Source organism: Rhizobium chutanense (assembly GCF_002531935.1).
Lineage (GTDB): Bacteria > Pseudomonadota > Alphaproteobacteria > Rhizobiales > Rhizobiaceae > Rhizobium > Rhizobium chutanense.
On the sequence record NZ_NWSV01000002.1, the window covers coordinates 390,929 to 447,718 of the forward strand.

Here is a 56,790-nt window from a genome sequence, read left to right on the forward strand (position 1 = left end):
TCCGCTGCTGGTGCTGAACCGCGCCGGCCAGGGCCGCGTCGCCATGCTGCTTTCCGACCAGGGCTGGCTGTGGGCGCGCGGCTTCGAAGGCGGCGGTCCGAATGTGTCGCTCTATCGCCGTATCGCCCATTGGCTGATGAAGGAGCCGGCGCTCGAGGAAGAAGCGCTGACGGCGCGCGCCTCCGGCCGGACACTTGAAGTCACGCGCCAGACGATCGGCGACAATCCCGGCAACGCCACTGTACGTTATCCCTCCGGCAAGACCGAAACCCTGGCGCTCACCCAATCCGAACCCGGGCTCTACAAGGCCGAGAAGCGGATGGACGAAATCGGCCTCTTCGAAATCCGCAACGGCAAGCTGTCGACGCTTGTGCATATCGGCGCCGTCGACGCACCGGAATTCAAGGCGATGATCTCGACGACCGATGTGCTGAAGCCAGTGGCCGACAGAAGCAAGGGTCTCGTCACCCGCGTTGCCAATGAAAATGGCAGGATCAACGTACCGCCGATCCTGCCGGTGCGCGGTCAGGTGCGCGTCGCCGACAATGATCGCATGATGATCCGCATGACCAGCGAGACGGTGTTGAAGGGCATCAACACGCTGCCGCTCTTTGCCGGTTTTGCCGGCGTCGGCATTCTGCTGCTCGCCTTCGGAACCATGTGGTGGCGCGAAGGGCGTTAGAGCCTTTCCTGGTCAGATTGAAGCATTCTGTTGGCTCAAACGGAGTCGGATGGTCGACCGGCCGGCGCGTGTCGTAGCCCAGCTCTACGGCCAAGCCGGCCGGTCGATCAGCCGGCCCGTTTCAGCCAACCCGAAGGGCCGGGCATCTTTCCGTCAGGGCAAAGGCGATCGGCTCGGACGTACCAAGGGGTATGCCCTTCGCCAATCGCCTTTGCCCTGACGAAAACCTGCTCCGGCAGAATGCTTCAATCTGACCAGGAAAGGCTCTCACTCATGCCGGCATTCGAGCTAACCGCCTCACCCTCGCCGGAGGAACTCGCTGCTATCACCGATGCGCTCTCGGCCTTCAATACCGGTGATGTCGGCCCTTCCGATCGCCGGCCGCTTGCCGTCCTCATCCGCGACACCGATGGCAAGGTGACCGGCGGTCTTTCTGGCTTTACCGCCTGGGGCTGGCTCTTCACCCAGATGCTCTATATTCCCGAGACGCTGCGCGGCACTGGCCTTGCCGGCAAGATCCTCGCCAAAGCAGAAGAAGAGGCGAAAGCCCGGGGCTGCCGCGGCGCCTGGATCGATACGTTCAGCCCGCAGGCCCTGCGAGCCTATCTGCGTCAGGGTTATGAGGTCTTCGGGGAGCTTGAGGATTTCCCGGACGGCCGCACACGCAGCTTCCTCCGGAAAAATCTCTAAATCATCCGTGCCAGGCGATGATGCCCTTCAGCCGCTCGTGCACGCCCTCGGCGATCGGAACGACGAGCACGCGGCCGGGATCGACGGGTCCTGGAAAGGACAGCGCGCTGTAGGCGACCTTCTCGAAGCCGAGCGGGCCGTAATAGGGCGGGTCGCCGACCAGGATGACGGCTTCCGAACCCTTGCGTCTTGCCGCCTCGACCGCGATCCGCACCAGCTCGCGGCCGATGCCCTGGTTCTTGTGCGAGGGGCGGACGGCGAGCGGGCCGAGCAGATGGCCTTTCACGCTGCCGGCCAGCACCGGCGTCATCCGCACGGAAGCGATCGTCTCGCCGTTATCGGTGCAGATGAAGGAGAGCGACAGGTCATGCGGCCCCTGCTCGCGGATCCGCGCGGCGGCGCGCGTGAAGCGGCCGGGACCGAAGGCTTCTTCGTTGATGTGTTCGATGGCAGCGTCATGAGACGCGTCTTCGGTGAGGTAGACGAGATCGTGCTTGTACATGATGACAGAAACCGGATGGACAGATGGATGGGTCTCGAACACGCCTTGGGCGTTCGGGAGCATCAGCGTCGTCGCGGGTTTCTGGAAATGAACATCAGGCAGGGGTCTCTCAAATCGTGACAAGGCCGATAGCAGGAAAAATTTCCGCCGTCCAACGCAAAATGCACACGGCAGCATCCGGATTATGTGAACGGCGTGACGCACTGTTCAATCTTTACCGCCTGCAAAGCCCCGCTATCTCAGCTAACTTCGGTCCCGACACGCCAATGAAGGAAATGAAGATTATGGGAATGCTGGTGGACGGCGTCTGGCATGACGTCTGGTACGACACGAAGGAGAGCAAGGGTCAGTTCAAACGGCAGCCCTCGCAGTTCCGCAACTGGGTGACATCGGACGGCGCCGCCGGCCCTTCCGGCAGCGGCGGTTTCAAGGCCGAGGCCGGGCGCTACCATCTCTATGTCTCGCTCGCCTGCCCCTGGGCGCACCGCACCCTGATCTTCCGCAAGCTGAAGAAGCTGGAGGACCTGATTTCGGTTTCCGTCGTCGACCCGCTGATGGTCGAAAACGGCTGGGAGTTCAAGACCGGCGATGGCGCCACCGGCGATCATCTCTTCGGCGCTGGAACGCTCTGGCAGATCTACGCCAAGGCCGATCCGCACTATTCCGGCCGTGTGACCGTTCCCGTTCTTTGGGACAAGAAGACCGGGACGATCGTCAACAATGAATCGGCCGAAATCATCCGCATGTTCAACAGCGCCTTCGACGGGCTGACGGGCTCGAAGGCCGATTTCTATCCTGAGGATCTTCGCGCCGAAATCGACGCGCTGAACGCCATCGTCTACGACACCGTCAACAACGGCGTCTACAAGGCGGGCTTTGCCACCACCCAGGACGCCTATGAGGAAAATGTCGGCAAGCTGTTCGAGACGCTCGATATGCTCGACGAACGCCTGGGCAAGAGCCGCTACCTCGTCGGCGACAGGCTGACCGAGGCCGACTGGCGCCTGTTCACCACGCTGGTGCGCTTTGATCCCGTCTATGTCGGCCATTTCAAGTGCAACATCCGCCGCATCGCCGACTACCGCAATCTGCCCGGTTATCTCAGGGATCTCTATCAAACGGCAGGCGTTGCCGAGACGGTGAACCTCAAGCACATCAAGCAGCATTATTACCGCAGCCACAAGACGATCAACCCGACCGGAATCGTCCCCGTCGGCCCGGCGCTCGATCTCGACAGTCCGCATGGTCGCGCCAGGCTGAATGCCGCCTGAAACCTCTCACCAGCGGTGGTCGGGCTCCTGCTCGCCCCGCAACTCGGCCAGGCGGCGATGCGTCGCCTCCGTCGTGCCCGCCGGCAGGTCGTCGAGGGAAAAGAAGCCGCTGTCGGAGATTTCCCAATCCGGCGGGCGCGGCGCCGTCTGCTCGACGCTCGCCCGGTAGAATACGACATGGTCGCGCCTTGTGGTCGTGGTGTTGAAATAGACCTGGACCAGCTGCGGTTTGCCGATGATCCTAAGATTGCCCTCTTCGCGCAGTTCCTTGGCGAGCGCTTCTTCGACCGTCTCGTTGCGTTCCAGCCCGCCGCCCGGCATATGCCAGCCGCCGACATAGCTGTGGCGCACCAGGAAAATCCGCCCTTCCGCATCGAAGCAGGCGGCCCTGACACCCATCGTCATGCCGCGGGCGAAGGAGAAATAGACATGCAGGAGGCGCAAGGCCAGCCTGATGTGAGGGGGCCGCTTCTCTTTATCCACCATCGTATCGTTTCAGCCCTTCATCGCGCCGGATGTGTTTGATTTGTCAATAAGCTGGTCTATGTCTCGTAGCATGTTCAAGCTCGCGCATATTTCCGACGTCCACCTCGGGCCGCTGCCCCGTCTTTCCATCCAGGAGCTGTTTTCAAAACGCATAACGGGCTTTGTGAACTGGCATCGAAATCGACGCAAGCACCTTTTCGGCAGCACGCTGGATCTGCTGCTCGACGACATCCGCGCCCATCAGGCCGATCATCTGGCCGTCACCGGCGACCTTGTCAATCTGGCGAGCGGCATCGAGATCCGCGCCGCCGCCGCCTGGCTGCGCGAACTCGGCGACCCCGCCGACACCTCGGTCGTTCCCGGCAATCACGACGCCTATGTGCCCGGTGCCTACGAGAAGTCGATGCGCGCCTGGTATGATTATGTCCGCGGCGACCTCGCTCCGCCGCAATGGCAGGAGGATCGCCATATCTTCCCCTATCTGCGCATCCGCGGCAAAGTCGCGATCGTCGGCTGCTCGACGGCGGTCGCGACACCTCCCTTTGCCGCCTCCGGCTTTTTCGGCGCCCGCCAGGCCCGCGATACCGTCAACATGCTGCGCGCGGCCGGCGAGGCCGGTCTCTTCCGCGTCGTCATGATCCATCATCCGCCGATCCGCGGCGCCACCACCTTCTACAAGCGCATGATCGGCATTCGCCGCTTCGCAGCGGTGATTTCGACCGGCGGCGCCGAGCTGGTGCTGCACGGGCATACGCACCTCAACACGCTGCACTGGCTGCGCGGCCAAGTGCAGCCGGTGCCTGTCGTCGGCATCGCCTCGGCCTCGCAGGGGCCGGGCAGCATCAAGCCGCCCGGCGCCTACAACCTCTTCTCCATCGATGGTTCTCCCGGCGCCTGGGAGCTCAGCGGCGAGCGCTTCAGCCTCAACCGGTCCGGCGATGCGGTGATGCCGGAAAGCGTCGATATTTTCGCGCGTTAGCGCCGGATCCGGACTCTGTTCATCCAGAACTTGAATCGATCTGAGAAGACATCGGACCATCGTGGCAACATTTGCCGCAGAGACCGCTTACCCCCTTGGTATTTTTAATCGTAAGCGTACAATCCGGCCAACCGCATTGCCTCAGAACGGAGCCCGCCGATGACTTCTTCTTTCCGTCACCTGTCCAGACTTTCCCTCGCCGCCGGCTTCGCCTTCGGCATTGCCACGGCCGCTTTTGCGGTCGGCGGCAGCAATGATGACACCAATCCGCCGCCGAAGACCGAGACGACCAAGACCTGCACCGGCGGCAAGGTCTGGGACAAGGCCAAGAAGGAATGCGTCAACCCGAAGAAGAGCAGCTTCAATGACGACGATCTCTATAAGTTTGCCCGGGAGTTTGCCTATGCCGGCCAGTATGAGAACGCCATCACAGTGCTCAATCTCGCCCGCAACCAGAACGACCCGCGCATCCTGAACTATCTCGGCTACGCCAACCGCAAGGCCGGCCGCATGGAGCTCGGCATGTCCTATTACCGCAAGGCGCTGCAGGCGGATGAAAACTACATCCTCGCCCGCTCCTACATGGGCATGGCGCTGGTGGAACAGGGAGATATCCAGGGGGCCCGCGTCCAGCTCGTCGAAATCCGCGATCGCGGCGGCGAAGGCACATGGGCCTATCGCGCTCTGCTGCAGAGCTTGAATGGCTACAAGACATATTGACGCAAGTTTTGTGGACCATAATACGAAAATCCCTCGAGAAAAGGGGATGAAGACAGCCGAATGCTTGCGCAGTGCAGGAGACTTGTTTCATAAAGCACATGCATCGTCGGCGTCGATAAGGCCGGCTTCGCGCCCGACGGCGAACCCTTCGTCCGCGAAACCATTGTGAATGCTTCTTGGATAGACAATGCGTCAACCCGCAACGACCATCGACCTCCGGCGTGATCTCGTCGGCCTTCTGCCCCGCCTTCGCCGTTTCGCGATCACGCTCGCGGGTGAGGCTGCCGTGGCCGACGAACTCGTTCAGGCAGTCTGTCAGCGCGCCATCGCCAAAGGCCATCAATGGAGCGGTGAAGGCCGGCTGGAAAGCTGGATCTATACGCTTGCCCGCCAACAGTGGACGGACGACAGCCGCAAGCGCAAGCCGAAGGCTTCCGTCCGCGGCAACGTCACCGATATCAGAGAAGCCGCGCGCGAGCGCTCGGCTGCAGTCGATCCCGACGCGATCCATCGCATGATCGCCGATATGCCGGAGGGCCTCTCCAGCATGTTCCTGCTCGTCGACGTCGAAGGCCACAGCTACCAGCAGGCGGCCGACATCATGGGCACGCCAGTGGCAAACGTCGTCTCGCAGCTTGCCACCGCCAGGCTGCATTTTGCCGGGCTCGCCGACACTCACCCGATCCACAGGTATTGAATTTGCCCGATCTTAGGAAATTGCCGCTCGAAGCCCAGCTCACCGCCCTTCTCGACGGCGAGGTCTCGCCCGAACAGCGCCACGAGCTGGAGCAGCGCCTGGCAGACGACGAGAACGCACGCCGGCTGCATGAGAGGCTGCGCCACGGCGCCGATTTCGGCCGCCGCCGCCTCGACGATATCCTGAAGGAGCCGGTGCCGCTCGCCCTCGTCCGCTCGATCAAGAGCACGCAACCGCCGAAGACGCCGATCGCCCAGCGCGCCACGCGCCCGCAAGTAAAACTGGCGCCGAGCGGCCCGCAAGCGCTGGCCGCCGCTCTCATCCTCTTCGCCGTCGGTTGCGGCATCGGCTATTTCGTCGGCATCAGCCCGGATGCCGACGAGGTCGCCACCACGACCGCCGCAGCACCTGCCAATACCAACGACTGGCTCGGCGACGTCACCGCCTATCAGCGGCTGCTGATCCGTCAGCCCCGTCATCTCGTCGAAGTGCCCGCCTCGCAGGCCGAGGAAATCTCCAGCTGGCTGACGACCGCGATCGGCGTGCCTTTCCGCGTGCCCGATCTCAGCGCCGAATCCTGGACTTTCCAGGGCGCCCGCGTCATTCTCGGTGACAGCCGCCCTGTCGGCCAGCTCGTCTATTCCAACGCCGACGGCGACGTCATCTCCATCTGCTTCCGCAAGGACGCGCTGCCGCCGGAGGCCGACGACTTCAAGGAAACGATCAAGGACGAGATCGGTCTTGTCACATGGCACAATGCCGGCACGTCCTACGTGCTTGCCGGCCCCTCCGCCGAAGCCGCCCTCGGCCAGCTCGCCATGAAAATCGCCACGGCGATTTGATACCGCCTATCCTATGCGGCGAATGGTGAGCGTGCCAGCGAACCAAAATCGACCGTCAGCACCCGCCGCCCCTCCGCCGTCGGTTGAGGGGGCCACACGGCACGCCTTTATTGCTCTTGCTCAGTGAAGACGCAACGAAGCCAACCTAATCGTCAGGCCGCGCCGCAACAAAACGGTCGCGGCCTGAATCTTTCCAAGATCAGGCCTTTCCGGCCTTCAGCTCGAGCACACGATTGGCCGCTGAGACGATTGCTTCCAGCGATGCCGCGACGATGTTGGTGTTGATGCCGGCGCCGAAGAGCTTGCCGCCGGGATAGGAGGTCTCGACATAGGAGATCGCCGCCGCGTTCGAGCCGTGCTGCAGCGAATGCTCGGAATAGTCCTCGACCGACATCTCGATACCGAGATAATGCGACAGCGCGTTGATGAAGCCGTCGATCGGGCCGTTACCGTGTCCCTCGATGCGCTTTATCTCGCCATTATCGGTGATCTCGGCCGCGACGATCCGCTGGCCCTTGCGCTCGGTGTCGGGATAGGTGTGGTGATCGACGAATTTGAGGCGCGCATCGGGCTGGGTCACGTAGCGCTCGATGAAACGATCATAGATGCGCTTGGAGGGAAGCTCCTTGCCCTCGACATCGGTGATGCGCTGGATGTCCTCGCGGAACTCGACCTGCAGGTTGCGCGGCAGGTTGAGACCGTAATCCTGCTGCAGGATATAGGCGATGCCGCCCTTGCCGGACTGCGAGTTGATGCGGATGATCGCCTCGTAGGAACGGCCGACGTCGCGCGGATCGATCGGCAGATAGGGCACTTCCCAGACCGGATGGTTGGCGACCTGCGCGGCCTTCATGCCCTTGTTGATCGCATCCTGATGCGAGCCGGAGAAGGCCGTATAGACCAGCTCGCCGACATAGGGGTGGCGCTCTGCAATCGCCATCTGGTTCGAATATTCGAACACTTCCTTGATGCGCTCGATGTTCGAGCAGTCGATCCCGGGATCGACCCCTTGCGTGAACATGTTCAGCGCCATCGTCACCACGTCGACATTGCCGGTGCGCTCGCCATTGCCGAAGAGCGTACCTTCGACGCGGTCGGCGCCCGCCAGCAAGGCCAGTTCGGCGGCAGCAATCCCTGTGCCGCGATCATTATGCGGATGCAGGGAAATGATCAGGTTCTCGCGATTGTCGAGGTTGCGGCACATCCATTCGATCTGGTCGGCATAGACGTTCGGCGTCGCCATCTCGACGGTGGACGGCAGGTTGATGATCAGCTTGTTATCGGGCGTCGGCTTGACGACTTCGATGACGCCATTGCAGATTTCCAGCGCCACTTCGAGCTCGGTGCCGGTAAAGCTTTCGGGCGAATATTCGAAACGGTAGCCGCCGCCGGCCTTGGCCGCCATGTCGGTGATCATTTTGGCGGCATCAACGGCGATCTGCTTGATGCCCTGCACATCCTTGGCGAAGACGACACGACGCTGCAGCTCGCTGGTCGAATTGTAGAAATGCACGATCGGCCGGTTGGCACCTTCCAGCGCGTCGAAGGTGCGGGTGATCAGTTCCGGGCGGCACTGCACCAGCACCTGCAGGGAAACGTCGGCGGGCACATTGCCCTCCTCCACGCACCAGCGGGCAAAATCGAAGTCGGTCTGCGAAGCGGAGGGGAAGCCGATCTCGATTTCCTTGAAGCCCATCTCCAGCAGCAGCTGGAACATGCGCGCCTTGCGGTCATGACCCATGGGGTCGACGAGCGCCTGATTGCCGTCGCGCAGGTCGACCGAGCACCAGACCGGCGCCTTGGTGATGGTTTTCGTCGGCCAGGTGCGATCGGGAATGTTCACCTGCGGATAGGGCCGGTATTTCACCGCCGCATCGGGCATGCCTTTTGCAGCGCTTTTGGAGGATTGCGTCTTCGCGTCCATTGTCTTGTCTCCTCGTCCCGGCATTTGTCCCGCTCTTAGCCGATCACATCGGGCTTGGCGATAAACAAATGCGGACCTTCGTCGGTCATTAGGTCAATTTTGAAAGTGAGTCGCGAGGAGCGATGGCCGGCGGGCTTTCGGCCGCCGGGCGCTCCTCAAAGGACCCGGCAACCGCGCGTAAGGCCGAGGAGAAGAAGCGAGGTCAGGGCGCGCGAGTTGTCACGCAGGGCAATGCGGCCGCGTGCAATCGTCTCGGAAATCTTGGCGCCAGTGGTCTTCATGGCCGCGCTTATAACCTTGGGCGGCGGAACTGGCAAGCCCTCGCGGCGCGCCGACCTTGCCTCACTTCGACTGAGAGCGCTCTTTCGCCATCTTCACCAGCTGCGACAGCGCGAGCATCAGGCCGCCCGCGATCAATCCCCAGAAGGCGCCCGAAATGCCGCCGAAGGAAATGCCGGATGCGGTGACGAGGAAGGTGATTGCCGCTGCCTCGCGCGATTCCGGCGCCTGGAAGGCCGACATGGCCGAGGACGAGAAGGCGCCGACCAGCGCCAGCCCCGCCACCGCCTCGATCAGGATGGGAGGCGCCAAGGCGACGAAGGCCGTCACCGCGCCGGCGAGCAAGCCGAGGATGATATAACCGACGCCGGCGATCAGCGATGCCCAATAGCGCCGCTTCGGATCGGCATGGGCGTCATGCCCGGCGCACATGGCCGCGGTGATCGCCGCCAGATTGACGGCGTGGCCGCCGAAAGGCGCCGACAGCAGCGAGAAAAAGCCGGTGACGGCAAAGAGCGGACCGGGCTTCGGATCATAATGATTGACCTTCAGCACCGCGATGCCGGGAATGTTCTGCGAGGCCATAGTGACGATGAAGAGCGGCAGCGCGATCGACACGAAGCCGGCAAAGTTGAACACCGGCCGGACGATTTCAGCCGTCGGCACCAGCGATCGCTCGAGCGAGGCGAAGGCGCCGTCAGGGATATCGACGCCGAAGGCCAGCACCAGCGCGAAGGCGGCGAGTGCCGCCGGCACCGCCCAGAGCCGTTTGAAGGCGCCGACGACGATCCAGGCGAGAACGATCGGCAGCCCGAACAGCGGATTGAAGCCGATTGCCTTCACCGGCGCGAAGCAGAGGCCGATCAGCACGCCGGAGAGCATCGCATTGGCAAGCGGTGCCGGAATGGCGGCGACCGCCCGGCCGAGCGGCTTGAACAGGCCGGCAACGACGATCAGCGCGGCACAGATGAGAAACGCCCCCACCGCCGCATTAAAGCCGCCCTCGATCGCGCCGGTGCTTGCCAGCAATGCGGCGCCGGGCGTCGACCAGGCAATGCTGATCGGCAATCGCGTCACGGCGCTCAACACGATCGCGCAGGCGCCCATGGAGATCGACAATGCCATCAGTCCGGACGCCGCCTGCGCATCCGTGGCGCCCACTGCTTCGAGCCCGTGCAGCACGACGGCGAAGGAACTGGCGGAGCCGACGAAGGCGGTCAGCAGCCCCATGAACAGGGCCTGGACGGAAAAATCTTTGCGCATGGCAGGACTCGTGACTGCGGAATGGCGCATGGAGCATGATGATTGCCGCGCGTGCAAGTCCGGATTTGGTCCTTTCCGCCCAGCCCTTGCCGAGAGGCGACCGCAGGCATCATCCGAAAACAAAACACCCTCGCCTGCGGTCAGCAGGCAAGGGCGGTTCTTGGCAGTTTTGACTGAGAAAACTCAGATATCGGCCTGCGACGTCACGATCCGCGAGACGAGGCCGTAATCCTTCGCTTCTTCGGCAGAGAGCCAATAGTCGCGATCGGTATCCTTGGCGATCTTGTCGAGCGGCTGGCCGGTGGCGGCAGCCATGATCTTGTTCAGGCGCTCGTTCATCTTGATGATCTCGCGCGCCTGAATCTCGATGTCGGATGCCATGCCGCGTGTGCCGCCGGAGGGCTGGTGCAGCAGGAAGCGGGTGTTCGGCAGGCAGAGGCGCTGCTCCTTCGGAGCCGCGACATAGATCAGCGCGCCGGCCGAGGCGACCCAGCCCGTGCCGATCATCCAGACCTTCGGCTTGATGAACTTGATCATGTCGTGGATGGAATCGCCGGATTCGACATGGCCGCCGGGCGAATTGACATAGATGCGGATATCGTCGTCGCTGGCCGCGGCAAGTGCAACGAGCTGCGAGCAGACCTTCTGCGCCAATTCCTGATTGATCGGTCCGTAGATGAAGATCGAACGCGACTTGAAAAGATTCGCCTCCGTTTCCTTGCCGAGCGGCAGTTCCTTGGTCTTGTCGTCCTGGTCTTCGTCGTTCATTCGAACCTCTTGGAGATGAATTCGGCTTCCCCGCACATAGTGCGACTCAATGCCTAAAACAATGCGGGAAAAACACAAGGCACCGAAGCGATGGAGATATCCTTAAGAAGCCGCGCGCCGTTCTGCAAGCCTTACTGAAATGTAACGGTGAATGGCTTTGAAAAGCCTGAATCGGTTCCTACCTCACCCCTCACATGGCAACCGCCATACGAAATCAACAGGAGGCAGGACATGTCACCGGAAGAACGCCAATTATTGACCGCCCTCTTCGACCGCGTGCGCACCGCGCAAGCCCAGTCGCGCGACCGCGAGGCCGAGGCCCTGATCGAGCAGGCGACGCGCGAACAGCCGTCAGCTACCTATTATCTGGCCCAGGCCGTCATCGTTCAGGAAAAGGGACTGGAAGCAGCCGCCAATCACATCAAGGAACTCGAGGAGCGCGTTCGGCAGCTCGAAGCCGGCGCCAGCGAGCACCGACAGGCCGAACAGGGCGGCGGTTTCTTGAGCTCGATCTTCGGCAACACCCAAACGCAGCAACCGGCCCCGGTCCCCTCCAACCCCGGCCCCTGGGGTCAGCCCTCCCGCTCCTATGACGAACCCCGTGGCTATGACCGCCAGATGCCGCAGCAGCCGACCGGTCCCTGGAGCCAGCAGGCCTCTGCGCCGTCTGCGGGCGGCAGCTTCCTGCGCGGCGCGCTCGGCACAGCGGCAGGTGTCGCCGGCGGCATGCTGCTTGCCAATTCGCTGAGCGGTATCTTCGGCAACCACATGTCCTCGCTCGGCTGGGGCTCGCCCTTCGGCGCCAGCCCCTTCGGCAATGCCAGCGCGCCAGCCGAGGAAACAACCGTCATCAACAATTATTACGGCAATGACGACGTCCGCCAGGCATCGGATAATGCCGACGATGACAAGGACGACGCCAACGTGCAGCAGGCCGATTATGACGATAACGACGATTATTCCGATGATTCGTCCGGTGACGACGTTACAGATGTTTGAGGCGTAATGTCCAAAGGATGGGCGGCAGTGGGTTTGACATTGCCGCACCGTATCCCGGCCCTTCGCTTGGGCTCAGGGCGTTCGTCGCAGCAATCGATTCACTGGATCGATTGCTGCCGCCTATGGCGGCACCGCTCCTCACCCACGTCCACGATAGGTGGCGACGCCCTGCTCCGGCAGCCACACCCCTTCCGGCGGCTTGCCCGTCTGCCAGAAAACGTCGATCGGAATGCCGCCGCGCGGATACCAGTAGGCGCCGATCCGGAGCCATTTCGGGTCGAGCAGCTCGACGATGCGCTTGGCGATGTAGATCGAGCAATCCTCGTGGAAAGCGCCGTGATTGCGGAAGGAATGCAGGAAGAGTTTCAGCGACTTCGATTCCACCAGCCATTCGCCCGGAATGTAGTCGATGACGATATGGGCGAAATCCGGCTGCCCGGTCATCGGGCAGAGCGAGGTGAATTCCGGCGCGGTGAAGCGCACGACATAGTCGGTGCCGGCATGATTGGACGGCACTTTTTCAAGCACCGCCTGCTCCGGCGACTGCGCGGTTTCGGTTTGCTGACCCAGCATCGACAGGCTGGAAACATCGGTCTTCGGCATCATGCCTCCTTGACGACTTTGACGCGGATGCCATGGGCCTTTTCGCCCTCCGGCTCCACGTGAATGGCTATTTTGGCGCCCTCATGCACGGCGCTGATGGCATCCTCAAGGCGGTCGCATATATCATGCGCCTGCCGCACGGACATAGTGCCGGGTACGACCATGTGAAAATCGATGAAGGTGACAGTGCCCGCCCGCCTGGTTTTCAGGTCATGTACGCCGATCGAGCCCGCCGCGTGAGTGGCGATCGCCTGCTTGATCGCCTCTTCGTCGCGCGGGTCGACCGCCTGGTCCATCAGCCCGCCGATCGATTGCGAGATCACCTTCCAGCCTTGATAGAGGATGTTGACGGCAACGAGAATGGCAAGCACCGGATCGAAGATCGCATAACCCGTTGCCAGCGCCAGCAACAGGCCTATGAGCACGCCGACGGAGGTCACCACATCGGACATGATATGGTGACCGTCGGCTGCGAGCGCCGCCGAGCGGTATTTGCGCCCGGTCCGGATCAACAGCCGCGCCCAGACCGCATTGATGACGCCGGCCGCGAAATTGATCGCGAGGCCGAGCACCGGCGCATCGAGCATGCGCGGTTCGCTGAGATAACCGATCGCCTCGTTGACGATCAGGAGAGCGGCGACGACGATCAGCACGCCTTCGGTGACGGCAGACAGATATTCCGCCTTGTGATGACCGAAAGGATGATCGTGATCGGCCGGCTTCTGCGCGTAGCGGATGACGAAAAAGGCGATGAAGGCGGCAACGACGTTGACGGTCGATTCGAGCCCGTCCGACAGCAGCGCCACCGACCCGGTGACCCACCAGGCCACCATCTTCAGCCCCATGACACCAAGCGACAGCGGAATGCCCCACATCGCCAGCTTCCGAACCGTAAGGTCGCCGTAGTCACTCATATCGTCCTCCTGCGGTTGCGAATGAATTGCAGGGTCCAAGCCATTGAAATGCAAAACCGCCCACGCGAATGTCGCGCAGGCGGCCCAGTTGCGGGTGATATGGGCGACGACGCAGGATTTGTCAAAGGGAATGACGCGCCGTTCACAGGCCTCGCCCTCCACGGCCGGAAGCAGGCCCGCCGCGTAATCCCTGCGCCAACCATAGCCCGACTCAGGAAGCCGGGTCGGAAAGTGCGAGTTGCGGCCACCGCAACAGAGCAGCCTGCCCCGCCGGCGTCAGGGCGTAAACGCCCTTCTCGCGGCGCTCGAACCATCCGTAGACGTTGTCGCGCAGGATCGGACCGGCCTTTGATGTAAGAGGCTTCATATCTCGAGGCCTTACGATTCCCCGATCGAGTGCCGAAGCGCAAAGCAGCGCCTGCTGACGATAGGCGGTCATGATCGGCGCTCGCGAGCCGCCGCCGACAGCAGGATCGCCGCGGCGCCGCTGATGTTCCTTAACGAGGCGCGTGCGCCGCTTCGGATTGGTGCGCGGCATCGGCGAGACCGAGCTGACGATGACGCTGACTTCGCCGCCGTCGGAGACGCCGAGCATGCCGATACCGAGCCGCCGGCAAAGATCTCGATAGCGTCGGTCGGCCTCCCGCCCGCGCCCCTTGGCCGAAACGCGCGCCGCGATCCAGACTTCATCGCTCATGGCGGCGCGGTCGACCGCCTGCAGAAGCAGTTCGAGATTAAAGGAAAGTTTCAGTTCGCAGACCACCACGACCGGCGGCTCGCCCTCGCTCAAGCCGACGAGATCGCATCCGCCGACCTCACCCTTCACGACATAACCGGCCGCTTCGAGGAAGGTTTTGACCGGCAGGTAGAGCGACGTTTCCACAGTGAAAACGGCGCCTCAGGCAGCGTTGAGATCGGCAATCTCGCCATATCGGGCGAGCAGTCGCGGCGACGACATGTCGCCGGTTTCCTCATCGACGATTACGGCATAGGCCGCCACGCCGACGAACCGCTCAGCCATCGCCGAGGCGATCTTTTCAGCACTGACGGAATTCGACGCCTGGCGCATTTCGCCGGGCACAAGATTGCCCCGGTTCTTGCGGTAAGGGAGCACGATGAACTTTTCAGCATTGGCCACGGCGATAATTCCCGGTTGATCGTTCCTGAAATGTTCTGATTTGACTGATAAAGTCAACCGCTGAATGCCCGCCCCGCCCTTCCCGTGACAAGGAAGGGCGAACCGGAACAGCCATCAGGCAGCCTTCGTCTTCGCCTTGCGTGCCAGATGCGCCACGACATTTTCGATCATCCGCATTCCGGCGTCGCCGCCGAGCGTCATGATCGATTCCGGATGGAACTGCACCGCGGCGATCGGCTCCTTCTCATGTTCGATGCCCATGATCGTGCCGTCTTCGCTTTCCGCCGTGATGATGAACTCGCGCGGCAGCGTCGAGGGATCGGCGAAGATCGAGTGATAACGGCCGACGGTCACTTCCTTCGACAGGCCGGAGAAGACGATACCCGGCTCCAGCACGCGGATACGCGAGGGTTTGCCGTGCATCGGCAGGGCCAGATGACGCAGTTCCCCCCCATAGGCTTCGGCAAGCGCCTGCAGGCCGAGGCAGACGCCGAAGATCGGCAGGTTGCGCGCCCGCGCCTTCTTGATCGTCGCCTTGCAGTCGAAATCCTTGGGCGTTCCCGGTCCGGGCGACAGCACCACGAGGTCCGGGTTCAGCCGATCGAAGATCTCCTCCGGCACCGGTGTGCGCACGGTCGAAACCGTCGCCCCCGTCTGGCGGAAATAATTGGCAAGCGTATGAACGAAGCTGTCCTCATGATCGACGAGCAGGATGCTGACGCCCTTGCCGACGCTTGCGACGTCGCGCTGGATCTTGCCGGAATTGCCCGTTTTGGCGTCGCGGATGGCGGAAAGCATGGCGGAGGCCTTCAGTTCTGTTTCGGCTTCTTCTTCCTCAGGAACGGAATCATTCAACAGCGTCGCACCGGCGCGCACCTCGGCGATGCCGTCCTTGATGCGCACGGTGCGCAGCGTCAGACCCGTGTTCATGTCGCCGTTGAAGCCGACCATGCCGATTGCCCCACCATACCATGCCCGCGGGCTCTTTTCATGGCTCTCGATGAAGCGCATCGCCCAGAGCTTCGGCGCGCCGGTGACGGTGACGGCCCAGGCGTGGCTGAGGAAACCGTCGAAGGCATCCATGTCGTCCCGCAGCCGCCCCTCGATATGGTCCACCGTGTGGATCAGGCGCGAATACATCTCGATCTGCCGGCGGCCGATCACCTTGACCGAGCCCGGTTCGCACACACGGCTCTTGTCGTTGCGGTCGACGTCCGAGCACATGGTCAGCTCGGATTCGTCCTTCTTGGAATTCAAAAGCTTCAGGATCTGCTCGCTGTCGGCGATCGGATCGTCGCCGCGTTTGATCGTACCCGAGATCGGGCAGGTCTCGATGCGGCGGCCGGAAACGCGTACGAACATTTCGGGCGAGGCGCCGACCAGATATTCCTGATGGCCGAGATTGATGAAGAAGGAATAGGGCGACGGGTTGATCGCCTTCAACCGCCTGGAAATGTCGGAAGGCTTGCTGTCGCAGCGCTCCATGAATTTCTGCCCCGGCACGACTTCGAACAGATCGCCCTTGCGGAAACTTTCCTTCGCCTTGGTGACGAGCTCGGCATATTCGCCCGGCCGGTGATCGCTCTTCGGCGGAATGGAATCGGTGTGCTTGAAGGGTTCCGGTGCGATATCGCCCGCCTTGCCCTCGGTCGACACGCCGCCCTTTTCGAAATCATAGCGGTCGATCCAGGCCTTGGCGGCATAGTTGTCGACGACGAGGATCTCGTCCGGCAGGTAGAGCACCATGTCGCGTTGGTCGGAAGGCCGCGTCAGCTTCAGATCGATGGCGTCGAACTGGAAGGCGATGTCGTAGCCGAAGGCGCCATAGAGCCCGAGGCTCGCATCCGCCTGCGAATAGAAGAGGTCGGTGACGGCGCGCAGCACGGTGAAAACCGTCGGCATCTTCGAGCGCTCTTCCTCGGTGAATACCCGGTCCGGCTTCTTGACCGAAAGGTCGAGGCGGCGGGCGGAGGAAACGCCGAGCACGAGTTCGGGCACCGCTTTCAGCCGCTCGGCCACAAAGCCGAGGATCACCTCGCCGCGTTCATTATAGGCTTCGATCCAGACGTCGCGGCCGAAGGAGGAAATGCCGAGCGGCGGATCGACGACGGCGGTATCCCAGCGTGTGTAACGGCCCGGATATTCGTAGTTCGACGAAAACACTGCGCCGCGGCGTTCGTCGAGCTTGTCGATATAGGAAGAGACCGCATCGCCGTAGGGGATTGCCCGCCGCTGCCGCGTGACGGATATGCCGCCCTTGGTCTCGTAGATTTCCGCACCATCATCCCGCAGGATCGTTACCATTGTTCCACTCCGTTATCGGGGCCCGGACGACAGGCGGCGATAAAACAAAAAAGCCGCCTCGAAGTTTCGGGCGGCTCACTCGTCGTCTTTGGACACGATTGGTTGAGGCCGCCTTAGCGAGCCCACCACCAAACAGCAATGTTCAAGGACTTGATCATAGGAAAATTGTTAGCCTGAGATCAGCCATTGCGCAAGAGGCGATCACGGGAATGAAATGGGCGGCCCGAAAGCCGCCCCTCCTCCCAATCGTGAAGTCTCGCCGGCAATCAGAAGGTCTTTGTGAGCGACACTTTGAATGTACGGCCGGGCTCGGAATACCAATCGCGCGGCTGCGATGCGGTCGCCGAGCTGAGATTGACGTCGCGCACGGCAAGCGCGTTGAAATATTCCTGGTCGAAGATGTTGTAGACCCCGGCTTGAACACGCAGGCCCGGCAACTGTTGCGGCGTCCACCAGCCGGTCAGGTCGACGATTGCGTAACCGGGCGCATCAAAGGTCGTATCCGCGGTCGAGCCGACGGTGTTGAGATGGTCGGTGAGCATGCCGGACGAAAGCGTCGAGGAAAGATCGAAGCCGAAACTCTCGTTGCTCCAGCCGCCGCCGACAATTGCCTTGAAGGGTGCCGCCGAGCGCAGGCGCTGGGTGGTGTCTTCATTCCTGCCGTAGGCATAGGCTAGCGAGGCGTGCAGATTGATGCCGTTGTCGAACGTCTTGGCGGCGCTGGCTTCGATACCCGAGATCACGGCTGACGACACGTTCGTGTAGTTGAACTCCGTAAAGCCGGTCGCGTCCCTGGTTGTCACCGTCTCGATAAAGTTCTGATAGCGAGTGTGGAAAACCGCGACCCGGCCGGTAAAATCGCCTGTATCGAAATTGGCGCCGACTTCGACGCCGCGGCCGATTTCCGGTTCCAGATCAGGATTGCCGAGCTGAGCGTAGCGGCCCGTGGGATTGTAGAAGCGGCTGTAGAGCTCGTCCACCGTGGGGGCACGGAAGCCGACGGCCAGCTGCGCGTAGAGCTGCACATCGGGCGTCAGATCGTATGTCGCAAGAATCTTCGGCGACATGCCGGCTTCCGTCCGGTCGCGCAGATCGCCGAAACGGGTCAGCCCGGTATTGTCGGCAAAGCCGCCGCCGGTCGAGGGATCGTAGTTGAACCAATCGAAGCGAACGCCCGGCGTCAGCGTGAAGCCGGTATTGCCGATTTCGATCTTGTCTTCGAAGGTCAGTGCCAGATTCTGGCTGTCGACATTGGGCACTTCTGCCTGATTGTTCAGCGCCGGGCAGGTGGTCGCCGTCGGGCAAAGGGCCCAGCTATACTGGCTCCAGCTGGAGACGCCGGCATCAAGACCGACGCGAACGGAGTGGCTGAGACCGGAATATTCGAAATCCTTCGTCGCCGTGCCGCTGAAGCCCCAGGTTTCGTTTTCGATTTCGTTGTTTCGGCCGTAGGCAACATTGGCGGTCGTACGCCCCCTGCTGCCGGCTTCTTTCTTCAAATCCAGCCAATAAAGCGTGGCCCGCGCACTACTGAAAAACGCGTCGGAAGACTGCGCCTCGTAATCGTAATCGAGAGAAACGCGGTCGCGATCGCGCAGTTCGCGACCGTCATAATTGTCGATCATGAAGTTACGAGGGCTGGCGCCCCCCTGAAGTTGGCGCAGGTCGGTTTTTAGATCCCAGCGGAACCGTTCCGCTGTCAAGCCGATGCGATGTCCGCCTTCCAGTTCCTGGTGCAGTTTGAAGAGCAGGTTGTTCTGATCGAAGTCAGCCGGATTCGCCTCGGTGCGAAGAGCACCGTAGCTGTCGTTCTCACCCATATTGTCGCGTTCATGGCCCTTGCGGTAGCCGCCCTGGAACAGGATCGAGGTACCGCCGATCTTCTTGGCAGCGGCGGCCGAGCCGGAAACGCTGCGGTCTTGGCTGTCATAGGTCGACTTGACGATCGCACCCCAATCGCGTCCTTCGGAAATGAGATCGTCCGGCTCGAGTGTATTGAGAACGACGGCGCCGCCGAGCATGCCCGACCCGCCCTTGCTCGAATCCGCGCCGCGCACGATATCGAGCGAGGACAGTGAATCGAAATCGAAGGTATCCCCGCCACCATTGGCGTTGGCCGGCGCGAAAGCCCCCTGACGAGCGCTGTTCGAAATATAGGGGATCGGAATGCCGTCAATGGTCGTCAGGATGCGAGGGCCGGAAAGGCCGCGCAGATTGAAACCAGCGTCGGCGCGCGAATAGTTTACGCCTGCATCGACCCTGCGGCCGATATCGGCATAATTGGTAACCTGTTTCTCTTCCAATTGCTTCTTGGTAATTTCGGTCGCAAGCGGCGTGTCGGCGACGCTGCCCGGCGCCACGCGTTTGCCCTTGACGACGATCTTCTGCAGGACGGTGCTGTCTTCAGCGGTGGCGAGCGGCGCCGTTGCCGGAGCGCTTTGCGCAAAAGACTGCGAAACAGGAAGAACAACTGTGGCTGCCGTGCAGACCAAGAGAACCGAACGCCAATATCGGACGATCATAACCTACCCTCTCATGATGATTACCGGGCTGGCTGGTCGTGGCGGCGAACGCTCGAGGGGCTGGCTGGGCTTTGCGGATGAAGGCGCAGAATTTCGCCTTCTTTTCGCCGCATAAAAAACATGAGCAACACTGTCAAGATAAGGTGCGGATTTATGTTGAATATTATATTCAAGTTTTAATGATCTTTCCCGACGTTGCGCAATTGCAACGAAAACCGCCACAATGCGTTATACCCTGCGCTATCGACATGACGGAATCGGATGCGTTGAGAAAACTTTCGATACTGGCGATCCTCGCCGCTACCGCCTTTCTTGCCGGCGCCCGCCTGCCCCCGCACGGCCCCTTACCCCAAGCTCGACCGGACGCCGGGGATATGACGGCTCCCGCCCCGATCCCCGAAAAGACCGAACCGCCTGCCCCGGGTGATGTGCCGGCGCCGCAGCCTAAGCCTGACGTGCCAAAGCCGGATGTGCCAAAGCCTGATGTGAAGGGGGAGCCGGAAGCACCAGCACCGGACCAGCCGTCGGCGCCCCCAACCGAACCGGAAAAGCCCGAACCGGCAAAACCCGAACAGTCGAAGCCGGAGCCTGCAGAACCGATGCAAGGCCCGCCGCTACCGCCGGGCGGGCTTAAAAGCCCGCAGACCCCAGGGGAAGAGGACAAGCCGCCTGCCGAGCAGACACTCGAGGAGCAGCATCTGACGATTGAACCCGAAAGCGACGCCGACCACACCGAATGCACTGCGGCACTCCAGGCGCTCGGCGTCGTCTTCAAGGACACGCCGCGCATCGACGACGGCAACGGCTGCGGCATCGACAAGCCGATCATCGTCTCCGAACCCCTGCCCGGCATCAAGCTCAAGCCCGAGGCGACGATCCGCTGTCCGACCGCCCTTGCCCTTGCCCACTGGATGAAGGAGAGCGTCATCCCGGCGGCCTCCGCCGCCCTGCCGGAACAGGGCCGCATCACATCAGTCAATCAGGCAACCGCCTATATGTGCCGCCTGCGCAACGGTGCCGGAACAGGCAAGATCTCCGAACACGCCCGCGGCAACGCCATCGATATTGCGAGCTTCCATTTCGAAAAGGGCGAGGATGTCGCCGTCCGCTCCCGCCGCGAGGACCCGACGCTCACCGGCGCCTTCCAGCGCACCGTGAGTGCGGCCGGCTGCCTCTATTTCACCACCGTCCTCGACCCCGAAAGCGACGCCGCCCACGAAACCCATTTCCATCTCGACGTGATCGAGCGGAAGGGCGGCTATCGTTATTGCCATTAGTCATTTCAAAGAGTTGAGCTTCACGCTTGAATCGAGAATCGAAGGACCCAAATCAAAGCGGTAGAATATCAATGGAAGGGCCCACCGCGAACGAGGATCATCGCATGTTACGCGATCTTGGCTCTCGTTTTCCTGGGCATTGGATTCGTTTTTACCGGAAAGCTGCATTGGTTCCTTGCCGTCGGAATGCTGCTGACAGGCACTTTGGAACGGCTGATCCTCTGGCTGCTCATAGGTCCCGAACGGGCGAAAAGCCATCGTCTTCGTCTAATGAGACAGCCAGCCAAGCCATCACCGGATCAGAACAGCCCCTCGATATAACCCTGATCGTTCAGGAAAATCCGTTCCGCCGAGGGCGATTTCGGCAGGCCCGGCATTGTCATGATCTCGCCGGTGATGGCGACGACGAAGCCAGCTCCCGCCGAAAGCCGCACTTCCCGCACGGAGACGATATGGCCTTCCGGCGCGCCGCGCAGGTTCGGATCGGTGGAGAAGGAATATTGCGTCTTTGCCATGCAGACCGGCAGCTTGCCGTAACCCTGCTCCTCCCATGTCTGCAATTGGTCGCGGACCGCCTTGTCGGCCGTCACTTCACCGGCATGATAGATCTTCGAGGCAACGATCTCGATCTTCTCGAACAGCGAAATGTCGTCGCCATAGAGCGGCTGGAATTTCGCCTGTCCCGACTCGGCCAGTTCCACCACCTTATGTGCCAGTTCCTCGATGCCGGCCGAACCTTTCGCCCAATGCTGGCAGAGGATCGCCTCGGCGCCGAGCCGCGAGACGAATTCCTTGACCGCGGCGATCTCGGCATCGGTATCCGAGACGAAATGATTGATCGCGACGACGACGGGCACGCCGAAACGGCGTACATTGGCGACGTGCCGGCCGAGATTGGCGCAGCCCTTCTTCAGTGCGACGACATCCTCCGTGCCGAGATCGTCCTTCTTCACCCCGCCATTCATCTTCAGCGCCCTGACGGTGGCGACGATGACGGCCGCATCCGGCTTCAGTCCGGCCTTGCGGCACTTGATGTCGAAGAATTTCTCCGCGCCGAGATCGGCGCCGAAGCCTGCTTCCGTCACCACATAGTCGCCGAGCTTCAGCGCCGTCTTCGTCGCCGTTACCGAATTGCAGCCATGGGCGATGTTGGCGAAAGGCCCGCCATGCACGAAGGCCGGATTGTTCTCCAGCGTCTGCACAAGGTTCGGCTGCATCGCATCCTTCAACAGCACCGCCATGGCGCCGTCGGCTTTCAGGTCGCGCGCATGCACAGGCGTCCTGTCGAAACGATAGCCGATGATGATGTCGCCGAGCCGCCGCTCCAGATCCTTGAGATCGGTGGCGAGGCAGAGGATCGCCATCACTTCGGAGGCGACGGTGATGTCGAAGCCGCCCTGGCGCGGAAAACCGTTGGCAATGCCGCCGAGCGAGGAGACCATGCTTCTGAGCGCGCGGTCGTTCATATCCATGACCCGCCGCCAGGTGATGCGGCGGATGTCGATATTCTCTTCGTTGCCCCAGTAGATGTGATTGTCGACCATCGCCGCCAGAAGATTGTGCGCCGAGGTAATCGCATGGAAATCGCCGGTGAAATGCAGGTTGATGTCTTCCATCGGCACGACCTGCGCATAACCGCCGCCGGCCGCCCCGCCCTTGATACCGAAGCAGGGGCCGAGCGAAGCCTCGCGAATGCAGACGATGGCTTTCTTGCCGATCCGGTTCAGCCCGTCGCCGAGCCCGACGGTGGTTGTCGTCTTGCCTTCGCCCGCCGGTGTCGGATTGATCGCGGTGACGAGGATCAGCTTGCCGTCCTTCTTGCCCGCCTGCCCGGCGATGAACTCGGCGCTGACCTTCGCCTTGTCGTGACCGTAGGGAACGAGCTGCTCGGCCGGAATGCCGAGCTTCGTGCCGATCTCGAAAATCGGCTTCTTGGCTGCGCCGCGCGCGATCTCGATATCGGATTTGATGAATGGCATCGATATCCCCCGTCCCGGCCTCCGCAGGCGCGAAGGCGTTTGTCCTCGTCAATGGGATATCGAAATATCGGCAAGCTGTGAATAGCGCCGCGCCTTGCGGCCGCCACGCCGGATGTTTATGTGGCGGGCAACGATCGCGGTTTTACAGGATGAAGACATGAAAGCACTGGAACTCATCATCGAGCGTATCATCCTGTCGAGCCGCTGGATCCTCGTCGCCTTCTATATCGGCCTGGTAGCGGCGCTCGCCGTCTATGCGGTTTCCTTCGGCTACAAGCTCCTGAAGATCGCCTCCGGCGTCTTTGCCCTCGACGAGGCGGAGATGATCCTTGCCATGCTCAGCCTGATCGATGCGGCCCTCGTCGCAAGCCTGATCGTCATGGTGATGATCTCGGGTTACGAGAATTTCGTCAGCCGCTTCGACGAGGCCAGCGAAGCCGACAACGAAGTCTCCTTTCTCGGCAAGCTCGATTCAGGCAGCCTGAAGATCAAGGTCGCCTCCTCGATCGTTGCCATCTCGTCCATCCACCTGCTGCAGGTCTTTCTCAATGCCGACAAATACGAGGACGGCAAGATCATGTGGTTGACCCTGATGCATCTCGCCTTCGTCGCCTCCGCCGTCATGCTCGGCTTCCTGGAGAAGCTGATGAGCGTGACGTCGAAGAATGATTTGAAGGACAAGGGTTAGAGGGACGACGGACTGGTTTTCACGTCAGTGAGCGCGCACGCCGGCTGTCAAAGCGTTCTTTTCCGCATCAATTCGCGGCCGCAGCAGCAGGAACGACCTCTGCCGCAGCTCTTCTGGGGCATCGCAGACTTTCCTTGGCGTCGGGTCCACACAGGCGATCGCCGGGCTCATCGCCATAAGGGATGATACCATTGACGATGCCGAGCTCGAGCGCCTGCGAACGAGGAATATCCTTTCGCTCAATCGAGGTCGCGAGCATCATCGCCTCGAAAGACCCGGCATTGACGCCCATCTCGTCGACATAGGCGAAGAATTTCTTAGCTTCAGTCGGCGTGGGTCTCACAAGGCCGATATCGGAATATCCGACAATTCGCGGCGTTCCGCTGATCAAGATGAGAGTACATGTCGAAAGGCAGTATGCGCCGCCCGCAGAGACCTCTCCCCCGGTCGGTCCGCTTTTGGCCATGCTCGCCTTGCAACGCGGGTTCAGCGTCGGGCAGTTCGGCAACCGCGTTCTGCCGACCGAGGTCTCCAGACCGGCGGCACGGATCATCCGCCCCATTGCAAAAGCCGCATCCATGTCCCCGCCATTGGACTGAAGGACGACCGGCAGCTTTCTGTCGCCGAGCGTCTTCAAGATCGCCTTCAACCGAGCCGGGGTATCCGGCGTGATGTCTCCCTCCGCAGAAATCCACTGCGTGCACTCCTCCTGGCAGTTGCCATGATACATTAGGAGAAAGTCCATCGGCTGGCTCGCCGGCAGTTTCTCGCTTGTGTCTGCGGCTGCAGCCTGCGCGGGCGCGTCGACCGCCGAATGGCTGTGACAGACGGCATCGGCGGCTGCACCCGGCACGCAAAGCGGCATGCCCGGCCACTCGTTGTAAGCCAGCATGTCGGTGTTCAGCCCCATGCGAAGTGCATCTGCGGGCGGTACGATCGTGATGCGATCCGGAGCCGTACTCATCATCAAAGCGATCAGATCGCCGCTAACGCCCATCTCCTTCAAATAGGTCGTCAGGGCAGCGGTGGCCTTCTTGCCGAGCTTGGTGGAACTGCTCTGTCCCACCGCCTTGCGGCCAACCTCCTTGCGCGAAATTTCCTGCTTCTTGCCGTTCACCATCTTGTATTCGATGCGATAGGAGATACGCACCCTGTTGTAGACGGTCGTGATCTGGTGGACGCCGATGAAGGCCCATTGCGACGACACGCGCGAGGTGCCGCCGGCGAAGGCCAGGGGACATGCGGAAAAACAGTATGCACCACCGGAATAGGTGACGCCGGCCGAGCTGCCATCCTTTGCGATAGCCGCGGCGCAACGCGTATCGTCCGCCGGGCAGTCCTTCAGTCGCGTGCCCCCGACAGCTGTTTCCAGGCCTGCCTTGCGGATCATCCGGCCCATCGCATAGGCAGCATCCACCTCGCCACCTTCCGACTGGAACACGACAGGCAGTTTCCGGTCTCCGATTTTCTTCAGAACTTTTCTGAGCTGGGCGGGAGTATCGGAGGTTATCCGCCCCTCTGCCGATATCCATTCAGGACAGTCTTCCATGCAGAGGAGGCTGCGTACAATGATGAAACGCATCGGGGGCTGCCCCGTCTGCTTCTTCTGCTCCGCAGCCTGTGAGGTCACGGCCCCGATCGGCAAGTTCAAAAAAAATATGGCAAGTAATACAAGGAAAAACAGATATTTCCCAAAAACAGAAATTGCAAATCGCACGATTAAATCGCCTCAGTTATACATGAGAAGACAATTAGCAATTGCACCGAACCGCAGCAAGCCAGATTTCGATGGCGGTTACCGTCCGCCCCATCTCCGAAGTGATTCTCCTCCTATCCGGCAGAAGCGAAACTCATAGTTATCCATATTATCCACCTACAAAAGATGTTACCGATACCATAACGCTACTGGCATCGGCAGCAACTCAACCATGGCGCGCGCAGTTGTGACTAATTCTTCACAATTTGGATCAATCGGCTTGCGCAAGGGCAATTGGGACTAGCATCCGGCGGGCTTTCTGTGTTTGATAGCGTTAACATTGGGGCTGCCGGGGGCGTACAAATGTCTTACATGACCACCTCTGAAAGACAGTCATTACTTTCGGCAGAGCTTGCTGTCGCACGAACGCGCAACCTGTTTGCGCAGGCGCTTGGCAGGATCTCGGCGGCCTTTGGATTGTCGCATGCGACGCTGATGCACGCTCCCTCTCCGGAAGACCTCCTGCTAAGGCCCCTGCTGATCGAAACTTCGCTTCCGGCCGCCTATGTCAGAGAGTTCGACCGTGCCCACATGATGCGCGGCTGTCCTTTTGGCTTGCGGCTGAGGGAGTCGGCCGTCCCTCCGGTTTGGCATCTCAACGACGCTGTCAATGGTCAGGCCTTCCCCGCCGAGCTGCGTGCCTTGATGCTGCGCCACGCCATACCGGCAGGCGTTGCCATGCCCACCATTACAGCCGACGGCCAGCGTTTGGTCTTCTGGTTCTGCGGCGAGCGGGCCGCACTTGGCCAGAGCGAAGTCAATGAACTGGCAATGATCATTCTGCATGCACTCGATGCATATAATGCGGTCAAGCGCAATGAGGAATGCACGCATAACGCGCTATCGATCAGGGAGCTGGAAGTTGTGCGCTGGACCGCCCAGGGCAAGACCTCGATCGAAATCGGCCAGATTCTGTCCCTCTCGGACCATACGGTGAACGCCTATATGACGAACGCGATCAAAAAACTCGATTGCGTCAACCGTACCCAGTTGGTAGCGAAGGCAATTCGATTGAAGCTAATCAACTGAGAGTCGGCACGTCGTCCCGTGACCTGGGGATATCGCGTCTCTTCGCTTCGAGCAGCCCGCCTTTGACAAGGCAGAGCAATTCCGCGCCCATATCGGCATTACCGATGCGGATGTACACACGATCTTCGACCTCCCCTATAGCGACGGCCCCGTCAACCTGACGAAACTGATGTCGCGCATCCACCAGGAAGATCGCAGCCTGATCGCCCAGACCTTCGAGGAGGCGAGCCGTCACGGCGTGTACCGAGTCGACAGCCGGCTTGGCGGCTACAAGCTCGTGCGCAGCGTCGGCCACTTTCGTGCCGATGATAGCGGCGGCGGCATCGCCGGCATCACTTACGAGTTCGTCGCGAAGCTGCGCCTCGTCGGCTTCGAGGACGGATACCCGCTCATTCGAGAATGCTTAGCGATCGAGCACCGATCGGATTTCCACCAGGTTCGAGCGTACTCTGAGAATATAGAAGCCCATGGTGGCGAGGTGGCTCGGCATGATCCACCCATCCTCGCGCCCGTTCGAGATGATCGCCGGCTGAATACGCAGTGCTGCCTGGAACTGCCGCGTCGTGCCGCCCCAGATCGCGCCGAGATTACGCTCTTGCACCACCTGCGAGAAATCCGCCTGCGCAGCGGTCAGGATGGCGTAATAGGCATAGAGCTGGCCGTAGGCGAACCAGAACCGGTCATCGGCACGCGTATCGAACCAGCCGCGATTATGGTGCTCCGAGCGTTCGGCGAGCATGTCGGAGGTGCTGCCGAGATCGTTGGCGATGCGGTCGATGAACTGCATCAGGTTGTCGGCGCGGCCATCGAAAATAGCGTTGCAGGCGGCGAGATCGGTGTTGAACTTGCGCAGGTCTCCGATTGCTGTGCGATAGAAGGAAGGCGTCGGTGTCTTCGGGCCGAAGGGATTGAGCCCGAAATACCAGCTGTATTCGTCGAACTGCAGATTGCCACGCGCGCGCTGCAGATCGTTGTTGATGCCCGACGTGCCGCGCACGCGCCCGAGCGTATCGACAAGCTCCGCCGACGTCCGGCGGACCGCCTGGTTGATGCCGCGCTGGAACGAGGCCTTGTTATCGAGGAAGGGCGTATGATCCCAGTCGATGCCGAAGAAGCCCGCCTTGTAGAGAAGCATGGAGGATATCCATGCGTTCTGGTTGACATTGAAATCGGTCAGGTCGGCCGTGACGTCGACGATGGCCGAGCGCTGGCAGGTCTTGGCGGAGGCCGTTCCGGCTCCCTCGGCCGCAAGCAGCTCTTGTCCGGCGGGAACCTTGCGTTCGGAAAGCCGGTACTGGTCGACGAAGGCGGTGTTGAAATTCGTCCAGACCTGCGTCTGCCAGAAGAAATATCCGTAAAGCACGACGAAGAGCGCCACGAGTGCGATAACCGGCAGCCGGATCATCCAGCTCCGGCGCTGATACCAGCCATGCGCAGCAAGGAAGGGCCAGAAGGCCCAGGCGGAAAACAGGCGGGCCAAGCGACCGATCTTTTGACCGATCAGTCTGAAAAAACCGGCTATCCGGTCAAGCATCGTCGTCTCCTGTCAGGCGAGGCGAACATCAGGACATTTCGGCCCTTTGCATCACATATGCGCTGGATGGGCCGAGCACAACACGAGCGCTTCGATTTTCCGGAAGAGCGCGTCGCGCAAAAGCGCGCGAACCGCACCGTGCGGCTCAGGAACGCAGGAAAGGCAGGCTGAAACGGAATGACCTGCGCGCCGTGTCGATCAGAGGCGTTCCCGATGATTCCGGCGGTTCGGCATAGGTCGGAAACCTACCGGCGCATTCGAGATCAGCGCGACCTTTGCGCCGCTCCAGATCCTGGGCGACCAGCATGCCTTTCTCGAACAGCCTGATCGGCGGGGCGATATCGGGAAAGAGTTCCGGCTTGATCCGCATCTTCATGCCCGGCCGGTCGGTGTCGACCTGCGCCTGGTAGATGATCAGCCGCTCCTCGACGTCGATCATCAGCTTGCGCAGCAGCACATTGCAGGCGGCAATTCGGCCGTTCAGTGAATCGACAAAGGCCTGGAACAGGCCGATGAAGCGCTCGCGCCGCTGGCTGTCGTCGCGCATCTCGTGCTCCTCGGCCGAAATGCGCTCGGCTTCCGCCTTCAGCGCCCGCCGGTCTGCCTCCATCTGTTCCCAATGCGCCCTGTTGCCGTAGACGCCGATCCGGCCCTGGGTCGTCAGCGCCTTGGCGTTGAGCTCCTTCATCTTGAGGCGGGCGATATCGATGGAATCGACCAGCCGCCGCCGTTGCTCGACGATATCGACGAGGCCGCGTTCGGCTGCCTTGTGACATTCGATGATCGAACTGCGCTGGCCGGCGATCAGCCCGGCGAGCGCATCCGATTTCGCCAAAAGGTCGAGCAGCCGTTCGACGACCGGCGCCTCGCGCACGCGTTCAGTGTACATGCGCCACATCCGCTGCCGCGAGGTCCAGCCGGCCATTTTTTCGCGCACCGTCAGGCCGCGGAACCTGTCGAGATCGGCCGAAACCTCGGCTGTCATCCGGTCGAGCAAAAAGACCAGTTCGGCAAGCAGCGCATCCAACGCCGCATGATCGGCGATATGGGCCTGGAACCGGTCATTCTGTTCGAGAAAGATCTCGTCGGCCGACCGTGTCTCGTCGCCGTCAAAGGCACGGATGCGGGCCACGCAATAGGCTCCGTCGGCCGCAATCTTCTCGGCAAGGCCGCCTGCGGCTTCGTACTGGCTATCGAATGGCGGAGGTTTGCGCACCAGGCTCTCCAGGGAATCTCGTACTCGCCAAGCTAGAGCAATTCGGGGAAAAGTGCGAAGCGGTTTTCCGTCCGCCATTGCGTAAAATAGGAGCGCACCGTTTGCCGCGCCAAATAAAACAGAGGCGTTCCAGGTCTCAGACCGGCTCGGCGATCCAGGCCCCGTTCATCGCTTCATCCCAATGCCTGCGGCAGAGCGAGACATATTTCTCATTGCCGCCGACGTCGATCTGCGCGCCTTCGTGCAGCACGTCCCCCGCCGCGTCGAGCCGCACCACCATCGTCGCCTTGCGCCCGCAGTGACAGATCGTGCGCACCTCGCGCATTTCGTCGGCGATCGCCAACAGTTCCTGCGAGGCTGGAAACAATTTGCCCTGGAAATCGGTCCTCAGCCCGTAGACCATCACGGGAATACCGAGCCTATCGACAACGCGGGCAAGCTGCCAGACATGGACAGGCGTCATGAAATGCGCCTCGTCGACGAAGACGCAGGCGATCGGCGCCCCTTCTTCGCTCAGTGTCGCGATCAGCCGGAACAGGTCCTCGTCCGGCTCGAAGGGAATGGCGCTCGCCTCCAGCCCGATCCGCGAGCCGATAACGCCGCGGCCGGCGCGCTCGTCGAAAGCGGCAATCAGCTGCACCGTGCGCATGCCGCGTTCCTGATAATTATAGGAGGCCTGCAGCAGCATCGTCGACTTGCCGGCGTTCATCGTGGAGTAGTTGAAATAGAGTTTTGCCATCCGATCTCTCCTTGATCGGCTTATTGAGAGCTCGGAATGGCAAAGGAAAGCCCCGTGATCGCGATAATCACAGGAATCCGTACTCAAAAACCGCCGAAAGCTCTGAAAACAGCGTACCGCGAAAAATCTGCCGACGTCGCAATCGCACCCGTCGATACGACGCAAACACACTGAGGTCGCTTGTCAAACTGGGCTATTGGTGATTGGCTTGGGGACCTAAAGACTGGGAGTCTAAAATGAAAACAACAAGCGCATTCAAACTCGTCACTGCAACTGCCATCGCCGCCCTCTCTGTCGCGACAGCCGCTTTCGCCGCCGATCCCGACAGCTGCTCCACCGTCCACTTCTCGGATGTCGGCTGGACTGACATCACCGCCACCACGGCTACTGCATCCGTCGTCCTGAAGAGCATCGGCTATCAGACCGACGTCAAGGTTCTCTCGGTGCCGGTCACCTATACCTCGCTGAAGAACAAGGACATCGACATCTTCCTCGGCAACTGGATGCCGACGCAGGAAAAGGACGTCCGTCCCTATCTCGACGACAAGTCGGTCGAATCCTTCGGCCCCAACCTCGTCGGCGCCAAGTATACGCTCGCCACCAACGCCAAGGGCGCGGAACTGGGCATCAAGGACTTCAAGGACATCGCCGCCCACAAGGACGATCTCGACGGCAAGATCTACGGCATCGAACCCGGCAATGACGGCAACCGCCTCGTCATGGATCTGATCGAAAAGAACACCTTCGGCTTGAAGGATATGGAAGTCGTCGAATCCTCGGAACAGGGCATGCTCGCGCAGGTCGCTCGCGCCGAGAAAGCAGGAAAGCCCGTCGTCTTCCTCGGCTGGGAACCCCATCCGATGAACACCAATTTCAAGCTAACCTACCTCACCGGTGGCGACGACGTGTTCGGTCCCGACTTCGGCGGCGCCAAAGTCTACACCAATGTCCGCGCCGGTTATCTCGGCGAATGCCCGAATGTCGGCGCGATGCTGAAGAACCTGACCTTCTCCCTCGACATGGAGAACCAGATCATGGGCAAGATCCTCGACGACGGCAAGGAGCCGGAGGCCGCCGCTTCCGAATGGCTGAAGGCCAATCCTTCTGCGCTCGAGCCCTGGCTTGCGGGCGTCAAGACCCGCGACGGCAAGGGCGATGCGCTAGCGGCCGCCAAGACCGGCCTCGGCCTTTGATGATGTGAACGGGGCGGCTCGCCGCCCCGTTTCATTTTGTCCATTGTTGATTTTTTCTGGATAGGCGCGCCCCTTGAATTGGATCACCGACTTTAAGATTCCCATCGGCCCCTGGGCCAAGTCCTTCGTGGATTGGCTCACCTCGAACGGCGCGTGGTTCTTCGACCAGCTCGCCTCCCTGCTGTCGCACGTCATTGATGGGCTGCTATTCGTGCTGCAGAAGCCGCACCCGCTGATCGTCATCGCCGCCATCGCCGCCATCGCTTTCTGGCTGCGTCGGTCGATCGCTGTCACCCTCTTCACCTGTCTTGGCCTGCTGCTGATCATGAACCAGGGCTATTGGAAGGAAACGACGGAGACGCTCGCTCTCGTGCTCGCCTCCACTTTCGTCAGCATGGTGATCGGCATTCCGCTTGGCATTGCAGCGGCCCGACGGGCCTGGATCTACGCCGCCATGCGCCCCGCGCTCGATCTGATGCAGACCATACCGACATTCGTCTATCTGATCCCGGCGCTGATCCTGTTCGGCCTCGGAATGGTGCCGGGCTTGATCGCGACCGTCATCTTCGCCATCCCGGCCCCCATCCGGTTGACGCGCCTCGGTATCATCTCGACTCCGCCCTCCCTCGTCGAGGCCGCCGTCGCCTTCGGCGCGCGGCCAATGCAGGTACTGCGCAAGGTCGAGCTCCCTTTCGCGGCACCGCAGATCATGGCGGGCCTCACCCAGACCATCATGCTGTCGCTGTCGATGGTGGTCATCGCCGCTCTCGTCGGCGCCGATGGTCTTGGCGTGCCTGTCGTGCGCGCGTTGAACACCGTCAATGTCGCGAAAGGCTTCGAAGCCGGTCTTTGCATCGTCATCCTGGCGATCATTCTCGACCGTATGTTCCGCACGGCGGGTGAAGGAGACGGCGCATGACCGCGGTAAGTTTCAAGGATGTCAGCATCATCTTCGGCGATCGGCCGGAGACAGCCCTTGCCATGGTCGACCAGGGCAAAACGCGCGACGAAATCGGCGCCGCCACAGGCCTGGTGCTCGGCGTCGCCAACGCCTCGCTGACCATCGAGGAAGGAGAGATCCTGGTGCTGATGGGCCTTTCCGGCTCAGGCAAGTCGACACTGCTGCGCGCCGTCAACGGGCTCGCCCCCGTGGTGCGCGGCGACGTGTCGGTTTCCACGACAACCGGTCCCGTCAATCCCTATAAATGCAATGCCAAGGCGTTGCGGGACCTGCGCACCCACACCGTCTCCATGGTGTTCCAGCAGTTCGCCCTCCTGCCTTGGCGCACGGTCGCGGAGAATGTCGGCTTCGGGCTAGAGCTCGCCGGCATGTCGGAGGCCGAGCGCAAGGTCCGCGTCGGCGAGCAGCTCGAACTCGTCAACCTGACGAAATGGGCGGATCGCAAGGTCAACGAACTCTCCGGCGGCATGCAGCAACGCGTCGGGCTTGCCCGCGCCTTTGCCACCGGCGCCCCGATTCTGCTCATGGACGAGCCTTTCTCGGCGCTCGACCCATTGATCCGCACCCGCCTGCAGGACGAACTCCTTGAATTCCAGAGGCGGCTGAAGAAGACCATCCTCTTCGTCAGCCACGATCTCGACGAGGCCTTCCGCATCGGCAACCGCATTGCCATCATGGAGGGCGGCCGCATCATCCAGTGCGGGACGCCGCACGACATCGTCAAGAACCCCGCCGACCAGTATGTCGCGGATTTCGTGCAGCATCTCAATCCGATCAACATGCTGACGGCGGCCGACGTGATGCAGCCCGGCCTCGGCCAGACCGCCGCGGGCATCAGCGTCAGCGCCACGGCCCGCGCCGCCACCCCGCTCGTCGATGTCCTCGACGTACTCGCCCGCCAGCCGGGCAGCATCGGCATCGTCGAAAACGGCGCGGTCATCGGCACCATCACCGCCCAGGATATTGTCGCCGGTCTCACCCGCCATCGCCGCAAGGAGGACGCTTGATGTTTTCGATCCGCTTTGCCACAAAGCGGATATGAAGGAACAGCCCTCGCCCATACGTGAAACCGACGACGAGGCCCGCAGACTCGCCCGCGTGCTGCTGCGCTCTGCGCGGCACGCGGCGCTTGCCGTTCTCGACCCCGAGACCGGCTTTCCCTTAGCCAGCCGCGTGCTCGTCGCCACCGATATTGACGGCACTCCCATCATTCTCGTTTCGAAGCTGTCAGCCCATACGAGAGCGCTCGCCAGGGACGCGCGCGCCTCGCTGCTCACCGGCGAGCCCGGCAAGGGCGATCCTCTCGCCTACCCCCGTCTGACGACCCAATGCCTGGCGGAACCGGTCGAGCGCGGCCACGCATTCTACGAGCGCATCCGCACGCGTTTTCTCGCTCGCCATACCAAGGCGAAGCTTTATATCGATTTTCCTGATTTCCTCTTCTTCCGTCTCAAACCGGAATTGGCCAGCCTCAATGGCGGCTTCGGCCGCGCCTACCAACTCGGTGGGAACGATCTCGTCATCCAATCCGCCGCGAATGAGGAAATCGCCGCCGGAGCAGCGGAAGCAGTGCGAGATTTAGTAGAACGCCACCCTGACGTGGCCGAGACGCTCGCTAGAAGGTTAAACGCGCCGAAATCGGCTTCCTGGCGCATTTGTGGTATCGATTCCTCAGGTTTCGACCTCATTTCCGGCGATTTTCTGTTGCGATATGAATTCGAAACCCTCGCTGAGGAGGCCGATCACATTTGTTCAAACATATCTAAAATAGCATACTCGATACCTTAAATTTAGGTATATACAATCTTCGACCCTAGTTGCTAGTTTTTAGGCGTGGGTGAAAATCGCGGCAAGGGGCCTATGCCAACACACGTGATGTACGTTTCGCATTAGGAAGATAAATATGGAAACCACTGATTTGGCCGAGCACACGAATGTGGCGGCAGCGTTATTGTCGGCCATGGCCAACCCCAAGAGATTGCTGATCCTGTGTAGCCTCGTGAAGGGCGAAGTGGCCGTCGGCGCGCTTGCAACGCAGGTCGGCCTCAGCCAGTCGGCTCTCTCTCAGCATCTATCGAAGCTACGCGCTCAAAAGCTGGTCAAGACCCGCCGAGACGCGCAAACCATCTATTATTCGAGCACCTCCGAATCGGTGATGAAGATCCTGGCGACGCTCGAAGACATCTACCTCGTGCAGAGCAGGAACAGATCCGCGGCATGATGATAGCGCTGACATGAATGTCGGCACGATGCCGTGGCGTAAGGGAATGTTCCCGGAGGCACGGCAACGATATTTCAGCACCTGAACCTTTCGTACGACCGGCAAATTCACATTTGCCGGTCGTACCTTTATTTTGACGTCCCCTCACCCGTTATTGGCGCGGCGAACCGAAGCAATTTGAGCCTCCTGCGGGAAGCAAGCTTCGGGACTTTTCCCGTTGACGCCTTGGGAAGCCCTGATAATTTGACCGGACAGTCAAAATATGGGCGTGAAGCCCCGGAAACGGGCCGTCAGCGGCCAGGAGAACAGCATGTCCAATCGCCTCAATGCACCGAACGATCTTCGCGCCTTCTGGATGCCGTTTACGGCAAACCGCCAGTTCAAGAAGGAGCCGCGTTTGTTCGTCGGCGCCAAGGACATGTATTACACGACGCATGACGGCCGCCAGGTGCTGGACGGCACGGCGGGCCTCTGGTGCGTCAATGCCGGCCACTGCCGCCCGAAGATCACCGAGGCGATCCGCCAGCAGGCCGGTGAACTCGACTACGCGCCGGCCTTCCAGCTTGGCCATCCCAAGGCCTTTGAGCTGGCCAACCGCCTGGTCGATATTGCGCCGGAAGGCCTGGATCACGTTCTCTACACCAATTCCGGATCCGAATCCGTCGAGACCGCACTCAAGGTGGCGCTTGCCTATCACCGCGTGAAAGGCAATGGCGCACGCTTCCGCCTGATCGGCCGCGAACGCGGCTATCACGGCGTCAATTTCGGCGGCATCTCCGTCGGCGGCATCGTCACCAACCGCAAGATGTTCGGCACGCTTTTGACCGGCGTCGACCACATGCCGCACACCCACCAGCCCGGCAAGAACAACTTCACGCGCGGCGAGCCCGAGCATGGTGGCGATATCGCCACCGAATTGGAGCGGATCGTCACCCTGCATGACGCCTCCACCGTCGCCGCCGTCATCGTCGAGCCAGTGGCCGGCTCCACCGGCGTGCTGATCCCGCCGAAAGGCTACCTGCAGAAGCTGCGCGAAATCTGCACCAAGCACGGCATCCTTCTGATCTTCGACGAGGTCATCACCGGCTTCGGCCGCCTCGGCGCCCCCTTTGCCGCGCAATATTACGACGTCAAGCCCGACATGATCACCGCCGCCAAAGGCCTGACCAACGGCGTCATTCCGATGGGCGCCGTCTTCGTCACCTCCGAGATCCATGATGCCTTCATGAACGGCCCGGAGCACATGATCGAGTTCTTCCACGGCTATACCTATTCCGGCAATCCGATTGCCTCCGCTGCCGCGCTTGCCACGCTCGACACCTACAAGGAAGAAGGGCTGCTGACACGCGCTGCCGAGCTTTCGGACTACTGGGCCGACGCGCTGCATTCGTTGAAAGACTGCCCCAATGTCATCGACATCAGGAATACCGGCCTGATCGGCGCGATCGAACTCGATCCGATCGCCGGCGAACCCACAAAGCGCGCCTTCACCGCTTTCCTGAAAGCCTATGAAAGCGGCCTGCTGATCCGCACCACCGGCGATATCATCGCACTCTCCCCGCCGCTGATCATCGAGAAGCACCACATCGACGAGCTGTTCGGCAAGCTGCGGACCATCCTGCAGAACAACATCTGAAGTTCGCGCTGAAAGCTCGATACAACAGCCCGCGGGGACTTCGTCCTTGCGGGCTTTCGCTTTCCGAGAATGAAGAAAAATTCAGGTCACCGAGGCGATGGAAAGGCACAGGGCAAATTTCTTCAGGAGCCGGCGATCGAAGTGCCCTTCAACGCCCATCATCCATTTCAACGCATCGCTGGCACTCCATGGCGCCTTGTAAGGCCGCACCGAGGTCACGGCGTCATAAACATCGCAGATCGTCGCTATACGCGCATGCAAGCTGATCGCGCTGCCGGACAGCCCACGCGGATAACCCCTGCCGTCGGTGCGTTCGTGGTGATTGAGGCAGACGTCGAGAACAATGTCAGACAGGCCCTCCTGCCGCAACAGGATCGCGTGTCCTTGCTCCGGGTGCTTCCGCATCAAGCTCATCTCATCCTCTTCCAGGCGCCCTTCCTTGGTAAGTATCTCCAGCGGGATTTCGAGTTTGCCCACATCATGCAGCAACCCGGCGGTACCGAGCATCTGAACCGTAGCCTCATCAAGTGCGAGATGACGGCTGAAAAGGATCATCAGCGCGCTCACCGAAATCGAATGCAGGAACGTCACTTCGTCTTTTGATTTCAGACGCGTCACGCTCAGGAAAACGGAAGGGTTCTCATCCATCGACTTGGAGACGGAAGAAATCACCGGCGCCACTTGCTCGAAGGTGATTCCCTCGCCGTTTTTCACCCGGCCGAAAACCTCCTCGAGCATCTGCACGGATTTCTGGACGGTTTCCCGCGCCGCCTTGCTATCGATCTCGATGTCACGACCCGGCAGGCCATTGGTATCGAGGCCCTTGCTGGTGTTGATGACGACGATGGCCGTGCCGCACTTCCGAATTTTTGCGGCGTCGAGCTCACGACGAATGGAAAATCTGCGCTTCGACAAAAGCGGATCCTGCCACGGGCCCTCGATAGCCTCCACAAACATTCCGATACGCACCTGGCTGGCGTCGATACGCTTGAGCATTCAGATCTCTAGTCCCGATACGTCTTTGTAATTCGTGTAGCTTTCGTTTGCAGCGCAGCACCATTTGCGTGTTGCATGCTTCTACTACAATCCACCGAATTAACGGTTAATGCGAGACATAAAGAAGCCGAACGAATTCGGTGTTTCCTTCTCGATGAGAGCTTGCGCTTGGCGGCTCGGCCTCAAAAGTCGACAAACCACGACGAAGACAACCATTTCGATCGAGTTTTCGGCCGAATCGACCCGATTTCTCTTCCATTTTGTTATGATCTTGCGAAATCCCGTCAAAATTCCTAGAAATCCTTCATGAGCCTCCCCGAGTCAAACATGGCCGGCAGGTTCGCTGATCGCGCCCTTGTCGATCGTCCTTGGCACAGCCCGAAGGGCTGTGGAATGATCGGAAAAAGCCGGCGCGGCACCTCATCGCGGGTCGAAGGACCCCACCCAAGGAGACAGACTATGACCCTCAAGACATTGACGGCGACCCTGGTCGCGTCGCTGGCCTTTGCGCCGCTCGCCCATGCCGATATCACCATCGGCCTGATCGCGCCGCTGACCGGCCCCGTCGCCGCTTATGGCGACCAGGTGAAGAACGGCGCGCAGACCGCCGTCGACGAGATCAACAAGAAGGGCGGGATTCTCGGCGAGAAGGTCGTCCTCGAATTGGCCGACGATGCCGGCGAGCCGAAGCAGGGCGTTTCCGCCGCCAACAAGGTCGTCGGCGACGGCATTCGCTTCGTCGTCGGCCCGGTCACCTCGGGCGTCGCCATTCCGGTTTCGGACGTACTGGCTGAAAACGGCGTGCTGATGGTCACCCCGACCGCGACGGCGCCTGACCTCACCAAGCGCGGCCTCACCAACGTGCTGCGCACCTGCGGCCGCGACGACCAGCAGGCCGAAGTCGCCGCCAAATACGTGCTGAAGAATTTCAAGGACAAGCGCGTCGCCATCGTCAATGACAAGGGCGCTTACGGCAAGGGCCTCGCCGATGCCTTCAAGGCGACGCTGAATGCCGGCGGCATCACCGAAGTCGTCAATGACGCGATCACCCCCGGCGACAAGGATTTCAGCGCGCTCACCACCCGCATCAAGTCCGAAAAGGTCGACATCGTCTATTTCGGCGGCTACCACCCGGAAGGCGGCCTGCTCGCCCGGCAACTGCATGACCTCGCCGCCAACGCGACGATCATCGGCGGCGACGGCCTCTCCAACACCGAGTTCTGGGCGATCGGCACGGATGCTGCGGCCGGCACCATCTTCACCAACGCCTCGGACGCCACCAAGAACCCGGATTCCAAAGCTGCCGCCGAGGCGCTCGCCGCCAAGAACATCCCGGCCGAAGCCTTCACGCTTAACGCCTATGCCGCCGTCGAAGTGCTGAAAGCCGGCATCGAGAAGGCCGGCAGCGCCGAGGACGCGGAAGCCGTCGCGGCTGCGCTGAAAGACGGCAAGGAAATCCCGACCGCCATCGGCAAAGTCACCTACGGCGAAACCGGCGACCTCACTTCGCAGAGCTTCTCGCTCTACAAGTGGGAAGGCGGCAAGATCGTCACTGCGGAATAAGTCGAAATAGAGAGACTGCGACCGGGCGCCAAAAGGCGCCCGGTTTCGTTTGTGGCATCGCATGTCGCCGCAGATCGGTTATAAGTTCCAGAATCGGTTGCAATGTGAGCGGTGCCATGACCAACAGACTCGAACGTCTCATCGATCAAGGCGTGGGCCGCGTGCCTGCCGATATCGTGCTGAAAGGCGGCAGTTTCTTCGATCTCGTCACCGGCGACGTCGTCCGCTCCGACATCGCCATCGGCGCCGACCGCATCGTCGGCACGTCGGGCGACTATGCGGGCGAAATCGAGATCGACATCTCGGGGAAAATAGTCGTTCCGGGCTTCATCGACACACATCTGCACATCGAATCCTCGCTAGTCACACCGCACGAATTCGACCGCTGCGTTCTCCCTTATGGCGTCACCACCGCGATCTGCGATCCGCATGAGATCGCCAATGTGCTCGGAGCCGCCGGCATCGAATTCTTTCTCGAATCCGCGCTGGAGACGATCATGGACATCCGCGTCCAGCTCTCCTCCTGCGTGCCGGCGACGCATCTCGAGACATCAGGCGCCGACCTGCCGATCGAGAGCCTCCTGCCCTTCCGCCATCATCCGAAGGTCATCGGCCTTGCCGAATTCATGAATTTCCCCGGCGTGATCCACAAGGATCCCGTCTGCATGGCGAAGCTCGACGCCTTCCAAGGCGGCCATATCGACGGTCACGCGCCGCTTCTGTGCGGTAAAGATCTCAACGGTTATCTCTCGGCCGGCATCCGTACAGAACACGAATGCACGACCGCAGCCGAAGCACTGGAAAAGATCCGCAAGGGCATGCATATCCTGGTGCGCGAGGGTTCGGTGTCTAAGGATCTCGCCGCGCTAATCCCGATCATCACCGAGCGGCTTTCTCCCTATCTCGCGCTCTGCACCGACGACCGCAATCCGCTCGATATCGCCGAACAGGGCCATCTCGATCATATGATCCGCACGGCGATCGCCAACGGCGTCGAGCCGCTGGCGATCTACCGCGCCGCGTCGATCTCCGCCGCCCGCGCTTTCGGCCTCAGGGACCGCGGCCTGGTGGCGCCTGGCTGGCGCGCCGATCTCGTGGTTCTCGACAGCCTGGAAGATTGCCGCGCCGATATGGTCTTCGCCGCCGGCCGCCGCGTCACCGACGCACTCTTTTCCACCCGCAGGCCGGTTGCCCCGATCGGCCTCGACAGCGTCAAGGCCCGGCCCGTCAACGCCGCCCATTTCGGCGTGCCGGCCAGAGAGGGCGAAACATCCGTCATCGGCGTCATGCCCGGCAAGATCATTACCGAGCACCGCCGCTATCGCCTGCCCGCCAAGGGCAACGAGACTTCGGTCGACCTTGCCAACGACATCATCAAGGTTGCCGTCATCGAGCGCCACGGCAAGAACGGCAACCATGCCAACGGCTTCGTCCAGGGCTTCGGCCTGAAGAAGGGCGCAATCGCCTCCACCGTCGGCCATGACAGCCACAATATCTGCGTCGTCGGCGTCGACGAGGACGACATGGCGCGCGCCGCTAACCGTCTCGGCGAAATCAACGGCGGCTTCGTCGTGGTGGAGGACGGCAAGGTCACCGGCGAAATCGCCCTGCCCATCGCCGGCCTGATGAGCCTCGAGCCTTACGAGAAAGTCCGCGATACCCTGCACCATCTGCGCAAGGCTGCCTTCTCGCTGGGCGCCACGCTGGAAGAACCCTTCCTCCAGCTAGCCTTCCTGCCGCTGCCCGTCATTCCGCACCTGAAGATCTCGGACCGCGGCATGGTCGACGTGGACAGGTTCGCGCTGATCGGGTGATGCAAGATATCGGAGCTCTCGCTTGTGAGAAGAACTTCAGTGAACGCCAGATGTCTCAAACGGCGTGATGGCGCGTCGTGAGTTCAAGCCCGATGGCCTTCATCACCGCCAGTGTGGTTTCGAGTGTGGGATTTCCATTTTCACTGAGTGCCTTGTAGAGATGCTCGCGCGCAAGGCCGGTTTCCTTGGCGATCTTGCTCATGCCTTTGGCGCGTGCAACGACACCAAGGGCAGAAGCGATGAACTTAGCGTCTCCGGTCTGCAGGGCCTCGGTAATAAAGGTTTCGATAGCCTCGTCGGAATCGAGCAACTCAGCCGGATCGAAGTCGAAAATCTCTTCAGCCATTATCGTCACTCCATTCCATGGCAATTCTCTTTGCCGTCCGTATATCGGTTTCCTGCGTACTTTTATCACCGCCGCAGAGAAGCACGATGATCGTTTCTCCCCGCTTCCGATAATAAATCCGATAGCCAGGTCCGTAGTGAATACGCAGTTCACTCACCCCCTCGCCGACAGGAGCGGCATCGCCGGCATGCCCGGTTGCAAGACGCTGTAGGCGTAAAGCAATCATTGCCTTGGCCTTTCCGTCTTTCAACTTTTTGTGCCACTTCTGGAAGGTGGCCGTCTGCTTCAAGATGAACATATCAGTTGTAATTTAAAAAATACAGAACTGTTTGAAATCCATGACCCGCGACGACAGCGTGAATGTCAAATCCGCGCACAAAACCCATCAAGCGCGGCAAGTTTCACCGATCCCGCGCTCACCACCGCCTCGAAGCCGGGCATGACAAGCGACTCCCCGAGCACCATGCCCGCAGGCAGGCGAAATTCCGCCGGTTTGCGCGTCAGGTTGAAGACGAAAAGCAGCTTTTCGCCACCCTTTTCGCGGGTGAAGACGAGCAGATCCTGGTTGGTGCCGATGAAGCTCATGTCGCCGTCGATCAGTGCCGAATGGCTCTTCCGGAAGGCGAGCGTCTGACGATAGTGGTGCAGTACCGAGCTGTCGCTTCCCTCCTGCGTATCCACGGAAAGTGCCGCCTGCTCATAAGGCACCGGCAGCCAGCTCTTTTCGGCCGAGGTGAAGCCGGCATGCGCCTTGCCGGCTTCCCAGGGCATTGGCGTGCGGCATCCGTCGCGGCCCTTGAAGGCCGGCCAGAAGCGGATGCCGTAGGGGTCGCGCAGGTCCTCGAAGGCAAGCTCCGCCTCCGGCAGGCCGAGCTCCTCGCCTTGGTAGAGGCAGATCGAGCCGCGCAGCGCCGCCAGCACCGAGATCGCCAGCTTGGCGATGACGGGGCGCTCCTCTTCGGTCAGTGCGAAACGACTGACATGGCGCATGACGTCGTGATTGGAGAAGGCCCAGCAGACCCAGCCGTCGGTGACCGCCTTCTGGAAGGCCTCGACGCAGCCGCGAATATGCGCGGCGGTGAAATCCGGCCCCAGCAGGTCGAAGGTGTAGCACATATGCAGCTTGTCGTCGCCACTCGTATAGGCGGCCACCGTCTTCAGCGAGCGCGCGCCATCGCCGACTTCGCCGACCGTCGTGCGGTCCTCATACTGGTCGAGCAGCGCCCGGAAGCGCTTGAGGAAGGCGATATTTTCCGGCTGCGTCTTGTCGTAGAGATGGTTCTGCATGCCGTAGGGGTTGGTGTCGGGTGCATCGAGGCCCCCATCACTGGTGTCGGGCTCGTGCGGCGGATTGCTTCGGAGCTCTCTGTCGCAGAAATAATAGTTGACCGTATCCAGCCGGAAGCCGTCGACGCCGCGGTCGAGCCAGAACTTCACCGTCTCCAGTACCGCGTCCTGCACTTGGCTGCTATGGAAATTGAGATCCGGCTGCGAGGTCAGGAAATTGTGCTGGTAATATTGCCGGCGCACGCCGTCCCATTCCCAGCCCGGCCCGCCGAAGATCGACAGCCAGTTGTTCGGCGCAGTCCCATCCGGTTTCGGATCGGCCCAGACATACCAGTCCGCCTTCGGGTTGGTTCGGCTGGATCGGCTCTCGACGAACCAGGGATGCCGGTCCGACGTATGCGAGATCACCTGATCGATGACGACCTTGATGCCGAGCCTGTGCGCCTCCGCCATCATCTCATCGAAATCGGCGATCGTCCCGAAGATCGGGTCGACGTCGCAATAATCGGAGACGTCATACCCCATATCCGCCATCGGCGACTTGAAGAAGGGCGAGAGCCAGATCGCGTCGACGCCGAGGCTGGCGATATACGGCAGCCGGCGGGTAATTCCCTTGAGATCGCCGAGCCCGTCGCTGTTGGTGTCCTGAAACGAGCGCGGATAGACCTGATAGATCACCGCACCCCGCCACCAGTCCGCATTCCCGCCCGTCTGCAATGCCATCGGCTATGTCTCCTGGTTAAAGCATGTCGCACAAAAGTGTGCAGCGGTTTTGCCAGGCAAAGCGTGAAACGCTTTTGCCGAGACATGCGTGAAAACAAAAACCTAAAGCGCAGAGAGCGAATCCGAAGGATCGCGACGCGCTTTAGTTCGCGCTCGCCACACTAAAGCGGACAAAACAAAAGACAACCACATCAAGCCGTTATGAAAGTGCTGCCGATGTCGCAACATGTCGTCGCGATCCGACAAGGGGGAGACGTATATAGGCTTGTCCACAACCCCTTTCCAGCTGCCGGATTTGGGGTTGCAACGCGATTCCTTTGCGATAAGGTGCGCACTGACCTGCACGTAAGAGGTCAAACACCGGGAACAGATGTCTAATAAAGGCGCAAAGCCTAGAAAGGTGGACCCACGATGAACCAGTTCACGAAAAAATTTCTCGCCTCCGCAATGCTTGGCACATTGCTGGCGTTTTCGGCGCAAGCGGCCACGCTCAACATTCATAATGGTGGCGACCCGCAGTCGCTCGATCCGCAGAAACTTTCGGGCGACTGGGAAAACCGCATCGCCGGCGACATCTTCGAAGGCCTCGTCACCGAGGACGCCAAGGACAATCCGGTCCCCGGCCAGGCCGAAAGCTGGACGATTTCACCGGATGGCAAGATCTACACCTTCAAACTTCGCGACGGCATCAAGTGGTCCGATGGCCAGCCGGTAACGGCAGGAGACTTCGTCTTCGCCTTCCAGCGCCTCGTCGACCCGAAGAACGCCGCCGACTATGCCTATCTGCAGTTCACCATCAAGAATGCCGAAAAGATCAACAAGGGCGAGATCACCGATCTCAACCAGCTCGGCGTCAAGGCGATCGACGACAAGACGCTGGAGATCACCCTCGAAAATCCGACCCCCTATTTCCTCAATGCCCTGATGCATTACACCGCCTATCCGCTGCCCAAACATGTCGTCGAGGCGAAGGGGCAGGATTGGGTCAAGATCGGCAATATCGTCACCAACGGCCCCTATAAGCCGGTCGAGTGGGTTCCCGGCTCCCATGTCACGACGGTCAAGAACGATCAGTGGTACGGCGCCAAGGACCTGAAGATCGACGGCGCCAAGTTCTTCGTGCTCGAGGACCAGGAAGCCGCGCTGAAACGTTACCGCGCCGGCGAATTCGACATCCTCACCGACTTCCCGACCGACCAGTACGAGTGGATGAAGAAGAACCTGCCTGGCCAGGCGCATGTGGCGCCCTTCTCCGGCCTCTACTACTACGTCATCAATTCGACCAAGCCGCCCTTTGCCGACAAGCGCGTGCGCCAGGCTCTTTCCATGGCGATCAACCGTGAAGTCATCGGCCCGCAGATTCTCGGCACCGGCGAACTGCCGGCCTACTCCTGGGTTCCGCCGGGCACGGCAAACTACGGCGAGCCGGCCTACGTCTCCTGGAAAGATCTTCCCTATAAGGACAAGGTCGAAGAAGCCAAAAAGCTGCTGAAGGAAGCCGGTTTCGGCCCGGATCATCCGCTGACTGCCGAGCTCAAGTACAACACCAACGACAACCATAAACGCATCGCCGTGGCGATCGCCTCCATGTGGAAGCCGCTCGGCGTCAATGTCGAACTCGTCAATGCCGAGACCAAAGTACACTATGATCAGTTGCAGCGCGGCGACGTGCAGATCGGCCGCGCCGGCTGGCTCGCCGATTACAACGACCCGGATAATTTCCTGAACCTGCTGGTCACAGGCGTCCAGATGAATTACGGTCGCTGGTCCAATCCCGAGTACGACAAGCTGATCAAGGACGGCAACGCCGAGACCGATCTCACCAAGCGCGCTGCAATCTTCAAGAAGGCCGAGCAGCTGGCGCTGGATGATTCTGCCGCCCTGCCCATCTACTACTATGTTTCGAAGAACGTCGTTTCGCCGAAGATCGAAGGCTTCGTCGACAACATTCAGGACATCCACCGCACCCGCTGGCTGTCGATGAAAGAGTAAGGGAAAACGGCCCTTTCCGCGCCGTGCGGAAAGGACCGGCCCACGACCATGATCAAATACGCCCTCCGTCGCCTGCTATCGACGATCCCGGTTTTGTGGATCGCCGTCACAGCCTGTTTTTTCGTTTTGCGCCTTGCCCCCGGCGGCCCGTTCGATGGCGAAAGGCCATTGCCGCCGGTGATCCTGAAAAACCTCGCGGTCCACTACAACCTCGATAAGCCGCTGATCCAGCAGTATCTGATCTATGTCGGCGATCTGCTGCGAGGCGATCTCGGCCCCTCCTTCGCCAGTGAAGACTTCACGGTCGCCCAGCAGATCATGATCGGTCTGCCCTACACCTTCACCATCGGTACGGCCGCCTTCCTGATCGCCATCATCGTCGGCGTCGCCGTCGGCTGTCTTGGGGCGCTCTATCAGAACAAGACGCCGGACTACATTCTGGGCAGCCTCATCCTGGTCGGCGTCGTGCTGCCGAACTTCCTGATCGCGCCGATCCTGCAGCTGATCTTCGGCATCCACCTCGCCTGGTTTCCGGTCGGCGGCTGGGGTGACGGCTCGATCAAATACCTGATCCTGCCGATCGTCGTGCTGGCCTTGCCGCATGCGGGCCGCATCTCGCGCATCACGCGTGGCTCGATGATCGAGGTGATGAACCAGAACTTCATCCGTACCGCCAAGGCCAAAGGCATCGGCCCGCGGCTGACGGTGATGCGCCATGCGCTGAAGCCTGCTCTGATGCCCGTCGTCTCCTATCTCGGACCGGCGGCAAGCTACCTTCTCACCGGCTCGCTGGTCGTCGAAAGCATCTTCGGATTGCCCGGCATCGGCCGCTATTTCGTCAATGCAGCGCTGAACCGCGATTACGGCATGGTTCTCGGCACGGTCATCTTCTACATGGTGCTGATCGTGTTCCTGAACCTTCTGGTCGACATCGCCTATGCCTGGCTGGACCCGAAAGTGAGAAACCGATGATCCTCAACCCCGCAAAACGCGAGCTGCTGGCCCAGGAGCTCCTGGAGGCGGAGGGCCTTGCGCCCGAAGGCCGTTCGCTCACCCGAGATGCGCTGCGCCGTCTCGGTCGCAATAAGGCGGCCGTGCTGTCGATAGCCGTCCTGACGCTGCTGATCCTCGCCGCCTTCCTCGGCCCCTGGGTCATTCCCTTCAACTACGAGGATCCGGATTGGGCGGCCTTCCGTATCCCGCCCTCGATCGAGACCGGCCATTATTTCGGCACCGACCCGAACGGCCGCGACCTTCTCGCCCGCGTCCTCTACGGCACCCGCGTCTCGCTGGCCGTGGCGCTGACGGCGACCGTCGTCTCCGTCGTCATCGGCGTCCTCTACGGCGCGATCTCGGGCTATATCGGCGGCAGGCTGGATGCGATCATGATGCGCTTCGTCGATATCATGTACGCGCTTCCCTACATCCTCTTCGTCATCCTGCTGATGGTGATCTTCGGCCGCAACGTCTACCTGCTCTTTGCCGCGATCGGCGCGCTGGAATGGCTGACCATGGCCCGCATCGTGCGCGGCCAGACGCTGTCGATCAAACACCGGGAATTCATCGAGGCGGCCCGCGCATCCGGGCAGCGGCCGTTCAAGATCATCCTCAAGCACATCATTCCCAACCTCGTCGGCCCCGTGGTCATCTTCGCGGCGCTGACGGTGCCCGAAATCATCGCCACCGAAAGCTTCCTCTCCTATCTCGGCTTCGGCGTGCAGGAACCGCTGACCTCGCTCGGCACGCTGATCGCGGAAGGCACCGACGCGATGGAAAGCATGCCGTGGCTCTTGATCTTCCCGGCAAGCTTCCTCGTCGCCCTGCTGCTCAGCCTGCTCTTCATCGGCGACGGCCTGCGCGACGCATTCGACCCGAAGGATCGATAGAATGCCTCAAGAAAAAGACATCCTCCTCGAACTCGAGGATTACTCGATCACCTTCGCAACGCCCGACGGCGAGGTGAAGGCGGTCTCCAACATGAACCTCACCGTCCGGCGCGGCGAGCGCATCGCCATCGTCGGCGAGTCCGGCTCCGGCAAGAGCCAAACCTTCCTCGGCATTATGGGCCTACTTGCCAAGAACGGCAGGACGACAGGACAGGCGCTGCTTGAACGCAAGGACGTGCTGTCGCTGAAGCCGCGTGAGCTCGATCAGATCCGCGGCAAAGACATGGCCATGGTCTTCCAGGACCCGATGACCGCCTTGAATCCGTCGCTGAAGATTTCCCGGCAACTGACGGAACAGTTGGAGGTTCACCGCGGCCTGACGGCGCGCGCCGCCTCCGACGCCGCCCTCGACATGCTGAAGCGCGTCGGCATCCCCGACCCGACGCGGCGCTTCCATCTCTATCCGCACGAACTCTCCGGCGGCATGCGCCAGCGCATCGTCATCGCCATGGCCCTGCTCACCAAGCCGAAGCTCCTGATCGCCGACGAACCGACGACCGCCCTCGATGTCACCATTCAGGCGCAGATTCTCGATCTCTTCAACGATCTGACGGCGGAGATGAACACGGCGCTGATCATGATCACCCACGATCTCGGTGTGGTCGCCGGCCTCGCCGACCGCGTCGCCGTCATGTATGCCGGCCGCATCGTCGAGGAAGCCCCTGTCGACGAGCTCTTCGACAATCCGGCCCATCCCTATACGGCGGCGCTGCATGCCTCGATCCCGCGCCCGGACCAGGATGTCGACGATCTCGTCGTCATTCCCGGCCGGCCGCCGAACCTGCAGCATCTGCCGAAGGGCTGCAATTTCTCGCCGCGCTGTTCCCAGGTCCAGGACGATTGCATCGACCGTCCACCGCCGCTCGAAACCCTGGCGCCGCGCCACTGCGCCGCCTGTTATCACCCCTTCCCGCGTCGTGAGGAGCTGCTGAACCATGGCTGACCGATCGCTTTTGAGGGTCGAGAACCTGACGACCCAGTTCGAACTGCCGGCAAAGGGCTTGTTCAAGCCGCCGGTCTTTCTCACCGCGGTCAACAATGTCAGCTTCGATCTCGCCGAAGGCCGCACACTCGGCATCGTCGGCGAATCCGGCTGCGGCAAATCCACGCTCGGCCGCTCCATCCTGCGCCTCCTGAAATCGCAGAAGGGCCGCATCCTCTGGCAGGGCCGCAATCTTCTCGACCTCTCGGAAGAGGAAATGCGCGCCGCCCGCCGCGACATGCAGATCATCTTCCAGGATCCGATTGCCTCGCTCGACCCGCGCATGACGGTGGGCGACATCATCGCCGAGCCGCTCACCGTCTTCGAGCCGAAGCTTTCGAAGGCCGCGCGCACCGAGCGCGTGCGCGAGATCATGAGCGCCGTCGGCCTGGTGCCGGAGATGATCAACCGCTATCCGCACGAATTCTCCGGCGGTCAGGCGCAACGCATCGGTATTGCCCGCGCCGTCGTCACCAAGCCGAAGCTCATCGTCTGCGACGAACCGGTCTCGGCCCTCGATGTCTCGATCCAGGGCCAGGTGATCACGCTTCTGCGCAAGCTGCGCAAGGAATTCGGCCTGACGCTGATCTTCATCAGCCACGACCTCTCCGTCGTGCGGCTGATCTCCGACGATGTGCTGGTGCTGTATCTGGGTCGCGTAGTGGAGGCAGGCGACTGCGCCACCGTCTTCGATCACCCCGCCCATCCCTACACACAGGCGCTCTTTTCCGCAGCCCCGATCCAGGATCCGAAGCTCGCACGCCTGCGCACCCGCATCCGCCTGCAGGGCGATCCACCCTCGCCACTCAATCCGCCGAAAGGCTGCGTCTTCTCCCCCCGCTGCTGGAAGGCGACCGATATCTGTCGCACCGAAATGCCGCCGACCGAGGAGGTCCGTCCCGGCCAGAAGGCGGCCTGCTATCATATGGACAGGCCCTGACCAGAACCCGGAAGCGGACCTATTTTGGGGTATAAAACCTCTGATAAGAAAGATTTATCCGAGGGTATGCTAACCCTTACCGGCCTGATCATGGGCCTGGGGAACGCATATATGAAATCAAAACTATCCGGATTGATCGCGGTTGCAGCCGCGATTATCGCGGCCTCCGCCGTGCCGTCATACGCCGAAGATCTCAAGTTCCAGCTTACCAACGGAACCAATTCCGTGCTGACCCGCTTCTACAGCTCGCCGGCAGGTGTCGACAGCTGGGAGCAAGACGTCTTCGGCGAGGATGTTCTCAATCCGGGCGAAAGCGCGAACATCACCATCGCCGATGGCCGCACCGTCTGCAAATACGACATGCGCTTCGAATTCGACGAAGATTCGGATCTCGACACCACCGAAGACACGCAGGATCTTTGCCAGCTCGGCAGCTACACCATCCACGAATAAGCAACCTTCTCCAAAGCCCGCCTTCGCTTCGTCCGCGAAGCGGGCTTTTCATTTCGCGTTACATCGGCGCTTGTCACCCCGCCCGGCTCCGCGTATCAGCGGATGAAGCGTCAATTCAAAGCGATAGAGCGTCCTGTTGATCAGCGGCGCTCCGATGCCCGGAGGATCAGGTGAGCGCAAGACGGTTTCTATCGATCGGTGAATGCATGGTCGAACTCTCGCAGGCCGGCGACGGCCTGCTGCGCAAGGGGTTTGCCGGCGATACCTTCAACACCGCCTGGTACGCCCGTGCCTGCCTTGCCGCCGACTGGTCGGTCGATTATTTCACTGCGCTTGGCGACGACGCCATGTCGGATGAGATGGTGGCCTTTATCGACAAGGCAGGCATCGGCACGAGCCACATCCGCCGCATCAGGGGCAAGACGCCCGGCCTTTATATGATCAGCCTGAAGAACGGCGAGCGCTCGTTCAGCTACTGGCGCGACAATTCGGCCGCCCGCAGCCTCGCCGCCGATCCTGACCACCTGCGCGAGGCGGTCGAGAGCGCCGACGTCGTCTATTTCTCCGGTATCACCCTTGCCATTCTTCCGCAGGAAGACGCAGCGACGCTGCTGGCCGAAGCCCGCCGTGCCAAGGCGGCCGGCAAGCTCGTGGCGTTTGATCCCAACATCCGTCCCCGCCTCTGGGCGAGCTACGACGTGATGCACGCGACGATCAGCGAAGGCGCCCGCTCCTCCGTACTCGTCATGCCGAGCTTCGACGACGAGGCCGCCCATTTCGGTGATGCCTCGATCGAGGCGACGATCCAGCGCTACCGTGCACTCGGAGCCGTCGACATTGTTGTCAAGAACGGCGCGGACGGCGTCCGACTGAACTTCTCCGGCGATGAAACCTTCGTTCCGGCCAAAAAGGTGGAGAAGGTGATCGATACGACAAGCGCCGGCGACAGTTTCAACGGCGCCTTCCTCGCACACTATCTTGAAACCGGACAAGCAACCGCCGCCGCCGGCTTTGCCGCGGGCGTTGCAGCCCGCGTCGTCAGTGAACACGGCGCATTGGTGGCCAAGGAAAAACTTGGAATGAGCGGCGGCTGAGACCGCGCATGGCGACAGTCCGATTGCGCGCAAAGGTCTCTCGCCGGTCGACATTTCGCCGCGGTTGAGGGTATTGAAAAATCAGGACTTCGTCGGCCGATCCGGTCCGCGAACCGCCTCGTCATGATACCAGCAGCTATCGAGCGCCGCATCGCACACCTCAGCGGCCTCGCGTTCCATCAGCCGGGCGCGTTCGAACCGGTTGGCGGCCCGCGTCGGCTTGACGGGAAACTGGTAGATCGTTGCGGATTCACGATGGAAACCGGTGGGCATGAGATCGCCTCCATTCAGCTCTCGCATCAACATTCAGCACCGAAACCATAGCACAATGCACATAGTTTATGCAAATTGCACAAATTATATGCATAGCTATAGTTGTGATTGATCGATATGCTGGCTACGTGAGAAGCGTCCGCCTATTTGTTCAACACTTCATCACTTAGGGCTAACGCCCAAATTTTCATCCGGTTCCAAAGCGGAAAATCTTCTTTCTTCTTGATGAATCAGCCCTCGGCCGTGCCAAAGGCCGTTATCAAAAGATAGAAAAACACCGGTGCCGACCGGCTGATTCGGGTTTTTCCTTAACCGGGCATCAAACTGGCACGCTACATGCATTAACAGGTGCATCCCCTGGCGGTCGGATGCGTGCATGCGCCGAGATCGTCTCCGGATTTGCTCACCTTCGTAGCATTGAGAGAGTCACGATGACAAAATTTAAGCTCGAGTATATTTGGCTCGATGGTTACACTCCGGTCCCGAACCTGCGCGGCAAGACGCAGATCAAGGAATTCGACGCATTCCCGACGCTGGAACAGCTTCCGCTCTGGGGCTTTGACGGCTCCTCGACACAGCAGGCCGAAGGCCGTAGCTCCGATTGCGTGCTGAAGCCCGTCGCCATCTATCCCGACCCGGCCCGCACCAACGGCGCGCTCGTCATGTGCGAAGTCATGATGCCCGATGGCGTCACGCCGCACGCATCCAATGCTCGCGCCACCATCCTCGACGACGAAGATGCCTGGTTCGGCTTCGAGCAGGAATATTTCTTCTACCAGAACGGCCGTCCGCTCGGCTTCCCCGAGCAGGGCTATCCGGCTCCGCAGGGCCCCTACTACACCGGCGTCGGCTATTCGAACGTTGGCGACGTCGCCCGCGAAATCGTCGAAGAACATCTCGATCTCTGCCTCGCTGCCGGCATCAACCACGAAGGCATCAATGCCGAAGTGGCCAAGGGCCAGTGGGAATTCCAGATTTTCGGCAAGGGCTCCAAGAAGGCCGCCGACCAGATCTGGATGGCACGCTACCTGCTGCAGCGCCTGACCGAAAAATACGGCATCGACATCGAGTATCACTGCAAGCCGCTCGGCGACACCGACTGGAACGGTTCGGGCATGCACTGCAACTTCTCGACCAAGTACATGCGCGAAGTCGGCGGCAAGGCCTATTTCGAAGCGCTGATGGCGCAGTTCGAAAAGAACCTGATGGACCACATCAACGTCTACGGTCCTGACAACGACAAGCGCCTGACCGGCAAGCATGAAACGGCTCCGTGGAACAAGTTCTCCTACGGCGTTGCCGACCGCGGCGCTTCGATCCGCGTCCCGCACTCCTTCGTCAAGAACGACTACAAGGGCTATCTGGAAGATCGCCGCCCGAACTCGCAGGGCTGCCCCTACCAGATCGCTTCGCAGGTCCTGAAGACGATCTCGGAAGTTCCGCTCGCCGGTTCCGCTTCCGCTGCCGCCTAACCTCCCAAGCGGCGCCGGTCCTCGACCGGCGCCGTCATTCTTTCTGCCTGAAAACATCATCGGCCGCTGACATATTCGCGGCGATCGAACCGCTAAATGCCTGAAAACATTGGCAAGCGGCTGTAATATTTCCATCATGGTCATGCCTCAAAATAGGCAAGCGGGAATCGCCGTTCCGGAACCCCGCTTTGGGGTTGAGCGTTGACAGATCACTGCAACGCGGATGGAAATCACAACATGCTGCAACGTCCGGCAAACACTTACAGCGGCGAGAGCTGGGCCAATGCCGCAGCCGCCGGAAATCTGCCGGAACGGCTGGTCATCGTCACCGATGCCTGGCATCCGCAGGTCAATGGCGTGGTGCGTTCGATCGAGAACACCAATCGCGAACTGGCCAAGATGGGCGTTGCGGTTTCGATGGTGACGCCGGAGCGCTTCAACAGCATCCCCTGCCCGACCTATCCCGAGATCCGCCTGTCGATCGCCAGTTATCGCCGCATCGCCCGCGAGATCGCAAAGCACAATCCCTCCTACGTGCATATCGCCACCGAAGGGCCGCTCGGGCTGACCGCCCGCCGCTGGTGCCTGAAGAACCGCATGCCATTTTCGACGAGCTACCACACCCGCTTCCCGGAATATGTCGCGGCCCGCCTGCCGATCCCGAAGAGCTGGCTCTATTCATTCGTCCGCTGGTTCCACAATGGCGGCGCCGGCTGCATGGTGGCGACACCGAGCCTTGCGCGCGAACTGTCGGAAAAAGGCATCCGCAATCTCATGCCCTGGAGCCGCGGCATCGACGCCACGCAATTCAGGCCGATGGCGCTTGAGGAAAAGCCCTTCGGCCTGCCGCGCCCGATCTTCATGACCGTCGGTCGCGTGGCACTGGAAAAGAACCTGCCGGCCTTCCTCGATCTCGATCTGCCGGGCTCGAAGGTCGTCGTCGGCGACGGGCCGGCCCGCGCCGAGCTCGAAAAGCAATATCCTGATGTTTTCTTCGCCGGCGTGAAATTCGGCGAGGAGTTGGCACAAGCCTATGCCCAGGCCGACGTCTTCGTCTTTCCCTCGCTCACCGACACTTTCGGCAACACCATCCTCGAAGCGCTGGCCTCGGGCGTACCGGTCGCTGCCTATCCGGTAACCGGCCCGCTCGACATCATCGGCGAGGACAGCGAGGTCGGTGCGCTGGACATGGACCTGCGCGCCGCCTGTCTTGCCGCGCTTTCCGCTTCGCGGGAGAAGGCGCATGCGCTCGCCATGCAATATTCCTGGGAAGCGGCGACGCTGCAGTTCATCAACAACATCCGCGCCGCCAACGGCGTCATCACGCCGAAATGGAAGAAAGCCTGGCAATTTGCCAAGTCGCTTCCAAGAAGCCGAAAGCCCGGCGAAACCGCCGGGCCTCTCCCTTCCGGAGACTGATCAATCCTTCTTGTGCAGGGCGCTGTGCAGCGTGTCGTTGGCGACTGCAATTGCGCTGCGGACGGCAGGCGTTTCGGTAATCGCATTCAGCAGCACGAAGTCGTGGATCGTACCGTTGTAGCGGATCGAGGTGACCTTGACGCCGGCCTGGCTGAGTTTGCGGCCATAGGCTTCGCCCTCGTCGCGCAGCACGTCGTTTTCATCGGTGATGATAAGCGCCGGCGGCAGGCCGTTGAGTTGATCGAGCGATGCCTGCAGCGGCGAAGCCGTCGGCTCCTTGCGCTTGGCTTCGTCGGGCAGGTAAGCGTCCCAGAACCATTTCATCGCCTCCTTCGTCAGCCACGGACCATCGGCGAACTGGTTATAGGAACCATTGTCGAAACTGGCGTCGGTGACGGGGTAGAACAGCACCTGCTGGTCGATGGCAGGACGGCCGCGTTCCTTGGCAAGCAGCGTCACGACGGCCGCCATATTGCCGCCGACGCTGTCGCCTGCCACCGCGAGCCTGCCGGCATCGACATTGAATTCCTTGGCATGCTCGGCGACATATTTGGTCGCGGCATAGGCCTGCTCGATGGCGACGGGATAACGGGCTTCCGGCGAGCGTTCGTAATCGACGAAGACGACGGCGGCATTAGCACCGTTGGCGATTTCGCGCACCAGCCGGTCATGCGTATCGGCATCACCCAGCACCCAGCCGCCGCCGTGGAAATAGAGAATGACCGGCAGCGTGCCCTTGGCATGTTCCGGGCGGACGATGCGCAGCTTGATGCTATCCGTCGGGCCTGCCTTGATGACCTTGTTCTCTTCCTGCGCGGCAAGCTTCTTCACGTCGCCCTTCTGCGCGCCGGCCAGCACATTGCGGGCATCGGCCGGCGACAGCGTATAGATCGGCTTGCCGCCGGCAAGACTGTCGATGAACTTCTGCGTGGTCGGTTCCAGTACCGGATCGGCCAGCGCGCCGACGGCGGAAGCTGCCAGGAGTGCTGCTGCGGAAACTGCAGTCTTGATGGTCGACATTGTCTCGTCCTCTCGGTTTCGGTGTCCTTCGTGAACACGACATTTATATCGCGCACGATTATTTATTGGACAATTCAAATTTCGGTATGTCTGCCATGCATAAAAATCGCTTCCAATTATTTATTGCGCGATATAAATTCGATCAGTTCTGGAGATGACCATGCAGGATCAGCTGAAGCTCGACGATTTCATCTGCTTCGCCGTCTACACGGCAAGCCACGCTCTCAACCGCGTCTACAAGCCGCTTCTCGACACGCTCGGCCTCACCTATCCGCAATATCTCGCCATGGTCGCGCTGTGGAGCGAGGACGGCCAGACCGTCGGCGGCCTCGGCGAAAAGCTCTTCCTGGAATCGAGCACGCTGACGCCGTTGCTGAAACGCCTGGAAAGTGCCGGTTATATCAGGCGCGAGCGCAGCAAGGACGACGAGCGCGTCGTCGTGCTTCGGCTGACGGAGGAAGGCAAGCGTCTGAAGGAAAAAGCACTCGCCATCCCCGGCTGCATCGCCGCCGCCAGCGGCCGCGATGCAGTCGACCTCACCCGGCTGCAGAGCGAGATCGTGGCGTTGCGCGAGGCGCTGAATAGAAGTGCGGCTTAGATTGCCATAGCTATCACAGCGCCTGTGATACCCCCCTCTGCCCTGCCGGGCATCTCGCCCACAGGTGGGGAGATCGGCTGGGCCCGATGGTTTCCCCCAAACAACTGGCCATCACATGAACCGCAAATTTAGGGCGAGGCATGGCTTCTTGCCGATCTCCCCCTTGTGGGAGATGCCCGGCAGGACAGAGGGGGGTGCCAAGCGCAGCGACGCCAGCCATCGTCTCTAAACTCTTACGTCCGTCTCTTCTTGCCTTCGAACGGATTCTCGGCCGAGCGGAAATGGATACGGATCGGCACGCTCGGCATATCGAAATCGGCGCGCAGCCCATTGATCAGATAGCGCGTATAGGATTCCGGCAGCGCATCCGACCGTGTACACGAAATCATAAACGCCGGCGGCCGAGCCTTGACCTGCGTCATATATTTCAGCTTGATCCGGCGGCCGGAAACAGCCGGTGGCGGATGCTGGATCTGCTGCGTCTCCAGCCAGCGATTGAGCCGCGCCGTCGAGATGCGCTTGTTCCAGACCCTATCCGTGTCGATGATCGACTGCATCAACTTATCAAGCCCCCAGCCGGTCTGGCCGGAGATCGGCACGGCGCGGATGCCACGCGCCTGCGGCAGCAGCCGGTCGGTCTTTTCGCGCAGATCCGCAAGCACCGCCTGCCGGTCTTCGATCATGTCCCACTTGTTGAACGCCAGAACGGCCGCGCGGCCCTCGCGCAATACCAGATCGACGATCTGCAGATCTTGCTTCTCGAAAGGGATCGTCGCGTCGAAGACGATGACGACGGTTTCAGCGAAGCGGATGGCGCGCAGCGCATCGGCGACGGAAAGCTTCTCCAGCTTCTCGGTCACCCGCGCCTTGCGGCGCATGCCTGCGGTGTCGAACATCTTGATGGTGCGGCCGCGCCAGTCCCATTCGACCGAGATGGAATCACGGGTAATGCCTGCCTCCGGCCCGGTCAAAAGCCGGTCCTCGCCGAGGAAGCGGTTGATCAGCGTCGACTTGCCGGCATTCGGACGGCCGACGATCGCCACCCGGAGCGGCTTGGTGTCGTCATAAACGGGCTCTTCGTCTTCGTCCTCACCCTCGTCGCCCGCGCTATGGAGAATATCGACGTCCGTGACGGCAACGTCCTCCTTGGCATAGGCCCGGTCCTTGCCGATCGCCTCGACGATCGCATCGCGCAGATCGAGCATGCCTTGCCCATGTTCGGCCGAGATCGGCGTCGGTTCGCCGAGGCCGAGCGTATAGGCGTCGTAAAAACCGCTGTCGGAGCCCCGCGCTTCGGATTTGTTGGCGACCAGTACCACCGGCTTGCCGCGTCGGCGCAGCATTTCCGCAAGCGCCGTATCGACCGGCGTCAGCCCGTTCTTGGCGTCGACGACGAAGAGCGAAAGATCGGCCTCATCGATTGCCGCTTCCGTCTGGGCGCGCATGCGGCCCTGCAGGCTTTCCTCGTCGGCCTCTTCCAGGCCGGCCGTGTCGATGATCGTGAAGGTCAAGCCCATCAGCCGCGCGTCGCCCGGCCGGCGGTCGCGGGTCACGCCGGGCGTGTCGTCGACAAGCGCCAGCTTCTTTCCCACAAGCCGGTTGAAAAGCGTCGATTTACCGACATTCGGACGACCGACGATCGCGACCGTGAAACTCATTCTTTTTCCTTAAGCTTAACCCTGCGCGGCGGGCGCCTTGCCGGATGCGGTAATGAGATCAAGCATCATATGGGCACGATTGCCAACATTGCGCGGGCTGTCGGTATCGTCGACGATCGACTGGAACCATTGCCGCGCCTGCGTCATGTTGCCGGCCTTATAGGAAGCAAGGCCGAGCGCTTCGCGCGCCGAATGGCGGAAGGCATTGCCGGGCACGGCCATTTCCTCGATCGCCGCCGAAACCTGCTCGTAGGAGCCGTTTTCGATCAGCAGCCAGCCGGCGCGCATCTTGGCGGCATCGCGCACGGCAGCCGGAACGCCATTGTCCTTGCCGATCTCGTTGAAGGCGGCGACCGCAGCAGCCGCATCGCCCTTCTGCGCCTGGACGGTCGCGGCCCGCAT

General features: G+C 61.2%; 55 protein-coding genes and 1 pseudogene (2 of these 56 only partly in view). 30 read left to right on the plus strand and 26 right to left on the minus strand.

Annotated elements, in window-relative coordinates:
- Positions 1–682, plus strand: partial view of a hypothetical protein gene (locus tag CO666_RS04475; RefSeq protein ID WP_097610920.1) — the 3' portion only. It extends 1,388 nt beyond the left edge of the window; the window shows 682 of its 2,070 coding nt (coding positions 1,389–2,070); its start codon lies beyond the left edge, outside the window; its stop codon occupies positions 680–682.
- A 273-nt stretch (positions 683–955) separates the two neighbouring features.
- Positions 956–1,372: a GNAT family N-acetyltransferase gene (locus tag CO666_RS04490; protein WP_097610921.1), complete on the plus strand. Its 417-nt coding sequence runs from the start codon at positions 956–958 to the stop codon at positions 1,370–1,372.
- Between the two features lies 1 nt (position 1,373).
- Here CO666_RS04490 and CO666_RS04495 read toward each other — a convergent pair whose 3' ends face one another.
- Positions 1,374–1,937, minus strand: coding sequence for a GNAT family N-acetyltransferase (locus CO666_RS04495; protein ID WP_097610922.1), 564 nt, complete (start codon positions 1,935–1,937; stop codon positions 1,374–1,376).
- A 221-nt stretch (positions 1,938–2,158) separates the two neighbouring features.
- Here CO666_RS04495 and CO666_RS04500 point away from each other — a divergent pair, with 221 nt between their 5' ends.
- The gene (locus CO666_RS04500) at positions 2,159–3,145 is read left to right on the plus strand and encodes a glutathione S-transferase family protein (protein ID WP_097610923.1); all 987 of its coding nucleotides are present in this window, start codon (positions 2,159–2,161) and stop codon (positions 3,143–3,145) included.
- Positions 3,146–3,151: 6 nt separating this feature from the next.
- On the opposite strand, the gene CO666_RS04505 is transcribed toward CO666_RS04500, so the two are convergent.
- Positions 3,152–3,631: an NUDIX domain-containing protein gene (locus CO666_RS04505; RefSeq protein ID WP_097610924.1), complete on the minus strand. Its 480-nt coding sequence runs from the start codon at positions 3,629–3,631 to the stop codon at positions 3,152–3,154.
- A 70-nt stretch (positions 3,632–3,701) separates the two neighbouring features.
- Between CO666_RS04505 and CO666_RS04510 the strand changes: the two genes are divergently transcribed.
- The 4 genes from CO666_RS04510 to CO666_RS04525 all read left to right on the plus strand — a co-directional run bounded on the left by CO666_RS04510 (position 3,702) and on the right by CO666_RS04525 (position 6,869).
- Complete coding sequence (locus tag CO666_RS04510; RefSeq protein ID WP_097610925.1) at positions 3,702–4,610, plus strand: metallophosphoesterase family protein; 909 nt, start codon at positions 3,702–3,704, stop codon at positions 4,608–4,610.
- Between the two features lie 159 nt (positions 4,611–4,769).
- The gene (locus tag CO666_RS04515) at positions 4,770–5,330 is read left to right on the plus strand and encodes a tetratricopeptide repeat protein (protein ID WP_010069547.1); all 561 of its coding nucleotides are present in this window, start codon (positions 4,770–4,772) and stop codon (positions 5,328–5,330) included.
- A 187-nt stretch (positions 5,331–5,517) separates the two neighbouring features.
- Entirely contained in the window at positions 5,518–6,027 is a 510-nt protein-coding gene (locus tag CO666_RS04520; RefSeq protein ID WP_097610926.1) for an RNA polymerase sigma factor, read from the plus strand.
- 2 nt (positions 6,028–6,029) lie between these two features.
- Positions 6,030–6,869, plus strand: a complete 840-nt coding sequence (locus CO666_RS04525; RefSeq protein ID WP_097610927.1) for an anti-sigma factor family protein — start codon at positions 6,030–6,032, stop codon at positions 6,867–6,869.
- A gap of 199 nt (positions 6,870–7,068) precedes the next feature.
- Here the strand turns inward: CO666_RS04525 and leuA are convergent, their stop codons facing one another.
- From leuA to CO666_RS04540, 3 genes are all read right to left on the minus strand, one after another.
- Positions 7,069–8,793 (minus strand): 2-isopropylmalate synthase, encoded by a 1,725-nt coding sequence (gene leuA, locus CO666_RS04530; protein ID WP_097610928.1) that lies wholly within the window; start codon positions 8,791–8,793, stop codon positions 7,069–7,071.
- A gap of 342 nt (positions 8,794–9,135) precedes the next feature.
- Entirely contained in the window at positions 9,136–10,365 is a 1,230-nt protein-coding gene (locus CO666_RS04535) for a benzoate/H(+) symporter BenE family transporter (RefSeq protein ID WP_097610929.1), read from the minus strand.
- A gap of 153 nt (positions 10,366–10,518) precedes the next feature.
- Positions 10,519–11,103 carry an ATP-dependent Clp protease proteolytic subunit gene (locus tag CO666_RS04540; RefSeq protein ID WP_097610930.1) on the minus strand — a complete coding sequence of 195 codons (585 nt, stop codon included), beginning with the start codon at positions 11,101–11,103 and terminating at the stop codon, positions 10,519–10,521.
- A gap of 231 nt (positions 11,104–11,334) precedes the next feature.
- On the opposite strand from CO666_RS04540, the gene CO666_RS04545 reads away from it, so the two are divergent.
- A complete protein-coding gene (locus CO666_RS04545; RefSeq protein WP_097610931.1) occupies positions 11,335–12,102 on the plus strand; it encodes a DUF2076 domain-containing protein in 768 nt (255 codons plus the stop codon).
- Between the two features lie 138 nt (positions 12,103–12,240).
- Here CO666_RS04545 and queF read toward each other — a convergent pair whose 3' ends face one another.
- The 6 genes from queF to CO666_RS04575 form a co-directional block, all read right to left on the minus strand.
- Positions 12,241–12,705 (minus strand): preQ(1) synthase, encoded by a 465-nt coding sequence (gene queF / locus CO666_RS04550; protein ID WP_097610932.1) that lies wholly within the window; start codon positions 12,703–12,705, stop codon positions 12,241–12,243.
- The gene (emfA, locus tag CO666_RS04555) at positions 12,705–13,619 is read right to left on the minus strand and encodes a CDF family cation efflux transporter EmfA (protein ID WP_097610933.1); all 915 of its coding nucleotides are present in this window, start codon (positions 13,617–13,619) and stop codon (positions 12,705–12,707) included. The genes queF and emfA overlap by 1 nt, the downstream gene beginning before the upstream one ends.
- A 211-nt stretch (positions 13,620–13,830) precedes the next feature.
- Positions 13,831–14,502: a DUF2161 domain-containing phosphodiesterase gene (locus tag CO666_RS04560; RefSeq protein WP_097610934.1), complete on the minus strand. Its 672-nt coding sequence runs from the start codon at positions 14,500–14,502 to the stop codon at positions 13,831–13,833.
- 15 nt (positions 14,503–14,517) lie between these two features.
- Positions 14,518–14,757, minus strand: a complete 240-nt coding sequence (locus CO666_RS04565; RefSeq protein ID WP_003561395.1) for a hypothetical protein — start codon at positions 14,755–14,757, stop codon at positions 14,518–14,520.
- A 114-nt stretch (positions 14,758–14,871) separates the two neighbouring features.
- The gene (locus CO666_RS04570; protein ID WP_097610935.1) at positions 14,872–17,061 is read right to left on the minus strand and encodes an anthranilate synthase; all 2,190 of its coding nucleotides are present in this window, start codon (positions 17,059–17,061) and stop codon (positions 14,872–14,874) included.
- Positions 17,062–17,327: 266 nt separating this feature from the next.
- Complete coding sequence (locus tag CO666_RS04575) at positions 17,328–19,583, minus strand: TonB-dependent hemoglobin/transferrin/lactoferrin family receptor (RefSeq protein ID WP_097610936.1); 2,256 nt, start codon at positions 19,581–19,583, stop codon at positions 17,328–17,330.
- Between the two features lie 248 nt (positions 19,584–19,831).
- On the opposite strand from CO666_RS04575, the gene CO666_RS04580 reads away from it, so the two are divergent.
- A complete protein-coding gene (locus CO666_RS04580; RefSeq protein WP_097610937.1) occupies positions 19,832–20,860 on the plus strand; it encodes an extensin-like domain-containing protein in 1,029 nt (342 codons plus the stop codon).
- On the opposite strand, the gene CO666_RS34020 is transcribed toward CO666_RS04580, so the two are convergent.
- Positions 20,861–21,118 carry a hypothetical protein gene (locus tag CO666_RS34020; RefSeq protein ID WP_179869608.1) on the minus strand — a complete coding sequence of 86 codons (258 nt, stop codon included), beginning with the start codon at positions 21,116–21,118 and terminating at the stop codon, positions 20,861–20,863.
- A 41-nt stretch (positions 21,119–21,159) separates the two neighbouring features.
- On the minus strand, positions 21,160–22,839 hold the full coding sequence (locus tag CO666_RS04590; RefSeq protein WP_097610939.1) for a formate--tetrahydrofolate ligase: 1,680 nt from the start codon (positions 22,837–22,839) through the stop codon (positions 21,160–21,162).
- A gap of 157 nt (positions 22,840–22,996) precedes the next feature.
- On the opposite strand from CO666_RS04590, the gene CO666_RS04595 reads away from it, so the two are divergent.
- Positions 22,997–23,527 carry a TIGR00645 family protein gene (locus CO666_RS04595; RefSeq protein WP_097610940.1) on the plus strand — a complete coding sequence of 177 codons (531 nt, stop codon included), beginning with the start codon at positions 22,997–22,999 and terminating at the stop codon, positions 23,525–23,527.
- A 67-nt stretch (positions 23,528–23,594) separates the two neighbouring features.
- Here CO666_RS04595 and CO666_RS04600 read toward each other — a convergent pair whose 3' ends face one another.
- Positions 23,595–25,244 (minus strand): hypothetical protein, encoded by a 1,650-nt coding sequence (locus CO666_RS04600; protein WP_097610941.1) that lies wholly within the window; start codon positions 25,242–25,244, stop codon positions 23,595–23,597.
- A gap of 342 nt (positions 25,245–25,586) precedes the next feature.
- Between CO666_RS04600 and CO666_RS04605 the strand changes: the two genes are divergently transcribed.
- Positions 25,587–26,312 (plus strand): helix-turn-helix transcriptional regulator, encoded by a 726-nt coding sequence (locus CO666_RS04605; protein ID WP_097610942.1) that lies wholly within the window; start codon positions 25,587–25,589, stop codon positions 26,310–26,312.
- Positions 26,313–26,343: 31 nt separating this feature from the next.
- Positions 26,344–26,691: pseudogene (locus tag CO666_RS34450) on the plus strand (PAS domain-containing protein); the annotation flags it as partial.
- A 24-nt stretch (positions 26,692–26,715) separates the two neighbouring features.
- Here the strand turns inward: CO666_RS34450 and CO666_RS04615 are convergent.
- The 3 genes from CO666_RS04615 to CO666_RS04625 all read right to left on the minus strand — a co-directional run bounded on the left by CO666_RS04615 (position 26,716) and on the right by CO666_RS04625 (position 29,801).
- Complete coding sequence (locus tag CO666_RS04615; protein WP_097610943.1) at positions 26,716–27,846, minus strand: DUF2333 family protein; 1,131 nt, start codon at positions 27,844–27,846, stop codon at positions 26,716–26,718.
- A 145-nt stretch (positions 27,847–27,991) separates the two neighbouring features.
- On the minus strand, positions 27,992–29,062 hold the full coding sequence (locus tag CO666_RS04620; protein ID WP_097610944.1) for a hypothetical protein: 1,071 nt from the start codon (positions 29,060–29,062) through the stop codon (positions 27,992–27,994).
- 136 nt (positions 29,063–29,198) lie between these two features.
- Positions 29,199–29,801, minus strand: coding sequence for a thymidine kinase (locus CO666_RS04625; protein ID WP_097610945.1), 603 nt, complete (start codon positions 29,799–29,801; stop codon positions 29,199–29,201).
- Positions 29,802–30,037: 236 nt separating this feature from the next.
- Here CO666_RS04625 and CO666_RS04630 point away from each other — a divergent pair, with 236 nt between their 5' ends.
- From CO666_RS04630 to aptA, 6 genes are all read left to right on the plus strand, one after another.
- The gene (locus tag CO666_RS04630) at positions 30,038–30,994 is read left to right on the plus strand and encodes a choline ABC transporter substrate-binding protein (RefSeq protein ID WP_097610946.1); all 957 of its coding nucleotides are present in this window, start codon (positions 30,038–30,040) and stop codon (positions 30,992–30,994) included.
- A 73-nt stretch (positions 30,995–31,067) separates the two neighbouring features.
- Positions 31,068–31,913: a choline ABC transporter permease subunit gene (choW, locus tag CO666_RS04635; RefSeq protein WP_097610947.1), complete on the plus strand. Its 846-nt coding sequence runs from the start codon at positions 31,068–31,070 to the stop codon at positions 31,911–31,913.
- Positions 31,910–32,962 (plus strand): choline ABC transporter ATP-binding protein, encoded by a 1,053-nt coding sequence (choV, locus tag CO666_RS04640; RefSeq protein WP_097610948.1) that lies wholly within the window; start codon positions 31,910–31,912, stop codon positions 32,960–32,962. Before choW ends, choV begins: the two co-directional genes overlap by 4 nt.
- Positions 32,963–32,993: 31 nt before the next feature.
- A complete protein-coding gene (locus tag CO666_RS04645; protein WP_097610949.1) occupies positions 32,994–33,743 on the plus strand; it encodes a HugZ family pyridoxamine 5'-phosphate oxidase in 750 nt (249 codons plus the stop codon).
- A gap of 115 nt (positions 33,744–33,858) precedes the next feature.
- On the plus strand, positions 33,859–34,176 hold the full coding sequence (locus CO666_RS04650) for an ArsR/SmtB family transcription factor (RefSeq protein ID WP_097610950.1): 318 nt from the start codon (positions 33,859–33,861) through the stop codon (positions 34,174–34,176).
- Between the two features lie 310 nt (positions 34,177–34,486).
- On the plus strand, positions 34,487–35,812 hold the full coding sequence (aptA, locus tag CO666_RS04655) for an omega-aminotransferase AptA (RefSeq protein WP_097611035.1): 1,326 nt from the start codon (positions 34,487–34,489) through the stop codon (positions 35,810–35,812).
- Between the two features lie 81 nt (positions 35,813–35,893).
- Here the strand turns inward: aptA and CO666_RS04660 are convergent, their stop codons facing one another.
- Complete coding sequence (locus CO666_RS04660; RefSeq protein ID WP_097610951.1) at positions 35,894–36,808, minus strand: HD-GYP domain-containing protein; 915 nt, start codon at positions 36,806–36,808, stop codon at positions 35,894–35,896.
- A gap of 459 nt (positions 36,809–37,267) precedes the next feature.
- Here CO666_RS04660 and CO666_RS04665 point away from each other — a divergent pair, with 459 nt between their 5' ends.
- Both CO666_RS04665 and ade read left to right on the plus strand, forming a co-directional pair.
- The gene (locus CO666_RS04665) at positions 37,268–38,371 is read left to right on the plus strand and encodes a branched-chain amino acid ABC transporter substrate-binding protein (protein ID WP_097610952.1); all 1,104 of its coding nucleotides are present in this window, start codon (positions 37,268–37,270) and stop codon (positions 38,369–38,371) included.
- A 116-nt stretch (positions 38,372–38,487) separates the two neighbouring features.
- On the plus strand, positions 38,488–40,185 hold the full coding sequence (gene ade / locus CO666_RS04670; RefSeq protein ID WP_097610953.1) for an adenine deaminase: 1,698 nt from the start codon (positions 38,488–38,490) through the stop codon (positions 40,183–40,185).
- A 55-nt stretch (positions 40,186–40,240) separates the two neighbouring features.
- Here the strand turns inward: ade and CO666_RS04675 are convergent, their stop codons facing one another.
- The 3 genes from CO666_RS04675 to bglA all read right to left on the minus strand — a co-directional run bounded on the left by CO666_RS04675 (position 40,241) and on the right by bglA (position 42,541).
- Positions 40,241–40,531 (minus strand): addiction module antidote protein, encoded by a 291-nt coding sequence (locus CO666_RS04675; RefSeq protein WP_097610954.1) that lies wholly within the window; start codon positions 40,529–40,531, stop codon positions 40,241–40,243.
- Positions 40,524–40,829, minus strand: a complete 306-nt coding sequence (locus CO666_RS04680; RefSeq protein ID WP_097610955.1) for a type II toxin-antitoxin system RelE/ParE family toxin — start codon at positions 40,827–40,829, stop codon at positions 40,524–40,526. The genes CO666_RS04675 and CO666_RS04680 overlap by 8 nt, the downstream gene beginning before the upstream one ends.
- Positions 40,830–40,894: 65 nt before the next feature.
- The gene (gene bglA / locus CO666_RS04685; protein ID WP_097610956.1) at positions 40,895–42,541 is read right to left on the minus strand and encodes a beta-galactosidase BglA; all 1,647 of its coding nucleotides are present in this window, start codon (positions 42,539–42,541) and stop codon (positions 40,895–40,897) included.
- A gap of 411 nt (positions 42,542–42,952) precedes the next feature.
- Between bglA and CO666_RS04690 the strand changes: the two genes are divergently transcribed.
- The 7 genes from CO666_RS04690 to CO666_RS04720 all read left to right on the plus strand — a co-directional run bounded on the left by CO666_RS04690 (position 42,953) and on the right by CO666_RS04720 (position 49,948).
- Positions 42,953–44,533, plus strand: a complete 1,581-nt coding sequence (locus tag CO666_RS04690; RefSeq protein WP_097610957.1) for a peptide ABC transporter substrate-binding protein — start codon at positions 42,953–42,955, stop codon at positions 44,531–44,533.
- A 48-nt stretch (positions 44,534–44,581) separates the two neighbouring features.
- Positions 44,582–45,505, plus strand: coding sequence for an ABC transporter permease subunit (locus tag CO666_RS04695; protein WP_097610958.1), 924 nt, complete (start codon positions 44,582–44,584; stop codon positions 45,503–45,505).
- Entirely contained in the window at positions 45,502–46,419 is a 918-nt protein-coding gene (locus CO666_RS04700; RefSeq protein ID WP_097610959.1) for an ABC transporter permease, read from the plus strand. The genes CO666_RS04695 and CO666_RS04700 overlap by 4 nt, the downstream gene beginning before the upstream one ends.
- Before the next feature lies 1 nt (position 46,420).
- Positions 46,421–47,422, plus strand: a complete 1,002-nt coding sequence (locus tag CO666_RS04705) for an ABC transporter ATP-binding protein (RefSeq protein WP_097610960.1) — start codon at positions 46,421–46,423, stop codon at positions 47,420–47,422.
- Positions 47,415–48,401, plus strand: a complete 987-nt coding sequence (locus CO666_RS04710) for an ABC transporter ATP-binding protein (protein ID WP_097610961.1) — start codon at positions 47,415–47,417, stop codon at positions 48,399–48,401. The genes CO666_RS04705 and CO666_RS04710 overlap by 8 nt, the downstream gene beginning before the upstream one ends.
- Positions 48,402–48,512: 111 nt before the next feature.
- Positions 48,513–48,854 (plus strand): hypothetical protein, encoded by a 342-nt coding sequence (locus tag CO666_RS04715; protein ID WP_097611036.1) that lies wholly within the window; start codon positions 48,513–48,515, stop codon positions 48,852–48,854.
- A 170-nt stretch (positions 48,855–49,024) separates the two neighbouring features.
- Positions 49,025–49,948, plus strand: a complete 924-nt coding sequence (locus tag CO666_RS04720; RefSeq protein ID WP_097610962.1) for a sugar kinase — start codon at positions 49,025–49,027, stop codon at positions 49,946–49,948.
- An 81-nt stretch (positions 49,949–50,029) separates the two neighbouring features.
- Here the strand turns inward: CO666_RS04720 and gstI are convergent, their stop codons facing one another.
- Entirely contained in the window at positions 50,030–50,221 is a 192-nt protein-coding gene (gene gstI, locus CO666_RS04725; protein WP_010068489.1) for a glutamine synthetase translation inhibitor GstI, read from the minus strand.
- Between the two features lie 162 nt (positions 50,222–50,383).
- Positions 50,384–50,599, minus strand: coding sequence for a hypothetical protein (locus tag CO666_RS33520; protein ID WP_143540242.1), 216 nt, complete (start codon positions 50,597–50,599; stop codon positions 50,384–50,386).
- Between the two features lie 53 nt (positions 50,600–50,652).
- On the opposite strand from CO666_RS33520, the gene CO666_RS04730 reads away from it, so the two are divergent.
- Positions 50,653–51,693, plus strand: a complete 1,041-nt coding sequence (locus CO666_RS04730) for a glutamine synthetase beta-grasp domain-containing protein (protein WP_085737990.1) — start codon at positions 50,653–50,655, stop codon at positions 51,691–51,693.
- Between the two features lie 237 nt (positions 51,694–51,930).
- Complete coding sequence (locus tag CO666_RS04735) at positions 51,931–53,112, plus strand: glycosyltransferase family 4 protein (RefSeq protein WP_097610963.1); 1,182 nt, start codon at positions 51,931–51,933, stop codon at positions 53,110–53,112.
- On the opposite strand, the gene CO666_RS04740 is transcribed toward CO666_RS04735, so the two are convergent.
- The gene (locus CO666_RS04740; RefSeq protein WP_097610964.1) at positions 53,113–54,132 is read right to left on the minus strand and encodes an alpha/beta hydrolase; all 1,020 of its coding nucleotides are present in this window, start codon (positions 54,130–54,132) and stop codon (positions 53,113–53,115) included.
- A gap of 160 nt (positions 54,133–54,292) precedes the next feature.
- Here CO666_RS04740 and CO666_RS04745 point away from each other — a divergent pair, with 160 nt between their 5' ends.
- A complete protein-coding gene (locus tag CO666_RS04745; protein ID WP_097610965.1) occupies positions 54,293–54,730 on the plus strand; it encodes a MarR family winged helix-turn-helix transcriptional regulator in 438 nt (145 codons plus the stop codon).
- 233 nt (positions 54,731–54,963) lie between these two features.
- On the opposite strand, the gene der is transcribed toward CO666_RS04745, so the two are convergent.
- Complete coding sequence (gene der, locus CO666_RS04750; RefSeq protein ID WP_097610966.1) at positions 54,964–56,388, minus strand: ribosome biogenesis GTPase Der; 1,425 nt, start codon at positions 56,386–56,388, stop codon at positions 54,964–54,966.
- Between the two features lie 15 nt (positions 56,389–56,403).
- Positions 56,404–56,790, minus strand: the 3' portion of a protein-coding gene (locus tag CO666_RS04755; RefSeq protein ID WP_097610967.1) for a tetratricopeptide repeat protein. Its footprint extends 297 nt past the window's final position; only the last 387 of its 684 coding nucleotides appear in the window; the start codon falls outside the window, past its right edge; it ends in the stop codon at positions 56,404–56,406.

Coding starts and splice junctions, on each gene's coding strand:
- CO666_RS04680 (WP_097610955.1), bottom strand. CDS start 40,829: ATGTTCATCTTGAAGCAGACGGCCACCTTCCAGAAGTGGCACAAAAAG.
- CO666_RS04540 (WP_097610930.1), bottom strand. CDS start 11,103: ATGAACGACGAAGACCAGGACGACAAGACCAAGGAACTGCCGCTCGGC.
- CO666_RS04495 (WP_097610922.1), bottom strand. CDS start 1,937: ATGCTCCCGAACGCCCAAGGCGTGTTCGAGACCCATCCATCTGTCCAT.
- bglA (WP_097610956.1), bottom strand. CDS start 42,541: ATGGCATTGCAGACGGGCGGGAATGCGGACTGGTGGCGGGGTGCGGTG.
- CO666_RS04590 (WP_097610939.1), bottom strand. CDS start 22,839: ATGCCATTCATCAAATCCGATATCGAGATCGCGCGCGGCGCAGCCAAG.
- CO666_RS04715 (WP_097611036.1), top strand. CDS start 48,513: ATGAAATCAAAACTATCCGGATTGATCGCGGTTGCAGCCGCGATTATC.
- CO666_RS04570 (WP_097610935.1), bottom strand. CDS start 17,061: ATGGTAACGATCCTGCGGGATGATGGTGCGGAAATCTACGAGACCAAG.
- CO666_RS04745 (WP_097610965.1), top strand. CDS start 54,293: ATGCAGGATCAGCTGAAGCTCGACGATTTCATCTGCTTCGCCGTCTAC.
- CO666_RS04595 (WP_097610940.1), top strand. CDS start 22,997: ATGAAAGCACTGGAACTCATCATCGAGCGTATCATCCTGTCGAGCCGC.
- CO666_RS04520 (WP_097610926.1), top strand. CDS start 5,518: ATGCGTCAACCCGCAACGACCATCGACCTCCGGCGTGATCTCGTCGGC.
- gstI (WP_010068489.1), bottom strand. CDS start 50,221: ATGCCCACCGGTTTCCATCGTGAATCCGCAACGATCTACCAGTTTCCC.
- CO666_RS04535 (WP_097610929.1), bottom strand. CDS start 10,365: ATGCGCCATTCCGCAGTCACGAGTCCTGCCATGCGCAAAGATTTTTCC.
- CO666_RS04695 (WP_097610958.1), top strand. CDS start 44,582: ATGATCAAATACGCCCTCCGTCGCCTGCTATCGACGATCCCGGTTTTG.
- choV (WP_097610948.1), top strand. CDS start 31,910: ATGACCGCGGTAAGTTTCAAGGATGTCAGCATCATCTTCGGCGATCGG.
- CO666_RS04510 (WP_097610925.1), top strand. CDS start 3,702: ATGTTCAAGCTCGCGCATATTTCCGACGTCCACCTCGGGCCGCTGCCC.
- CO666_RS04500 (WP_097610923.1), top strand. CDS start 2,159: ATGGGAATGCTGGTGGACGGCGTCTGGCATGACGTCTGGTACGACACG.
- queF (WP_097610932.1), bottom strand. CDS start 12,705: ATGCCGAAGACCGATGTTTCCAGCCTGTCGATGCTGGGTCAGCAAACC.
- CO666_RS33520 (WP_143540242.1), bottom strand. CDS start 50,599: ATGCACGCATCCGACCGCCAGGGGATGCACCTGTTAATGCATGTAGCG.
- CO666_RS04545 (WP_097610931.1), top strand. CDS start 11,335: ATGTCACCGGAAGAACGCCAATTATTGACCGCCCTCTTCGACCGCGTG.
- CO666_RS04740 (WP_097610964.1), bottom strand. CDS start 54,132: ATGTCGACCATCAAGACTGCAGTTTCCGCAGCAGCACTCCTGGCAGCT.
- CO666_RS04575 (WP_097610936.1), bottom strand. CDS start 19,583: ATGATCGTCCGATATTGGCGTTCGGTTCTCTTGGTCTGCACGGCAGCC.
- aptA (WP_097611035.1), top strand. CDS start 34,487: ATGTCCAATCGCCTCAATGCACCGAACGATCTTCGCGCCTTCTGGATG.
- CO666_RS04660 (WP_097610951.1), bottom strand. CDS start 36,808: ATGCTCAAGCGTATCGACGCCAGCCAGGTGCGTATCGGAATGTTTGTG.
- CO666_RS04665 (WP_097610952.1), top strand. CDS start 37,268: ATGACCCTCAAGACATTGACGGCGACCCTGGTCGCGTCGCTGGCCTTT.
- CO666_RS04580 (WP_097610937.1), top strand. CDS start 19,832: ATGACGGAATCGGATGCGTTGAGAAAACTTTCGATACTGGCGATCCTC.
- CO666_RS04690 (WP_097610957.1), top strand. CDS start 42,953: ATGAACCAGTTCACGAAAAAATTTCTCGCCTCCGCAATGCTTGGCACA.
- CO666_RS04735 (WP_097610963.1), top strand. CDS start 51,931: ATGCTGCAACGTCCGGCAAACACTTACAGCGGCGAGAGCTGGGCCAAT.
- CO666_RS04490 (WP_097610921.1), top strand. CDS start 956: ATGCCGGCATTCGAGCTAACCGCCTCACCCTCGCCGGAGGAACTCGCT.
- CO666_RS34020 (WP_179869608.1), bottom strand. CDS start 21,118: ATGGCTTTTCGCCCGTTCGGGACCTATGAGCAGCCAGAGGATCAGCCG.
- der (WP_097610966.1), bottom strand. CDS start 56,388: ATGAGTTTCACGGTCGCGATCGTCGGTCGTCCGAATGTCGGTAAATCG.
- CO666_RS04605 (WP_097610942.1), top strand. CDS start 25,587: ATGTCTTACATGACCACCTCTGAAAGACAGTCATTACTTTCGGCAGAG.
- CO666_RS04705 (WP_097610960.1), top strand. CDS start 46,421: ATGCCTCAAGAAAAAGACATCCTCCTCGAACTCGAGGATTACTCGATC.
- CO666_RS04730 (WP_085737990.1), top strand. CDS start 50,653: ATGACAAAATTTAAGCTCGAGTATATTTGGCTCGATGGTTACACTCCG.
- CO666_RS04710 (WP_097610961.1), top strand. CDS start 47,415: ATGGCTGACCGATCGCTTTTGAGGGTCGAGAACCTGACGACCCAGTTC.
- CO666_RS04700 (WP_097610959.1), top strand. CDS start 45,502: ATGATCCTCAACCCCGCAAAACGCGAGCTGCTGGCCCAGGAGCTCCTG.
- CO666_RS04515 (WP_010069547.1), top strand. CDS start 4,770: ATGACTTCTTCTTTCCGTCACCTGTCCAGACTTTCCCTCGCCGCCGGC.
- CO666_RS04675 (WP_097610954.1), bottom strand. CDS start 40,531: ATGGCTGAAGAGATTTTCGACTTCGATCCGGCTGAGTTGCTCGATTCC.
- CO666_RS04630 (WP_097610946.1), top strand. CDS start 30,038: ATGAAAACAACAAGCGCATTCAAACTCGTCACTGCAACTGCCATCGCC.
- CO666_RS04625 (WP_097610945.1), bottom strand. CDS start 29,801: ATGGCAAAACTCTATTTCAACTACTCCACGATGAACGCCGGCAAGTCG.
- CO666_RS04650 (WP_097610950.1), top strand. CDS start 33,859: ATGGAAACCACTGATTTGGCCGAGCACACGAATGTGGCGGCAGCGTTA.
- ade (WP_097610953.1), top strand. CDS start 38,488: ATGACCAACAGACTCGAACGTCTCATCGATCAAGGCGTGGGCCGCGTG.
- CO666_RS04505 (WP_097610924.1), bottom strand. CDS start 3,631: ATGGTGGATAAAGAGAAGCGGCCCCCTCACATCAGGCTGGCCTTGCGC.
- CO666_RS04615 (WP_097610943.1), bottom strand. CDS start 27,846: ATGCTTGACCGGATAGCCGGTTTTTTCAGACTGATCGGTCAAAAGATC.
- emfA (WP_097610933.1), bottom strand. CDS start 13,619: ATGAGTGACTACGGCGACCTTACGGTTCGGAAGCTGGCGATGTGGGGC.
- leuA (WP_097610928.1), bottom strand. CDS start 8,793: ATGGACGCGAAGACGCAATCCTCCAAAAGCGCTGCAAAAGGCATGCCC.
- CO666_RS04645 (WP_097610949.1), top strand. CDS start 32,994: ATGAAGGAACAGCCCTCGCCCATACGTGAAACCGACGACGAGGCCCGC.